Raw genomic sequence first — 56,959 nt, forward strand, 5'->3', positions numbered from 1 at the left:
ATCGTCGCGCAAAACGCTCAAGTTTCGGCGGGCAGCATTGGCGATCTGCCAAACCCGAGCACTCAGGAAATCACCGCGACGATTCTGGTCAAGGGTCAGCTTTCGACGCCGGAAGAGTTTGCCGACATCGTGCTCAAGGCCAACCCGGACGGCTCCACCGTGCGCATCAAGGATGTGGCGCGGGTCGAGATCGGCAGCCAGGAATACCAGTTCGGCACCCGTCTGAACGGCAAGCCGTCCACCGCCGTCGGCGTGCAACTGGCGCCGGGCGCCAACGCGCTCAGCACCGCCACTTTGATCAGGGCGAAGATGGATGAACTGTCGCGCTACTTCCCGGCGGGCGTGGAATACAAGATTCCCTACGACACTTCGCCGTTCGTGAAAGTCTCGATCACCAAAGTGGTCTACACCCTCGGCGAGGCGATGTTGCTGGTGTTTGCGGTGATGTTCCTGTTCCTGCAGAACATCCGCTACACACTGATCCCGACGCTGGTGGTGCCGGTGGCGCTGATGGGTACCTTCGCGACCATGCTTGCGCTGGGTTTCTCGATCAACGTGCTGACCATGTTCGGCATGGTGCTGGCCATCGGCATTCTGGTGGACGACGCCATCGTGGTGGTGGAGAACGTCGAGCGGATCATGGCCACCGAAGGCCTGTCACCGAAAGAGGCGACGCGCAAGGCGATGACCCAGATCACCGGCGCGATCATCGGCATCACGCTGGTATTGGTGGCGGTGTTCATTCCGATGGCGTTCATGCAGGGTTCGGTGGGCGTCATCTATCGCCAGTTCTCACTGTCGATGGCCACTTCGATTTTGTTCTCGGCCTTCCTTGCCCTGACCTTGACCCCGGCACTGTGCGCAACCTTGCTCAAGCCGATCGCCAAGGGCGAGCACCACGAGAAAACCGGATTCTTCGGCTGGTTCAACCGCCGCTTCGAGCAACTGACTGATCGTTATCAGGGCTGGGTTGGCTACGCGCTGAAACGTACCGGTCGTTATCTGTTGATCTACGTTGTATTGCTGGTGGGTCTGGGCCTGTGCTTCGCGCGCCTGCCCTCCTCGTTCCTGCCGGTTGAAGATCAGGGTTACACCATCACCGACATCCAACTGCCGCCCGGTGCGAGCAAGAACCGTACGGTGCAGGTGGTCGAGCAGATCGAAGCGCACAACGCCGGCGAACCGGGCGTGGGCGACAGCACCGTGATTCTCGGTTTCAGCTTCTCCGGCAGCGGGCAGAACGCCGCGCTGGCGTTCACCACGCTCAAGGACTGGTCGCAGCGTGGCAGCGACGACTCGGCAAGCTCGATTGCCGACCGCGCCAACATCGCGCTCAGCCAGATCAAGGACGCTGTAGCCTTCGCCGTGCTGCCGCCGCCGGTGGATGGTCTGGGCACATCCAGCGGCTTCGAGTTCCGCTTGCAGGATCGCGGCGGCCTCGGTCATGCGACCCTGATGGAAGCGCGCACCCAGTTGCTCGCCGCCGCCGAGAAAAGCCCGATCCTGATGAACGTGCGGGAAAGCGCGCTGGCCGAAGCACCGCAAGTGCAGCTGGAAGTGGATCGCAAGCAGGCCAATGCCCTGGGGGTTTCGTTCGCCGACGTCGGCAACGTGCTGTCCACCGCCATCGGCTCTTCGTACGTCAATGACTTCCCCAATCAGGGGCGGATGCAACGCGTTGTCGTCCAGGCTGAAGGCGATCGCCGCAGTCAGGTCGATGACCTGCTGAAAATGCACGTGCGCAACGACGCCGGGAAAATGGTGCCGCTGTCGGCGTTCGTCCGAGCCACATGGACTCAAGGCCCGGCGCAGTTGACCCGCTACAACGGCTACCCGGCGATCTCGATTTCCGGCGAACCGAAACCCGGCCACAGCACCGGCGAAGCCATGGCGGAAATCGAACGTTTGGTCGCCCAAGGGCCGAAGGGTCTGGGCCAGGAATGGACCGGTCTGTCGCTGCAGGAACGTTTGTCCGGCAGCCAGGCGCCGATTCTGCTCGGGCTGTCGCTGCTGATCGTGTTTCTGTGTCTGGCGGCGTTGTATGAGAGCTGGTCGATTCCGACTTCCGTGCTGCTCGTTGTACCGCTGGGCGTACTCGGCGCGGTGCTGGCGGTGACTTTGCGCGGGATGCCCAACGACGTGTTCTTCAAGGTCGGGCTGATCACCATCATCGGCCTGTCGGCGAAGAACGCGATCCTGATCATCGAGTTTGCCAAGAGCCTGTATGACGAAGGTCATGACCTGATTGACGCCACGCTGCAAGCGGCGCGTCTGCGGTTGCGGCCGATTGTCATGACTTCGCTGGCATTCATTCTGGGCGTGGTGCCGCTGGCGATTGCCACGGGCGCCAGTTCTGCGAGCCAGCAAGCCATCGGCACCGGAGTGATTGGCGGGATGATTACGGCGACATTGGCGGTGATTTTTGTGCCGGTATTTTTTGTGGTGGTGGTGAAAGCCGTACGTCGCTGGACAGGAAAGAGTTGAACATTCGCTATAAGGAAATACGGTTTTATACCTGTCAAAGCTGACAGGTTCTTCAGAAACTAAAAAGCCCTAGATTGGCTCCTGATTCACTCACGAACAGGAGCCGTCAATGAACATTCAAAAAACCAGTCTAGCGAGCTATTTCACTGCTCAAACAGACGACCCATACGCCGAGAAATTTTCTGCCGACAGATTTTTTATTTCAGGTACTGACACTCCGACTATCAGTGCTCGAATGTCTGTAGAGGATCAGCTTTATACCTATAGAAGAATCGTTATATATCTTAATTCCTACGAAAAAATCGAGAACAAAACCTACGACTTGAGTGCAAGCAATCCTGAGGTGCGTGTCCACTACGTGATAAGCAACGATACGACCACACTGTCGCCTTACGTAGCAGAGAGAGGGTTATTGAAGATCAGCTTTGACCCAGACAAAAACGTTGCAGAAGGCACATTGGATTGCACGGCTAAAGCTCCAACGGGTCAGCAGGTCGTGGTCAGCAAAGGAACGTTTGGCATACAAGATACAGGTTCAAACCATGAATACCTGAATGCCGGCATACATAATGCGACCGGCTCTGCCTCCGCACATGTTGAAATCCCTGACTACGGCAAAAACTTCGAGTATCGGTCGACAAACGCAAGCCTTAATCTGGAACAGAACCATCCAGAACTTGGCAAATCCTGGGTAGTTCATACCGAAGATGTAGGCTCAAGGCCCGATCCACACCACCACGTTCTCACTGTTCGTGCTTCAACAAGCGTCGTCCTGAACAAAACCTATAACCTCGCTGCCGACACCGACAAGGTTCAGGCACTTTTCGTGATGCTTGACGGCAGGATTGATCCCTTCCGTCCAAAAAGTGGTCAGATAACCCTCACCTCCTTACCCGACCCAGAGACTGCAGAGGGAAAGATCGAGGCGACACTCAGCTTCACAGGTATATCAGATGGCGGAATAACCGCAGAGATATCCAATGGCATCCTGTCTGTTGAAAAGTGACAGATTCAGAATGCGATAAATCTTGGACGCCTTGCTACCGCCCTCAAGCGTGTATCAAGGCGTTCACCTTTCATAAGACTGCTCTTGACTTTAAACCACTCTGGCGAGCATGGCCGACATCGCTCAAGTTCACAGCACCTGCCAGAACCCACACCCATGCTATGGTTTGCTCGACGCCGTCAACAAAGAGCTCTCCATGCGCTTCCTCGCCCGCACCCACCCTCGCCTCTCTGCCGCCTTCCTGCTCGGCCTCGCCGTCGGCCTGTTGGTACCCGCCGATTCCGTCATCAGTAAAATACTCATCGGCTGGAATGCCGGGGTCTGGACCTATCTGGTGCTGATGCTCTGGCTCACCGCCCGGGCCAAGGCGCCGGACGTCAAGCAGATCGCCGTCGTCGAAGATGAAAACGCCGGGCTGGTGCTGTTCGTGGTGTGTATTGCGGCGCTGGCAAGCCTGGCGGCCATCACCCTGGAACTTGTCGGCAGCAAGGACCTGGATACCCACCACAAACTGATGCATTACGGTTTTACCGCATTGACGGTCATCGGCTCATGGCTGCTGATCGGCGTGATTTTCTGCGTCCACTACGCCCGGCTGTTTTACACCTGGGACGGCAAGGAGCCCGCGCTGCGCTTTGCCGATGGCCTGACAACGCCCAACTATTGGGACTTTCTGTACTTCTCGTTCACCATCGGGGTGGCGGTGCAGACGGCGGATGTTGGCGTGGCAACGCGGGAGATACGCAAGATCGTGCTGGCACAGTCGTTGATCGGGTTTGTGTTCAACACCGCGATTCTGGGTTTCTCGATCAACATCGCCGCCGGGCTGTTCGGCTGAGCACAAAAAACGCCCCGGCATCTCTGCACGGGGCGTTTGTTGTTTCAGCGCATCAGAAGAAGTAACTGACCCGCAGGCTGCCACTCCAGTCCTGATTGACGGTATTACCTTTGCTGCCACCGACCTGACCGGAAACCTGCCAGTTGCGTTGCGCCGGTGTCCATTTCAGACCTGCGCCATATTCAACCCCGCGGCTGGCGCGATCATCATCGAAGCTGTCGTCGTTGATCTTGACTCGGTTGGCTTTGACAAACTCATGGTTGGCGCCCAGCGACAGGCTCGGCTCCAGCAGACTGCCCCTTTCAAGAGCAATGACTCGACCGCCCCTTACTCCGACATTGCCCTGAAGCGAACGCATGGTGTCGGCTTCGACTTCAAGGCCGTTGTCCAATCGATAGCTGTCGCTCTGGGTCACGCCGGTCGATACCCGAACCTGCGGCTCGACAAACCAGTCGTCTTTCAGGCGAATATGCTTGCCCACCGCCACCGAACCGCTGGCACCCAAAGTCTTGTAGCCGCCCTTGGCCCGCGTGCCGTCGCTCATGGTGACCTTGGCCTTGTTGTCAAACTGGTTGATCTTGGCCATGACGTTGACGAACACACCGCTTTCAACGGCGTAGGTGCTGCCGTAGACGCCAGCATTCAGACTGTCGACCGTTGCGTTAGAGCCGTATTTGAGGTCCATGTTTGTGTGGCTGGCGCCCACAAAACCACCGATGACCCAGGCACGGCCAGCGATATACACCGTGGTATCGGCACCACCGGTGATGCTGTTCGTGTTCTGGCTGTAGCCATTGCCATAGGCATTTTTGACGCTGTACTGGTTGCCATTCGTACGCACCCAGACACTGTTACTCAATTTAGTGGTGTCACTGTCGCTGGCCGCGCGAAGAGAAGCGTCGGGTTGGAGGCTCAATCCACGATCACCGATCTGGTCGCTGAGCATGTTCATTTCCGCGTTCAATACGCTGCGGGCACTGCCGGCCAAAGCCAGGGCGGTGTTGGTCGAAGTGCTGACGGTTTCCTTGTCCGGGGTGAGGTACAGGCCCTGCCCGTCCTGCTTCAGTCGGTAAACGAATGTACCGGCATCCACCGTGTCTTTATTGGCCAGAGTAAAAGCAGCAGTACCGGCGGCAATATTGCCGACTTTCACCGCATCTGCCGTAACCGGCGTAGTCCCCGTAGCCGAGATCAACAATTGGTGACGCCCGGTAGCATTCTCCGCCTCGAAATAATCAGTATTGCCATTACTCAGGTCGGTCCCCATCACGAAGGTGCCGTTACCCGTGAGATTGCCGACTTTCAGATGGAGGAACTGCTCGTTGGTACCCATCTGCACGACACCGTTGTTCATGCCCAGTTGCTGCACGGTGCTGTCGCCGGTCATGGCCCATTGCGCAGCATTGTTGATGGTCAGATTGCCCGAGTTGTTGATCTGACCGGTGAGTACCGAACCGTTGTCCAGCAGCACGCTGCCATTAGTATCGGTAGTGACGTTGCCGGTCAGCGTGCTGCCATTGTTCAGTGAGAGGCTGGCGACATTGTCGACGTTGCCGTTGATAACCGAGCCGTTGTTCAGGCTGACAGTGGCCGCGGTTCCCGCAGCGGCTTGTACATTGCCGTTCAGAACACTGCCGGTGTCGAGCACCGAACGAGCGACATTGCGCAAATCACCTTCGAGCGATGAACCATTGGTCAGTTGCACCAGAGCGGGACTCGCGCTATCCGCCAACACGTTACCAGTCATTGCGCTCGCGTCGAGGCTTACCTGGCCGACATTCTGCAAATCACCATTGAGCGTCGAGGCATTTTGCAAGGTAACGGTGGCCGAGCTGCCGGACTCCACAACAAAGTTGCCCGTGAGGTCGCTGCGATCCGCTTTGAAATTGACTGCGGCCCCATCGTTGACCTCCACCATCGTGCCATTGGCGCCGATCAGTCGAGTACCGTTGGTAGCGTCGATATTCGCAGTGATTCCCGACCTGTCCTGAAAACCGACAACGATGGCAGCACCCGCTTTACCTTCGACCGTGGTGCTATCCAGTTTTATTGTGGAGGTTCTGACCCCGGCAATTTCACGACCGATTTGTAAACCGTTCAATCCACCGGTAATCGTACTGCCGACAGCATTGAGATCGGCATTGCTCAAGCGAACGCCATAAGCCGTCGAACTGGTGGCCTCGATGGATGAATTCGCAAGATTGATCTGGCTGAACCCGGTCGCCAGAGCGCCACCGTTGAGCGCGACAACAGAACTGTTGTTCGTGAGGAAAACCCTGGAGCCGATCTGCCCCGAATTGTTGCGGATCAGTTGCAGGCCGATGTCGTCGCTGGTGACCGTGCTGTTGTCGAAGTTTGCAGTGCTGTCGTTGACCATTACCGCAAATCCACCGCCGATACGATCAACGGACGCGTTGGTTAGATTGAACGTTGAATTAAGTCTTCCATCGAGGCGCCCCGCACTCCCACCGTTATTGTTGAATGTCGCGCCCTGAGCGCTCACGTCGAGTGCCTGGGCACCGTTGGAAATGAGCGTAGAGCCGGGATCCAACGTCCAGTCTTCGGCGGGTAAATTGTTGTCAATGGTATGAGTCGTGCCGCCAGGAACGGGACCGGCCTGTACGGACGCAGCGAGAAACACAAATGATGAGAGCGCCGAAAGTGCGCATCCTTTGACAATTGTTCTGGAACGCAATGACGACATTGGCATAGGAAAAAACTCTTACATGAAGTTGTCGGAATATCCGCTGAAGCAGGATTTGCGGGGCGGGAGACTACAGACCAACCCCACATACATCTGTAGGACAAGTCCTCTTTTGTAGCCGGACATACCTTCATAACTCGTAAGTGAAACCGTTACCTGGCTCACAGTCTCCCTGTAAGCCAGGCACGGTCGGTAGTTACTTACTCGCTGCCATCGCAGAACTTGCTACTGGTATTGCGCACGTTGACCCTGTGCAGGACTTCCGGTGATTTGTAGAGTGTTCCGGCGATCGTGGTTTCGTACCATACATATACGTAGTTAAAGTCGGGGGTTCCTGGAAATGGCACGATCGGGCCTTGCAATGTCTTGAGATAAGTGAAGTTGACATCAAAAATGGTTTGCACCCCGGCAACAACCTGTTTCGTCTCCGAGTGAGGAGTACCGATTGGTATAGTCATTGCGACGTCGTCATAACCTACGGCATGCAGCGTGATGCTTTGACCTGCCGGCAGCGAACTTTGCCCTTGTGGCACGGCCACACGCCATAGAAGCTCGCCTCCAACCAGGTCGAACGAAGGGCAACTGCATACTCTGTCGGTATTGAAAGTCCTCGCCGCGTGCTCCTCCAGCTTGACCTCATTAGCCTCGAAGTTAACATCGGTCGGGGTTTTCTGTTTGACAGTAGCGTCAACATCCAGATAACGAATGTCGCAATACGCTTTTTTTATACCAGTGCCATGAACAGAGACTGTAGCGAAGTCTACATATATTGAGGCCTCTGTATCGGTCGGCTCAATGGTTGTATCCCCCATGAACTTTTCGTTGTAATGGAAGCCCACCGTTGCAGTACCGGACAGTGGATCACCAACGTCCATTTCCCACATTTTGAACGTAAATTTAATCGGCTCCCCAAAGTCACCTGGAACGAGGTGATTTAGAGTACGTGTGTCGCCGGTAACCTCAACAGGTGGAATGTTCTCACTATCAAGATCCGGCTCCGGTATCAATCCTATCTCTGGCCGCTTATTGTTCAAATATACCGTGGTTACCTGTTTCGAATCCTGAGCAGCTGCAGAACCCTCTTTGTAGGTGTAGGTAAGTTTTGCGGCAACCTCGACAGTTGACGTGCCAATCGCAGCAGCATATGCATCGTAGGTCATATCAAATTCCAGCCCTCCCGATGCGCCCAAAGGCTTACTGCCAAGGACTTCATTTTCCAGCTTGACTTCAATAATTGCTCCCGCAGCACCGTTCGTAGGCCGAGGCAGGTTGACCTTTACGGTTTTGCTTACACCATTTACAACAGGGTTGAAGTGTTTCAGCGTCAGCACGGTGGTGCCATCGGTACCGGCTTCTGGAACTTCAAGAGGGAAAAATACAACTGCCGGTGGCTGCTGGATTGCAAGGTCCTTTTTGGGTATCGAATCGCCGCTCCTGAATCCGGCGACGTCAACAATATTGGTGAGTTGATAAAGTGATACATTACCCAGTGCGCGTAGGACGTCATTACCTAAAACAAACTCTCCGCTCGCATTCAGCGTCCCGCTAAAAATCGGAGTTTGCGAACTCGAGGGCAAAGCTCTCGTATTCAAATAGAAGTTATGAATATCTTCCGCATGACTAAAAGGATAAGTTGTGACTGGCTTGCACCTGAGCCCTCCTGGATTGTTGTTAAACCAAGCCTGATTCAGGATGCCATCGGCCGGCGCATTCACATACGCAACCGCCGGGACAAGGCCTCTGCCTGAAGGGGTTTTCCTTGCGTATGGCCCACGATACCTGGCCAACACGGTAGTAGGAGCCGTGGAATGGTCCTCGTTGCCGTCGCCATCGTAAACCGCGAACCGAAATAAATAAGGAGTAGGATCTTCCGGCGCTGTATGTTCAGGAATGTCGGTTATTTTCAATGCATACATCAACGGTACGTTGGCGCCCTCCAGGTTTTTTGACTCAAGAGGCGTGACCGTGCCGTCCGGATTAACCCGTTCAAGTGTTGCCGTCCCACTGGCCGAGTTGTTCAATCCAGAAAGTTCGATGTCGACAGTCCCTCTGTCAAAATCAGCCTTTTTAACTCGCCCATTCACTGCGAGGTTAGCAATAACCGGTGGATCAGAAAGGACGCCGCCACCTGCATTCGCACTTTTCGCACTTTTTGTATCAGCAGGAATTTTTTCTTCGATAGTCATTTCACACGCTCCATGATGAGAATAGAAAAGCTGTTACTCAAGAACACTTACCAAAATGACCAGAGTCTTTCAGGGAGTTACGTGTTTCTGAAGACCCTTTCCATTCAATCGGCAAGAACCATCCACCCGAAAAACAACAAGCGAAGTGCTCGTTATGACGGCACAACTATCCAGGTATTGTTGTATCGATTTTTACCAACGCAGATCCGGACTGCGCAACCAACCTCCCTCCACTGTAAATTTTACCCACCACTAACGCCGATTGAATGACCACACCAGGCGTTAACGGTTTTATAAACCTTTCGTACGGTATGAGCATTCTGAAACCTTTCGAATTATCCTCGGCACTCAACTCTCTCTCAAAAGTACCAAATGTTTCGCTAACTTCGCCTACACCGTTGAGACTTTCACATCCTCTCCATTCCAATATATAAAGATCTTTGGGACTGCCAATCACTTGAGGCAAAACTTCAATCCACCCACCCCCGCTGAGAGCGGGAAGAATAATACAGTTCCAGTACCCCCAGAAAGTCGTGTGAAGAAACTTTACTTCGGGTAATGGCCGAACTGGAATCTGCGTGTGATCGATTGTCAGTTTCCGCCGGGGCGCGGGATCGTCGTTACCGTCCGCGTCAGTGACCAGATAATACAACCAGGCAACTCCGCTTTTGCTCAACAATAAAGGAGTAAGCGGTATCTGAATCTCAGTAATATTCACTGGCACATAAGGCTTGTCGTGAATCGTCGTTATACTTCCGAGCTGTTCGAAAAACACTTGCAACCTGTCCGGTCTTTTTGGATCAGCCGAATAGTCCTTCCATCTCGGTACTCTCGCAATAGTCCCGCCTGTAGATTCTGGAGGTGTGAGATTACCCTCGACATCACTCGGGTCTACACCGTCAACTTTTATAATGTCGGCAAGAATACCGCCTCCCGCTGAATTAACTGTTCCCGCGGAAGTGGGTGCCTTATTGGTCGATATCGACATTTTTCATAACCTGCCATCAAAATTGATGATTGGAATCTGATGAAAATAAAAAGCTGTTCGTTGGGTAAAAGTAAACATCTGATCTCCTGCGCTGCCTACTGTCAGATCTGACAGGTATTGCTACCGTCTGTCGGACTTATCCGACTTCCACCCGGCTACGCAAAGCATCTTCACTTGACGCCACCAAAGGGTTTGGTGTCTCCTGAAACCGGTTTCAGACAATAAGAAGACCCACCCGTGAACGATTTCTCCGCCGCCCAGCGCAGCCGCGTCACCATGCTCGACGTCGCCGAACACGCAGGCGTGTCCAAGGCCAGCGTCTCGCGCTTCATTGGTGACGACCGCGCCCTGCTCTCGGATGCCATCGCCCAGCGCATCGAGCAGGCAATTGCCGAACTCGGCTATCGCCCCAATCAAATGGCCCGCGGCCTGAAACGCGGCCGCACGCGCCTGATCGGCATGCTGGTGGCCGATATCCGCAACCCTTATTCGATTGCCGTGATGCACGGCGTGGAAACCGCCTGCCGCCGGCACGGTTACAGCCTGGTGGTGTGCAACACCGACCGCGATGACGAGCAGGAACGCCAGCACCTGGCGCTGTTGCGCTCGTACAACATCGAAGGGCTGATCGTGAACACCCTGGGCCATCACCGGGATGAACTGGATGAGTTGAAGCGGGAAATGCCGCTGGTGCTGGTGGATCGCAAAGTCGAGGGGCTGGACAGCGACATGGTCGGGCTGAACAACCCGCAGGCCATCGAGATGGCGCTCGAACATCTTCAGCAGCGTGGCTATCGCGATGTGTTGCTGGTGACGGAACCCTATGACGGCACCAGTTCGCGGATCGAGCGGGTCAGCGGTTTTCAGCAGCAGATTGGCCAGCGTGAAGACATGCGTGGCGCGGTGCTGGAAACCGGCCCAAGCCTAGCGAACGATCTTCAAATCTTTTTGAACACACCTGATAACGGCCCGAAAGCCCTGTTCTGCGCCAATGGCGTGGCGGCGCTGGCCTGTACCCTGGCCTTACGCGAGATTGGCTGCCGGCTGTTCGAGGCTGTCGGGCTGATCGCGCTGGATGATCTGGATTGGTATCCGTTGGTAGGCAGCGGAATCACCGCCCTCGCCCAGCCTACAGAGGAGATTGGTGCGCGGGCGTTTGAGTGTTTGCTCAAGCGGTTGCGTGGGGACGATGAAGCGGCACGGACGCTGGATTTTGCGCCGGTGCTCATTGAGCGCGGTTCGACCCGTGGATTTTGTGGTGACTGACACGGCCTCTTCGCGGGCAAGCCCGCTCCCACAGGTGTTCGGGTGTACTCGAGAACTGTTAACGACGCTATATCTGTGGGAGCGGCGGTGCGACGACTCGACTTGCCCGCGAAGGGGCCCGAAAGAGCACTGCACAACTTGATGATTTTTTTTGAACAAAAATGAAACCGGTTTCAGAGGTGGATAACAATGAATAAACCTGCCGTTTCCATCAGCCTTTCCAGCTTCGGTGCCGACCTTGTTCGTCGTCGTGGTCAGGCTTCGTTCATAGAGGTGCTGGCCGCTGCGGGCGCCAATCGCATCGAATGGCGTGAAGAGCTGCTGACCAACGAAGTCCCGGAACAACTCTCCACCGCCACGCAAGCTCAAGGCCTGCAAAGCATCTATTCCTCGCCGACCGAACTGTGGCTCGCCGGTCAGTCGCGGCCCAATCCGGAACTCATCACCGCGCTGCAAAACGCCGAAGCGTTCGGTTCGAAGTGGCTGAAAGTGTCGCTGGGCTTCTTCACCGACAACAACGATCTGCAGACGCTCGCGCAGATCCTCGCGCAAAGCCCTGTGCAGTTGCTGGTAGAGAATGATCAGACCCTGCACGGCGGTCGCATCGAACCGTTCCAGCGTTTCTTCGCTGCCGTCGAGCAACACAACCTGCCGATCAAAATGACCTTCGATATCGGCAATTGGCAGTGGCAAGACCAGTCCGCCACCAGCGCCGCCCGACTGTTGGGCCGTCATGTCGGTTACGTGCATTGCAAAGCCGTGGCCCGCCGCGCCGACGGCAAACTGGTGGCCGTGCCGCCGGCTGCCACTGACCTGCATCTGTGGGAACAACTGCTGCGGCACATGGCCCAAGGGGTCATGCGCGCCGCCGAATACCCGTTGCAGGGCGATGATCTGGTGCAACTCACCACCGAACACGTCGCCGCCCTCGCCCGCCTCGGCCAGTCCCGTCTGGAGCCTGCTCATGTCTGAGATCGATATTCTGTCGTTCGGCGAAACCATGGCCATGTTTGTCGCCGAACAGAGCGGTGATCTGGCCACCGTCGAGCAGTTTCACAAACGGATTGCCGGGGCGGACAGCAACGTCGCCATCGGATTGTCGCGGCTGGGTTTCAAGGTGGCGTGGCTGAGCCGTGTCGGGGCTGATTCGCTGGGACGATTTGTCGTTGAAACCCTGGCCCGCGAAGGTCTGGATTGCAGCCATGTCGAAGTCGACAACGCGCACCCGACCGGTTTCCAGCTGAAATCCCGCAACGATGACGGCAGCGATCCGACGGTCGAGTACTTTCGTCGCGGCTCGGCGGCCAGTCATCTGTCGCCGCAGTCGATCAGCCCGACGCTGTTAAGCGCCCGGCATCTGCACGCCACTGGCATTCCACCGGCGCTGTCCGCATCGGCCCGGGAAATGTCCCATGAACTGATGACCCGCATGCGCAACGCCGGGCGCAGCGTGTCGTTCGACCCGAACCTGCGTCCGAGCCTGTGGGCCAGCGAGCGGGAGATGATCAGCGAGATCAACCGCCTCGCCGCCCTCGCCCACTGGGTGTTGCCGGGGTTGAGCGAAGGTCGATTGCTGACCGGGTTTGAAGATCCGGCGGATATCGCCGCGTTTTATCTCGATCATGGCGCTGAAGCCGTGGCGATCAAGCTCGGGCCGCAGGGTGCGTATTACCGCACGCAACTGGATCAGGGGTTTGTCGCCGGGGTGCCGGTGGAAACCGTGGTCGATACGGTCGGTGCCGGGGATGGATTTGCGGTCGGGATGATCAGCGCCCTGCTGGAACACCAGAGCTTTCCCGAAGCCGTCAGACGCGCCAACTGGATTGGTAGTCGGGCGGTGCAGAGCCGGGGTGACATGGAGGGTTTGCCGACCCGATCCGAAGTCACCGCTGAATTCGAGGCCGCCTTCGCGAGCAAGTCGAATCGTCGCACCGCCGCTCCCACACTGGAATGCGTTCCAAATGTGGGAGCGGGCTTGCTCGCGAATGGGCCCGCATAGCCACTACAAAATCTGAACCCTGCTGCGACAAAAACAACAAGCTCAGGAGCAAGACCATGAAAACCGCAACCCTCGCCACCCGCCGCTGGTGGTACATCATGCCGATCGTGTTCATCACCTACAGCCTGGCGTACCTCGACCGCGCCAATTATGGCTTCGCCGCCGCGTCCGGAATGGCCGCCGACCTGATGATCACCCCGGGCCTGTCGTCCCTGCTCGGCGCACTGTTCTTCCTCGGTTACTTTTTCTTCCAGGTGCCCGGCGCGATCTACGCGCAAAAGCACAGCGTCAAGAAGCTGATCTTCGTCAGCCTGATCCTCTGGGGCGGGCTCGCCACGCTGACCGGCGTGGTCTCCAACGCCTATTGGCTGATCGTCATCCGCTTCATGCTCGGCGTGGTCGAAGCGGCGGTGATGCCGGCGATGCTGGTCTATCTCTGTCACTGGTTCACCCGCGCCGAACGCTCGCGGGCCAACACCTTCCTGATCCTCGGCAACCCGGTAACCATGCTCTGGATGTCGGTGGTTTCGGGCTATCTGGTGCAGCATTTCAGCTGGCGCTGGATGTTCATCATCGAGGGTCTGCCGGCGGTGCTCTGGGCATTTATCTGGTGGAAGCTGGCCGATGATCGTCCGGCCCAGGCGAAGTGGCTCAACGACCAGGAAAAGCACGATCTGGAAAGCGCGCTCGCCGCCGAACAGATCGGCATCAAAGCGGTGAAGAACTACGCCGAAGCCTTCCGTTCGCCGAAGGTAATCATTCTGGCGCTGCAATTCTTCTGCTGGAGCATCGGCGTCTACGGCTTCGTGTTGTGGCTGCCGTCGATCCTCAAGGCCGGCGCGCAGATGGACATGATCGAGGCCGGCTGGCTGTCGGCCCTGCCGTATCTGGCGGCGGTAATCGGCATGCTGCTGGTGTCGTGGGGCTCGGACAAACTGCAAAAGCGCAAACGCTTCGTCTGGCCGCCGCTGCTGATTGCCTCGGTGGCGTTCTACGGTTCCTACGCTTTGGGCGCCGAACATTTCTGGTGGTCGTACACGCTGCTGGTGATTGCCGGCGCGTGCATGTACGCGCCGTACGGGCCGTTCTTCGCCATCGTGCCGGAGATCCTGCCGGCCAACGTTGCCGGTGGCGCCATGGCGCTGATCAACAGCATGGGTGCTCTCGGTTCGTTCGGCGGCTCGTATCTGGTCGGTTACCTCAACAGCTCTACCGGTTCGCCCGGCGCTTCGTATCTGCTGATGAGTGGCGCGCTGATGCTCTCGGTGGTGCTGACGATTTTTCTCAAGCCCGGCGCGAGCGACCGGGTGACGGCCAAGCCAGTCGCACCGCGTCCGCTGCCGGCCCACTCCTGAATTGATAGAGAGATGACTGCGATGAAAAAACAGGTTGTGCTGTACAAGAAACTGTCGCCGGCGTTGATGGCGCGCCTTGAGGAACAGGTCGACGTGACGCTGATCGACAGCCTCGATGCCGACGGTCTGATGAAGCTTCGCGACGCCCTGCCGTTTGCCCACGGGTTGCTCGGTGCAAGCCTGAAACTGGACGCGGCGCTGCTCGATCTGGCGCCGAAGCTTGAAGCGATTTCCAGCGTCTCGGTCGGCGTCGACAACTACGACATTGACTACCTGACCCGACGCAAGGTCATGCTGACCAACACCCCGGACGTGCTCACTGAAACCACCGCCGACACCGGTTTCGCGCTGATCCTGGCCACTGCCCGACGCGTGGTGGAACTGGCGAACATGGTGCGCGGCGGTCACTGGCATCGCAGCATCGGCCCGGCGCATTTCGGCACCGATGTGCATGGCAAGACGCTGGGCATCATCGGCATGGGGCGCATCGGCGAGGCGCTGGCCCAGCGTGGGCATTTCGGATTCGGGATGCCGGTGATCTATCACAGCCAGTCGCGCAAACCGGCGGTGGAAGAACGCTTCGATGCGCAGTACCGCAGTCTGGAGGATTTGCTGCAACAGGCGGATTTCATCTGTCTGACGTTACCGTTGACGGCGCAGACTGAAGGTTTGATTGGTGCCGAGCAGTTTGCGTTGATGCGGCCGGAGAGCATTTTCATCAACATCTCACGGGGCAAAGTTGTGGATGAGGCGGCGATGATCGACGCCTTGCGCCATAACCGGATTCGCGCGGCGGGGCTGGATGTGTTTGAACGCGAGCCGCTGAATCACGACTCGCCGTTGTTGCAGCTGAACAACGTGGTGGCGACGCCGCACATGGGCTCGGCGACCCATGAGACGCGCGAAGCGATGGCGCGGTGTGCGGTGGAGAATCTGTTGGCGGCGTTGACTGGGGAAAAACCCGCCAACTTGGTGAATCCTCTCCACTGATGATCGTTCCCACGCTCTGCGTGGGAATGCCTCAAGGGACGCTCCGCGTTCCAGCTCTGGAAGGGACACGGAGCGTCCCGGGCTGCATTCCCACGCGGAGCGTGGGAACGATCAGGAGGAAACCCTCAGGCGCTGCGCACTTGCAGAAGTTGCGCAGCACAAAGGGCAATCCTTGAACACGCATCCGCCAGCTTCACCCGATCCACCACCAGCCCGATGCGAATATGCCCCGCCGCACTGGGCCCGAACGCTTCACCGGCCAGCACCGAAACCCCATACCCCTCCAGCAACCGCTCGGCAAAATCCTGCGCGCCGAGCCCGGTCTGACGCACGTCGACCATCACGAACATCCCGCCATCCGGCTTGATCGGGTACAACCCCGGACAGCCGCGCAAGCGCTCGCACACCAGATCCCGACGCAACCGGTATTCCTCGCGCATCTGCGTCACTTCCGGCAAATCTTTCTCCAGCGCGATCTGCGCCGCTTTCTGCACAAAATCCGGCAGGCCGAACAACATGCTCAACGACAGATTCACCAAATGCTCGGCCAAGGGTTTCGGTCCGATCATCCAGCCGATCCGCCACCCGGTCATCGCATGGGATTTGGACAGGCTGTTGATGGTTGCGGTGCGCTCGGCCATCCCCGGCAGACTCGCCGGGCTGACGTGCTCGCCTTCGTATAACAATTCGCTGTAGACCTCATCGCTGATCAGCCACAGGTCGTGGCGAATGCACAACGCCGCCAGCTCCTGCCAGATCAACAGCGACAGACTGGCACCGGAAGGATTGTTGGGACTGTTGAGCAGCATGGCCCGCGTCTTCGGAGTGATCCGCGCCGCGACATCCACCGGATCGACGCGAAAGCCGTTCTCAGGGCGGACCGGCACCGGCACCACGGTTGCGCCGCAAGCACCAAACACGCCTTCATAAGTTACATACATCGGCTCGGCGACGATCACTTCATCACCCGGATCCAGCAGACATTGCGCCACCGAATACACCGCGCATTGCGCGCCGGGAAGTACGATCACATGCTCGGCATCCACATCCTGGCCGCTGTTGCGCCGATGGCGCTCGGCAATCCGCTTGCGCAGCTCCAGCCGGCCGCGCACTTCGGAATAATGGGTATCGCCGGCCAGCAGGCTGTCGATGGCGCCGTGGATGATCGGCAGCGGCGTATCGAAATCCGGATCACCCACGGACAGCAGCAACACATCAATGCCCTCGGCGCGTAACTCCAGCGCTCGGTCGTGAATCCGCCAGGCCGCTGCTCCCTCCCCGGCGATTCGTTGGGTCAAGGCTGAATAGCGCATGTACGTCTCCTGATTGCGCGGTCTCCAGCCTTCACCCTAGGTCAAATCACGAAGCGCGCCACCATCGCATTCAAATCCACCGCCAGACGCGACAGTTCGTGGGTCGCGGCACTGGTTTGATTCGCGCCGGCGGCCGATTGAGTGGCCAGGTCGCGGATGTTGACCAGGTTGCGATCGACCTCGCGGGACACCTGCGCCTGCTCTTCAGAAGCACTGGCGATCACCAGGTTGCGTTCGTTGATCTGGTGAATCGATTGGGTGATCTGCTCCAGCGCGACGCCAGCGGCACGGGCCATTTCCAGGGTGGACTGGGTGCGTTGGTTGCTTTGCTGCATCGACTCGACCGCTTCGCCGGTGCCGTTCTGGATGCCGGCGACCATTTTTTCGATTTCCTGGGTCGACTGCGCAGTGCGATGAGCCAAGGCCCGAACCTCGTCCGCTACCACGGCGAATCCGCGTCCCGCTTCACCGGCACGGGCGGCTTCGATGGCGGCGTTGAGCGCCAGCAGGTTGGTCTGTTCGGCGATGGCGCGGATCACGTCCAGCACCTTGCCGATGTCGCGGCCCTGAGCGGCCAGGCCTTCGATCATTTGCGCGGTGTTCTGCACGTCGTGGGTCATGGTCTGGATCGCGTCGACGGTTTTCACCACTTGATCGCGACCTTCGCGGGCGGCGTGGGTCGACTGGTTTGAGGCTTCGGAAGTCGACACCGCGTTGCGTGCGACCTCTTCCACCGCGGCGGTCATTTCGTTGACGGCGGTGGCGGCCTGTTCGATTTCGTCGTTCTGCTGTTGCAGGCCACGGGACGCTTCTTCGGTCACGGCGCTGAGTTCTTCGGCAGCGGCGCCCAGTTGCGTGGCGGAGCCGGCGATCTGTTCGATGGTCTTGCGCAGGTTGGTCTGCATCGCGGCCAAGGCTTCAAGCAGGCGCGCCGGTTCGTCCTTGCCGTCGACTTCGATGGCTTTGGTCAGGTTGCCGCCGGCAATGGTTTGCGCGGCAGCGACGGCGCGGTTCAGCGGGGTGACGATGCTGCGGGTCAGCAGCCAGGCCAGCAGCACTGTCAACAGCGCGGCAATCACGGCCACGGCGATGATGCCGCTGATAGCGCCGCTGTAATACTCGTCCGCATGGGTCGAGGCGGTCTTGGCGTCAGCGGCGTTGATCGCAATCAGCTGGTTGAGCTGTTCGCCCATTTTGTCGGTGCCGTCCTTGATCTTCGTGTTGATCAGGGTACGCATCTCGTCGAGCTTGTCCTGGCGCGACAGCTCCATCATCTGGTTCTGCGCCTGCACGTAGTTGTCGAGGGTCGTCGAGAAAGTCTGATACAGCGCGCGCTCTTCCGAACTGGCCGGCAGTGCCGCGTAACTGGCCTGGGCGGCGCGCACCTTGTCCACCAGCACGCCGATGCGGGTCTGGGCTTCCTGCAAACCGGCCGGGTCGCGGTTGACCAGAATGCGGAACGACAGAATGCGCAGGCGCAGGACGTTTTCCGTGACCACGGCGAGTTGCGTGACGCTCGGCAACTGCGTCGACTCCATCTCCAGCGACGCCTGGCGGATGATCGACATGCGATTGACGGCGAACACGCCGAGCACGATCACCAGCAGGGCAATAAAGGCAAAACCGAGGAAGGCACGGGGCGCGATATTCAGATTACGCAAGGACATAGGAGGACTCTCGGATGATTGAAACTACGAGCGTCCATGCCGTGATCACTGGCCCATGGGGCGGGCTTCAGTCCGGCGTCACTGTTTTAGGAAGTCTTGTGTGCGCCTGACTTCTGTATCGGCCAGGCTTGAGGAAGATTGCGGGGAAAGACGAAATATTTTTCAAAGTGTTGCGGGTGTTTCAGCGGTGAAACACCCGTTGTTTTAGATGATGGATGACAGGTCAGGTCGATGATGGATGACAGGTCAGGTCGGGGATGCCAGGCGCCAGACGCGAGCTATATCGGTGGCGCGTTCGCGCAATAGACGTGGAGCTTCGGCGCAGGCCTGTTCGAGGGTCATCGGGCCGCTGGTGACGGCGAAGGCGGCGTCGATGCCGTGATCGTAGAGTTCCTGATAGCCCTCACCCAAAGTGCCGGCGATGACGATCACGGGTACACCTTGCTGCTTGGCGATTCGCGCTACGCCGAACGGGGTTTTGCCGCGCAGGGTCTGGGCATCGAAGCGTCCTTCGCCGGTGATGACCAGGTCTGCGCCCTTCACGGCATCGGCCAGTCCGACCAGTTCGGCGACCACTTCGACACCGGCCTGGAAACGCGCGCCGAGAAACGCCTTGGCGGCGAAACCCAACCCGCCTGCCGCGCCGCTGCCCGGCTCATCGCGTACGTCCTTGCCCAACGCTTGCGCGCAGAGTTCGGCGAAGTGGCCGAGGGCCTGATCCAGTTGTTGAACTTGCGCGGGTGATGCGCCCTTCTGCGGGCCGAAAATCGCCGAGGCGCCGTGGGGGCCGCACAGCGGATTGTTGACGTCGGCGGCGATATCGAAGCGGACTTGCGCCAGACGTGGGTCGAGTTCGCTCAGATCCAGACGTACGAGTTGCGCCAGCGCCAGACCGCCCGGCACCAGCGATTGCCCTTGAGCATCCAGCAGTTTCACGCCAAGCGCCTGCATTGCACCGGCGCCGCCGTCGTTGGTGGCGCTGCCGCCGATGGCTAGAATGATGCGTTGTGCGCCGGCATCCAGCGCAGCGCGAATCAGTTCACCGGTGCCGAAGGTGCTGCTGATGCACGCGTCACGCTGCCCCGGCGGGACCAGTTGCAGACCGCTGGCCTCGGCCATTTCGATGATTGCGGTGTAGTTGTGCGGCAACCAGCCCCACGCCGCTTCAACCGCCGCGCCCAACGGGCCACGCACTCGGGTGCGGCGCAGTTCGCCTTCGCACGCGGCGAGAATCGACTCCACCGTGCCTTCGCCACCGTCGGCCATCGGGCATTTGACCAGCGTCGCCTGCGGCCAGACCTGCGCCAGGCCCAGCGCGATGGCTTCTGCAACGCCTTGGGCACTCAGGCTGTCCTTGAACGAATCGGGGGCGATGACGATTTTCATGCGAATTCTCCAGTTCCAATGCCCCTCATGCTGCCAGTCGCCTTGCGCGTTGACGCCTGTCCGCTGCACAAGTCGTGCAGGCGTTTATTGTTCATTTCGACAAATCGTCGGTCTGTGGCAGCAATTGCACACCTAGATACAGCGCCAGCATCCCGTCGAGTCTCAGCGGATCGACCCCGCTCAACTCGGCAATCCGCTCCATGCGATAACGCAGGCTGTTGCGGTGAATCCCCAACGCATCGGCGCAGGCCTGGCTCTGCCCGTCGTGATCGCACCAACTGCGCAGGGTCGCGAGCAACTGGCCGTTGCTGTCCTTGGCGATCACTTTGCGCAACGGTTTGAGCAGTTCATCCAGCGCATCATCGTTGCGATGGCGCCAGAGCATCACCGGCAAGCGATAGCGATTGAGGGTCAGCAGCCGTGAGCGCGGCAACACCTCGCGGCCGTAAGCGAGCAGATCGCCCACCCGCCGATAGCACCGCCGCAAGCCGGTCAGTCCATCGGCCTGCCCGCCGACGGCAATGCGCAGGATGTTCCAGCCCAGGCCATCGAGTTTTTCCAGCAGGCGATCATGCTCGACGTTCTGACTCGCCGGCCGGCACCAGAGCAGCGACGACTTGGCGGAGCTCACACACCAACTGTCGGGGTAGCGCGACATCAGCCAGGCACTCAGCGCCTCGACGGTTTGCCCCGGCCCGTGTTCCAGGCCCAGCTCGAACAGATACGGCACCCGCGTCAGTTGCGGTTTGAGCCCGAGTTGCTGAGCTTCATCCACCAGACGCGGCGAATCCCCCGCTTCACTCAACAGCAGCGCGAGCAAGTCATCGCAACGCTGCCGCCGCCATTGCTGCTCGGATTGCTGATTGCGTTGGCCGACCAGCATCTCGGCGGTCATGCGCACCAGTTCGGCGTAAGTTCGCAGCTGCTCCGGCTCGCCGGTGATGCCGAGCACACCGATCAAACGCTGATCGAGCAGCAGCGGCAGATTGATCCCCGGCTGCACGCCCTTCAAATGCACGGCAGTCTGTGCGTCGATCTCCACCACCCGACCGTTGGCCAGCACCAGTTGCGCGCCTTCGTGGCGGGTGTTGATCCGCTCCGGCTCGCCACTGCCGAGGATCAAGCCCTGGCTGTCCATGACGTTGACGTTGTACGGCAAAATGGCCATGGCCCGGTCGACGATGTCCTGGGCGAGGTCGTGATCGAGTTCGAACATAGGGGCTGGAATCCTTGAAAACAGGCGCGGACGGTTGTTCACCCGCACAGGGTCTGGCGGCAAACCCTGTGCTCAGGCACAAAGACAATCCGGCCAAAGGTGGCCGAGACTCTCAGGGCGATCAACGTTACCCTTTGCATCGCAAAAAATCATAATAAAGAGAGAGCCGCCATGTCGCAGAGCGCCGCTGCCGCCCAGACCATCGATGACGATAAAAATGCCGTCTACAAACGCATCACCCTGCGTTTGATCCCCTTCATCTTCATCTGCTACCTGTTCAACTACCTCGACCGGGTCAACGTTGGATTCGCCAAACTGCAGATGCTCGACGCGCTGAAATTCAGCGAAACCGTGTACGGCCTCGGTGCCGGTATCTTCTTCATCGGCTACGTGCTGTGCGGCGTACCGAGCAACCTGGCCCTGACCAAGTTCGGCCCACGGCGCTGGATCGCGCTGATGATGATCACCTGGGGCACGCTGTCGACCTGCTTGCTGTTCGTCACCACACCGACCGAGTTCTACACCCTGCGCCTGTTCACTGGCGCTGCTGAAGCCGGGTTCTTCCCGGGCGTTGTGCTCTATCTCTCGCAGTGGTTCCCGACCTTCCGCCGTGGCCGGATCATGGCGCTGTTCATGTCGGCGATCCCGGTGTCGGGCCTGCTCGGCAGCCCGTTTTCCGGCTGGATCCTCAATCACTTCGCCGCCGGCCAGGGTGGCCTCGCGGGCTGGCAGTGGATGTTCCTGCTGCAAGGCATTCCGACCGTGGTACTGGGCGCACTCGCCTACTTCCTGCTCAGCGACAACTTCGCCAACGCCAAATGGCTGACCCCGCATGAGCGTTCGGTGCTGGAAGCGGATCAGGCGGAAGACCTGGCGAACAAACCGAAAACCACTTCCGATTCGCTGATCGCCGTGTTCAAGAACCCGGCCATCTGGGCCTTCGGCCTGATCTACTTCTGCATCCAGAGCGGCGTGTACGCGATCAACTTCTGGCTGCCGTCGATCATCAAGAACCTCGGCTTCAGCGACAACCTGGTGATTGGCTGGTTGAGTGCGATTCCTTACTTGCTGGCGGCGGTGTTCATGCTGGTGGTCGGGCGTTCGGCGGACTTGCGTAAAGAACGTCGCTGGCATTTGGTGGTGCCGATGTTGATGGGTGCTGTCGGCCTGCTGATTGCGGTGAACTTTGCGGCGAATCCGGCGATTGCGATCCTCGGTCTGACCATCGCGACCATGGGCGCGCTGACCGGTTTGCCGATGTTCTGGCCGGTGCCGACTGCCATGCTGAGTGCGGGTGCTGCGGCGGGTGGTCTGGCGTTGATCAACTCGATGGGGCAGATGGCCGGGTTCCTGAGCCCTTACCTTGTGGGTTGGGTCAAGGACAGCACCGGGTCGACGGATGCGGCGTTGTATCTGCTGGCGGGTGTGATTGTCGGCGGGAGTTTGCTGGCGTTGCGGATGACGCGGACGTTGCGGGCTTAAGCCTTAGTCGAAATACAGAAACGGCCCATTACGGGCCGTTTTTCATTTAGATCGTTCCCACGTCGAGGCGTCGAACCGTCCGCGTGGGAATGCCTCAAGGGACGCTCCGCGTTCCAGCTCTGGAAGGGACGCAGAGCGTCCCGGGCTGCATTCCCACGCGGAGCGTGGGAACGATCAGGCTAAGGATCTGGCTAGAGCGGTGTTTCTGTCTTCAACTCCAGATTATCCAGCGCCCGATTCACCGCCAGTTCACTCAGCATGATCAATTGCGCAATGCCCAGCAGCACATGTCGCTGCGAGCCGTCCACCAGCCCGGCGAAGTCAGTGGCCATGGTTTTGGCGCAAGTCAGGGTTTCAGAGGCATCGGCCAGCAGTTCTTCGCTGTCGATGCCGGGGGCGATGAGGTAACGAGTGTTGGGTTTGAGCACCGGTTTTCTGGGGAGCAGCGGATTGAGGTAGTGATCGAGGGCGCGTTCGGCGGCTTCGTGGAATGTCTTGGAGTCGAGGGACTCGTAGGGCGAGGTGGGTGTCGGTTTCGGGTGGGCTGGGTGTTGGTTTGATCACGTTTGAATCTCCAAATCAGAAAAATGGAGCCATCAAACTTCGCTACCAAACGAAGAGGTGGTGGCCATACACGGGTTGGTAGACCGGTGACTTGGAAAACCGGCGCGCTCGAAAGCGCCCCACGCATGGCCACCATAAAAGCACGGACGGATAAGCGTCCGAATACGGTGAATTGCGCAACAAGTCAGATCCGGGCTACCAAACCCGATCGCTGTATTTCAGCGACGGGACAACGATAAAACCCGGCCCTTGAGCGCACAAGCCGGCGGATTCTGGCTTAGTCGTAGGCAACGGCGCAAGGTTGTGTAGCCTGGGTGCGTGTCCGAACGTGTCCTTTAAACACTTCACTTAAACACCCCACTCCAGATCGTTCCCACGCTCCGCGTGGGAATGCAGCCCGGGACGCTCCGCGTCCCTTCCAGAGCTGGAACGCGGAGCGTCCCTTGAGGCATTCCCACGCAGAGCGTGGGAACGAGCATCACGCACTGCTTTTCGCATCCAGCTCAAGCACCAACCCGCCCGGCATCTGCACAAAAATCTGCCAGATCCCATCCTCTGGCACCTGCGCCACCTGATACGGCAACCCACTCCCCTGCACCCGCTTCAAAACCACCGCCGCATCTTCATCGGTGCGAAACGCAATATGACTCAACGCCGCCTCATCCAGCGCGGGCTGCTCAATCACATGCACCAACGCCTCCCCATCCTGATACAACCACCGCCCGGGAAACGGAAACGGCGGCCGCCGCCCCGGCGTCAATCCCAACAACCCACCAAAAGCGTCCTGCAGCGCCTGACCGTCAGCGGTGCTGAAGGCCAGATGATCAAATGTCCACGTCATGTCTGTCTCCTGCGGTTATTCAGGATTTCAGTATCTGCGCTTGCCAATCCAGGAAAAATCCCGCAAAACGCCAAGGATCTTCAACGGATTTTTACTAATGAGCTCAATCCTCGATCTGGAAATCTTCGTCCGCACCGCCGACTCCGGCAGCATCTCCGCCGCTGCCCGGGCGCTGGAGCTGACGCCGGCTGCAGCGAGCATCGCGTTGAAACGCCTGGAAACCCGCCTCGGCATTCGCCTGTTCGCCCGCTCCACCCGCAGCATGCGCCTGACCGAAGAAGGCCGGCGTTATCTGGAAAGCGTGCGTCTGGCGCTGGCGACACTGGCCGAGGGCGAGCAGGCACTGAAGCAGCAAACCGAAGGCTTGAGCGGCGTGCTGCAACTGGCGGCGCCGTCGGACTTCGGGCGCAATGTGCTGTTACCGTGGCTAGACGATTTCAAGCACGAGCACCCGCACATTCAGCTGCAATTGCTGCTCAACGACCGACACGCGGACCTGTTTCGCGAGACGGTTGATGTGGCGCTGCGCTTTGGTGTGCCGAGTGATTCGACGCTGGTGGCGTTGCCGATTCTGCCCGAGCATCGGCGTGTGGCCTGCGCCAACCCTGCGTATCTGGAACGCCACGGCACACCGCAAAATCCTGCTGAACTGAGCGAGCACAGCGCCCTGCTCTACCTGCGCAACGGTCGTCCTTACAACACCTGGCGCTTCCATCGCGACGACGAAACCGTCGAGGTCGAAGTACGCGGCGACTACCTCAGCGACGACGGCGAAGTCGCCCGCCGCTGGGCGCTCGCCGGGCATGGGATCGCCTATAAAGCCTGGCTCGACGTGGCCGAAGACGTGCGCGCCGGGCGGCTGGTGACGCTGTTCGATGACTGGCATGGCGAGAGCGTGCCGTTCAATCTGTTGTGCCCGCATCGGGTGCAAGTGTCGGAACGGGTCAAGGTGTTGCAGGCGTTTTTAAGGCAGCGTTGCGAGACATTGCGTCGATAAATTCACTTTGCCGCGCCGGGCGCTTCTGGTATTTGATGGAAGCTTTCCCACCGACAAAAGGATTTCGGCATGAGCTATCGCACACTGGGTCACTCGGGGTTGCAGGTGTCCACCCTCACCCTCGGCACGATGATGTTCGGCGAGCAGACCAGCGCGGAAGATTCGCTGCGTATCATCGACAAGGCCTGGGATCAGGGCATCAATTTCATCGACACCGCCGACGTCTACACCAACGGCCGTTCGGAAGAGATCGTCGGCGAGGCCATCGCCCGTCATCGGCATGAATGGGTGCTGGCGACCAAGGTCGGCTTCGGCCCGGTGGACGGCGTGCCGAATCGCAGCGGTCTGAGCCGCAAGCACATCTTCAACGGTCTGGAGGCCAGCCTGACCCGGCTTGGCACCGACTACCTCGACATCTATTACCTGCACCGCGAAGACCACAACACCCCGCTGGAGGTGACGATCTCGGCGATTGGCGATCTGATTCGCCAGGGCAAGATCCGTTATTGGGGCCTGTCGAACTATCGCGGCTGGCGGATTGCCGAGGTGATTCGCGTGGCGGACAAACTGGGCGTTGATCGGCCGGTGATCAGCCAGCCGCTCTACAACATCGTCAACCGTCAGGCCGAAACCGAACAGATCACCGCCGCCCAGACTTACGGCCTCGGCGTGGTGCCTTACAGCCCGCTGGCCCGTGGCGTGCTCAGCGGCAAGTACGCACCGGACGTGACGCCGGACGCCAACAGCCGTGCCGGGCGCCAGGACAAACGGATTCTGGAAACTGAATGGCGGGTGGAGTCGTTGCGCATTGCCCAGCAGATTCAGCAATACACTCAGGAGCGTGGGGTCGGGATTGTCGAGTTTGCGATTGCCTGGGTGCTGAACAACGGCGCGGTGACGTCGGCGATTGTCGGGCCGCGTACTGAGGAACAGTGGGATGCGTACACCAAGGCGCAGGCGGTGAAGATTACGGCGGAGGATGAGGCGTTTATCGACTCACTGGTGACGCCGGGGCATGCGTCTACGCCGGGGTTTAATGATGTGAGTCATTTTGTGTCGGGCCGTAAGCCGCATCAGGCTTAAGCACCTATGCTTCGACACAGGTCTCTGTTCTCACGGGACCTGTGTCGGATGTTGGAAATATTGATCACTCGGCCAATATTCACCACAAAAACCACGTATCCTGCGCGCCCCGTTTCACCATCACCCCCGCGAGGACAGTTTGTCTAAAGGCATTGCTCTATCGGTGACAGCATCGACGCTGTTCGCCGTCATGTATTACTACACCTCGCTGCTCACCCCGTTGAGCGGCGTGGAAATCTTCGGTTGGCGGATGCTGCTGACCGTGCCCTGCATGACCGTGTTCATGTTGCTGTCCGGCGAATGGCGGCGGGTGCTGGAGCTGCTGCGCCGGGTCCCTGCGCTGCCGAAGTTGATCGGTGGCCTGATCGTTTCGTCCGCGTTGCTCGGCGTGCAGTTGTGGCTGTTCATGTGGGCGCCGCTCAACGGCTACAGCCTTGATGTGTCGCTGGGTTACTTCCTGCTGCCGTTGTCCATGGTCCTGACCGGGCGCATCGCTTATGGCGAAAACCTGTCATACCTGCAAAAAGTCGCGGTGTTTTTTGCCAGCCTCGGTGTGTTGAACGAGTTGTATCAGGTCGGCGGGTTTTCCTGGGCGACGCTGGTCGTAGTCGTCGGTTACCCGTTGTATTTCGTGCTGCGCAAATACCTCAAGACCGACAACCTCGGCGGTTTGTGGGTCGACATGACTTTGATGCTGCCGGTGGCGTACTGGTTTGTGCGCGGCGGCGAACAGGGTTTCGGCGTGTTCGATCAGTACCCGGCGCTGACATGGCTGATTCCGCTGCTCGGTCTGATCAGTGCCTCGGCACTGGTGGTCTACATCATCGCCAGCCGCTTGCTGCCGTTCAGCCTGTTTGGTTTGTTGAGTTACGTTGAGCCGGTGCTGCTGCTGGGTGTGGCGCTGTTGCTCGGCGAGAGCATCAAACCCGGTGAATGGCTGACCTACATCCCGATCTGGCTCGCCGTGGTGGTGCTGGTGTTTGAAGGGTTCAAGCATCTGATGCGCCAGCGCAGGCCTTAAAAGCAGCACAAAACAAATGTGGGAGCGGGCTTGCTCGCGAAAGCAATCGTTCATTCAACACTTCAGTTGACTGATCCGACGCCTTCGCGAGCAAGCCCGCTCCCACATTTTTTATCGGTGCAGCTAATTACTCGGTAGCGAGCACGCCACGACGCACCTGGTCACGCTCGATCGATTCGAACAGTGCCTTGAAGTTGCCTTCGCCGAAGCCATCGTCGCCCTTGCGCTGGATGAATTCGAAGAACACCGGGCCCATCAGGGTTTCCGAGAAGATCTGCAGCAGCAGACGCTTGTCTTCTTTATCCGACGCACCGTCGAGCAGGATGCCGCGCGATTGCAACTGATCGACCGGCTCGCCGTGGTTCGGCAGGCGGCCTTCGAGCATTTCGTAGTAGGTGTCCGGCGGCGCGGTCATGAAGCGCATGCCGATCTTCTTCAACTGATCCCAGGTCTTGACCAGGTCGTCGGTGAGGAACGCCACGTGCTGGATGCCTTCGCCGTTGAACTGCATCAGGAACTCTTCGATCTGCCCGGCGCCCTTCGACGATTCTTCGTTGAGCGGGATGCGGATCATGCCGTCCGGTGCGGTCATCGCTTTCGAGGTCAGGCCGGTGTATTCGCCCTTGATGTCGAAGTAGCGGATCTCACGGAAGTTGAACAGCTTCTCGTAGAAGTTCGCCCAGTAGGCCATGCGACCGCGATACACGTTGTGGGTCAGGTGATCGATGATCTTCAGGCCGGCACCGACCGGGTTGCGGTCAACGCCTTCCAGGAACACGAAGTCGATGTCATAGATCGAGCTGCCTTCGCCGAAACGGTCGATCAGGTACAACGGCGCGCCGCCAATGCCTTTGATCGCCGGCAGGTTCAGTTCCATCGGACCGGTTTCGATGTGGATCGGCTGGGCGCCGAGTTCCAGTGCACGGTTGTAGGCCTTCTGCGAATCCTTGACCCGGAACGCCATGCCGCACACCGACGGGCCGTGTTCAGCCGCGAAGTACGAAGCAACGCTGTGGGGTTCGTTGTTGAGGATCAGGTTGATCGCACCCTGGCGATACAGGTGCACGTTCTTGGAACGGTGGGTCGCGACCTTGGTGAAGCCCATGATCTCGAAGATCGGCTCAAGGGTGCCAGGAGTCGGCGATGCGAACTCGATGAACTCGAAGCCCATCAGGCCCATTGGGTTTTCGTATAAATCTGCCATGGTTGGCGCCTCATCATTCTTATCAATTAACCAGAGTTATTTGTCAGTAATGCTGAGACCGGTGGGTGGCGCACAGGAGATGCCACGCACACTGCGGGCGAGGAAGTCACCGTAGATCAGTTGAAACCCGAATATCTTCATTGTCGACCCAAGGCTCTTGCGGGCGAGGCTTCTGCTGCCAGAAGACGATTATTATTGTATGCGTAACCCGATTCTACACAGCGTAAATAGGGTTGTCTGCCCTCTCTATAAAATCCGCTTTTTTCCGGCCGGTGCAAGGGGTTTGTTGCACAGCCAGATGCCCGCCAGAATCAGCACGCCGCCCAGGCACATGGCCAGCGTCAGCTGTTCACCCAGCAGGATTGCACCGGCCAGCACGGCGGTCAGCGGGTTGAGCGCAATGAACACGCCGGAGCGTGTGGCGCCGATTTTACGGATGCCATCGTAGTAACCGATGTAGGCCAGCGCCGAGCCGAGTACGCCCAGATAGGCCAGGCTCAGCCATTGGCGCGGGCCAAGCGCGGCCAGCGCTGCAACGTCGACTTCGCCACGGCTCAGGGCCAGCGCCCACAACATCAGGGTGCCCAGCAGAATCGAAAAGGTCACGGTCTGCACCGGGCCGATGCTCTGGTTGAGGCTGCGGGAGAACAGCGAATAGACGCCCCAGCTCAAAACGCAGCCGAGGATCAGCAGATCGCCAATCCACGCGTCCGGCGTTTCGCTCAGCAGTTGCGGGTTGCGACTGACGATCACCACACCCGCCCCGCCGATGCAGATTGCGATGCCGATCACCTTCAATCGACTCAGACGCTCCTTGAACAGCAGCCATGACGCCAGACCGATTACCGCCGGATTCAGCGCCACGATCAACGAAGCCCGAGAAGCGTTGATGTATTGCAGCCCGTAAAAGAAGCACAGGTTGTAGAAGAAAATCCCGAAGAACCCCAGCAACGCCAGTTGCAGCCATTGCCGGGGCGTTGGCCGCGCCAAGCGGATTCGAGCGAGCCTTAAACAAACGACCAGCGCCACACTGGCCAGCAAAAACCGAAGGCTGGCGGCAAAGACCGGGCTCAGGCTACCGGCCAGAAACCTCCCGGCTACCCACGTTCCGCCCCAGATCATGGTGACCAGCGCCAGGTTCAGGTAGACGGGCATGTCCGAGGCGGCCGGACGATCAGGTTCATGACAACTCATAACGCTCCCAACGATGAGACTGACGGATGACGTATCATTCGATTGATTCCTCATCATCGTAAAATGAGTCTTTACTCATGACCCTGACCCAACTCGAAATCTTCTCGCTGGTCGCCGAACTGCGCGGTTTCACCCTCGCCGCCCATCGTCTGGGGATTTCCCAGTCAGCGGTGTCCCACGCCTTGAAGTCGCTGGAACAGGAACTGGGCGTCGAGCTGCTTCGCCGGCACCAATCGCAAGTGGAACTGAGCGACATCGGCGAACAATTGCTGCTGCGGGCGCGCGCGATGCTTGGTTTGGCCAATACGTTGCGCCAAGAGGCAGCGGATGCGCGCGGCATGAAACGCGGCACGCTGCGCATCGGCTCGTTCGGACCGACGTCCTCGATCAAGTTGTTGCCGAAGATTCTGCAGCAGTATCGCGAGGCGCATCCGGGGATCGAAGTGCACATCGATGAAGGCCCGGATCGGCAGGTCATTCAGTGGCTGGAGGAGCGGCGGATCGATATCGGTTTTGTGGTGCTGCCCGAGGAGCGCTTCGACACGTTTGCCCTGATCGAAGACCAGATGGTCGCCCTGCTCCCGCTCGGTCACCCGTTGGCGGCGCACGAATCCGTGACGCTGAAAGACTTGTGCAACGATCCGTTCGTGCTGACCGAGGCCGGTTCGTCGGAGCTGGTCTCGCGCCTTTTCAACGCGGCGCGGTTGAGCCCGAACATCCGCTATCGCTGCTCACAACTGCTCAGCACCCTCGACACCGTGGGCCGGGGCGATGCGATGACCGTGGTGGCCGAAGGTTCGTTGCCTTTTGATCCCGACCCGCGCTATGTCAAGCGACCGCTGTCCCCCGCTGTCACTCGGCAAGTCGGTCTGGCGGTGCTGGATCAGCGCCAGGCTTCGCCCGCCACACTGGCATTCATTCAGCTGGCAACACGGCTGGATTATCGTTGAGCGGCGCAGCTGTCATTGGCCATCTATCATGGGGCTCAGACCCCGGGCTTTGTGCGCACGCTTCACCTACCATCAAGAGCCCCACTCCACCGCGACAGGATGCGCCAATGCCACTGACCGTCAGGCCCCGCCGCAATCGCAGCACCCGGATTATCGTGACATTACTGTGCGGCCTGCTGCCGATCGTACTCGGCAGCGTGATTCTTTATATGCAGGCCGGACGCGCCCTTCAGCAGAGTTCGCAACACACCGCCGATGAAGCCCTGCGGCAGTTCGAACTGATGCTCGACAACACCGCCCAGGCCGCCCGCGAACTGTTGCCTTTGGCCGGCCAGACCTGCGAGACCGTCAAACTGGCGTTGCGCGAACAAGTCACTCGCCGTCCGTTCGTGCGCTCGACCAATCTGGTGTGGGACGACAATCTCTATTGCAGTTCGCTGTTCGGCGACTTCAAGGAAGCGGTGAATCCGGGCGACTACGCCCAGGGCAAGTTGTGGCTCATGAACGGCAACCCGGTCACGCCTGACACCGCGCTGCTGGTCTATCGCCTGAGCGAGGGCCGCGGCGGCGCACTGACCACGCTGGACGGCTATCACCTGAGCAACATTCTGCGCCTGATCGGCCGGCACACGTTGTTATTGCTGCAAGTCGGCAACAACTGGCTCTCCGCCGACGGCAAAGTGCATCAGGGCGCCCTGCCCGCGTTGCCCGTGGCGCAAAGTACCTTGCACTCGTCGCACTACGCGTTCTCGGTCAGCGCCGCGTTTCCGGCAGGCGAAACCTGGCGCTACATGAAAGACGAGTACCCGCCGCTGTTCAGTCTGCTGATGTTCTTCGGTGCGGTATCGGGAGCGATCGGCTACATCGTGCAGAGGCGCTCCACCTCGCCCAGCCATGAAATGCTGCGAGCGCTGGAGGCGGGAGAATTCATTCCGTACTTTCAACCGGTGGTGCACGGCGACAGCAAACGCTGGTCGGGCGCGGAAGTGCTGATGCGCTGGAACCATCCCAAGGAGGGGCTGGTGCGTCCGGACCTGTTCATACCCTTTGCCGAACACTCCGGGTTGATCGTGCCGATGACCCGCGCCTTGATGCAGCAAACTGCTGTCGTGCTGGGGCCGCTGTCAGCAACCTTTACCGCGCCGTTCCACATCGGCATCAACATCACCGCCAGCCACTGCCAAGATCTGGAGCTGGTTGAGGATTGCCGTGAATTTTTGTCAGCATTCCAGCCCGGCAGCATCAGCCTGGTTCTGGAGCTGACCGAACGCGAGCTGATCGAGCCCTCCGACATCACCCATCAACTGTTCGCGCATCTGCGCGCAATGGGCGTGAAGATCGCGATTGACGACTTTGGTACCGGCCATTCAAGCCTTGGCTACTTGAGGACCTTCAATGTCGACTTCCTCAAGATCGATCAGACATTTGTCGCCATGATCGATAAAGATGCCCTGTCCCGGCACATTCTGGACAGCATCATCGAGCTTTCCACCAAACTGGATCTGGGCATTGTGGCCGAAGGTGTCGAGACGCAAGCCCAGTGCGATTATCTGGCAGCCCACCATGTCAACTTTCTGCAAGGCTACCTTTTTGGCAAACCGATGCCGGCTGCAGACTTCATCGAAGCATTAACTCATCATTAACTTGGCGGGATAAATCCTGACTCGCCGACAGCCCGCACCAAATTGATACAAAACAGCGTTGTTGTTACATGAAGAAAAAGTCAGGATTTACTCTTGTCGCATTAACTACTACAATTTTTCTTACCTGTTGCAAGATGGGCAGGTGAGCCATTATCACCGAGTCGCTTCAAGGCTCTTGGCTTATAGCTTTGTTTGCGGTTGGTATCAGCCAAACACACTATTGGAGTAAAGATATTGTCCAGACTCGCTGAATTTCGTGCAGCTGAAAAGGCCCTTCAGGAACAGCTCAAGCAGCTGGAATCGCTGAAGAACGATGCCGGGCTCAAGAAAGAAATCGAATTCGAAGAAAAGCTCCAGGGGCTGATGAAAACCTACGGCAAAGGCCTGAAAGACATCATCGCCATTCTCGATCCGAACCCGGCGAAATCCGGTCTGCAATCGACCGCCGCACCTAAAACCCGCCGCGCTCGCGTGGTCAAGGTCTATCAGAACCCGCACACCGGCGAGCTGATCGAGACCAAGGGTGGCAACCACCGTGGCCTGAAAGCCTGGAAGGAACAATACGGTGCAGCCACCGTTGATTCCTGGTTGCGCGGTTAATCCCTCGCAAACATGAAAGCCCTGCATATGCAGGGCTTTTTTTTGGACAATATTTAACAAATGCAACGATTTTTCTGGCGAGCAAGTTGAGTCTCAAACCGTTCTCGCGCTGAAACTATGCTTCCGAATGTTGCCCCGTTAGCCGGAGATTAACTTTATGTTTAATCAGTTCCGGTATCTAACATCAGGCTGACCACGAACAGACGACTAGAATTTCAAGCTGTTTCGCGCAGCCATTATGTCGTCGCCGCTCGCCTTATAAACCTCCGCCTGCCCGGCATACGAAAGTACGTAAGCCTTATCCGCCTCGACCGCTGCAACCAATGTTTGCGACAACACATGACGGCCGTTTTCAGTCACCGTACAAGTGGTTTCAAGCGCAGTCATCGAGCCCAGCGTACTCGCGTGAACCTTGTTGCAGACACTCTGATAACCGCTCTGGAAAAAGTCTTTCTGCACCGACTTGCGCATTTCCAGCAACACGCCCTGCAAGTTGACCTGATGACCACTTTCCACGCGGGTCATCGTCAACTCCATCACCATCACCTGATTGCCATCGGCGTCAGTCTTCACCGCACGCTGACGCGAGACTTCAGGAGAGGTTTCGGGCAGCGCCTCGACTTCCCAACCGGCCGGCCAGGTGATGCTCGGTGCCTCGGCAAAGGCCGGCAGAGCAAGCAGGGAAAAACCCAGGAAAACGAACAGCGATTTGAACGGTCGGATCATTACCAGAGGCACTCGCGGATTGAGCCGTAAAGTCTGAGGCCCGCCCGCTCACAGGGCAAGCCCGCGCTTTCGGTTTGGCGATGCTGCCAGGCATGCGTATCATTGCGCCCATTCACTCGCCCCAATTTGTTACGGAGGGCTCATGAGCCTGCAAGAACTGAACACTTTCCCTGGCGTCACCGCCACCCCGGACAGCGCAACCCGCAACTTCGTGTTCAACCACACCATGCTGCGCGTCAAAGACATCACCAAGTCGCTGGATTTCTATACCCGCGTATTGGGTTTCTCGCTGGTAGAGAAGCGTGATTTCCCGGAAGCGGAATTCAGCCTGTACTTCCTCGCCCTGGTCGACAAATCGCAGATTCCGGCTGACGCCGCTGCCCGCACCGAGTGGATGAAGTCGATTCCCGGCATACTGGAACTGACCCACAACCACGGTACCGAAAACGACGCGGATTTCGCCTACCACAACGGCAACACCGACCCGCGCGGTTTCGGTCACATTTGCATCTCGGTACCGGACATCGTCGCTGCCTGCGCGCGCTTTGAAGAACTGGGCTGCGACTTCCAGAAGCGCCTGACCGATGGCCGCATGAAGAGCCTGGCGTTCATCAAGGATCCGGATGGCTACTGGGTCGAGATCATTCAGCCAGCTCCGCTGTAAAGCTGGACCTGGGTAAAAAGCAACACGCAAAGAAAAACCCCCATCATCGCTGATGGGGGTTTTTCTTTTTCAGGCCCGGGATTTACGCCGGAGCCGAAGTGCGGATCAGGTGATCGAAAGCACTGAGGGAAGCCTTGGCGCCCTCGCCCACTGCAATCACGATCTGCTTGTAAGGCACGGTGGTCACGTCGCCGGCAGCGAAGATACCCGGGATCGAGGTTTCACCGCGGTTGTCGACGATGATCTCGCCGCGCGGCGACAGCTCGATGGTGCCTTTGAGCCAATCGGTGTTGGGCAGCAGACCGATCTGCACGAAGATCCCTTCCAGCTCGACAGTGCGCAGTTCGTCAGTGTTGCGATCCTTGTAGCGCAGGCCGTTGACCTTCTGGCCATCGCCGGTGACTTCCGTGGTCAGCGCACTGGTGATCACGGTGACGTTCGGCAGGCTGTGCAGCTTGCGTTGCAATACGGCGTCGGCGCGCAACTGAACGTCGAACTCCAGCAAGGTGACGTGAGACACGATACCGGCCAGGTCGATAGCCGCTTCGACGCCGGAGTTACCGCCGCCAATCACCGCCACACGCTTGCCTTTGAACAGCGGACCGTCACAGTGCGGGCAGTAAGCCACGCCTTTGTTGCGGTATTCCTGCTCGCCCGGCACGTTCATTTCACGCCAGCGCGCTCCGGTCGCCAGAATCACGCTACGGGCCTTGAGGGTCGCGCCGCTGGCGAAGTGAACTTCATGCAGCTCGCCATTCTTGCCCGGGATCAACTTGTCGGCGCGCTGCAGGTTCATGATGTCGACGTCGTATTGCTTGACGTGTTCTTCCAGCGCGGTCGCCAGTTTCGGGCCTTCGGTTTCCTGCACGGAAATGAAGTTCTCGATGGCCATGGTGTCCAGCACCTGACCGCCGAAGCGCTCGGCTGCAACACCGGTGCGAATGCCTTTACGTGCGGCGTAGATCGCCGCCGAAGCACCGGCCGGGCCACCGCCGACCACCAGCACATCAAAGGCTTGCTTGGCGCTGATTTTCTCGGCCTGACGCTCGATTGCGCCGGTGTCGAGCTTGGCGAGGATTTCTTCCAGGCCCATGCGGCCCTGGCCGAAGTTTTCGCCGTTCAGGTAAATGCTCGGCACAGCCATGATCTTGCGATCGTTGACTTCGTCCTGGAACAGCGCGCCGTCGATGGCGACGTGGCGGATGTTCGGGTTCAGCACGGCCATCAGGTTCAGCGCCTGAACGACGTCCGGGCAGTTCTGGCAGGACAGCGAGAAGTAAGTCTCGAAGTTGAACTCGCCCTTGAGCGAGCGGATCTGTTCGATCACTTCGACACTGGCCTTCGAAGGGTGGCCGCCGACTTGCAGCAGGGCCAGCACCAGCGAAGTGAATTCATGGCCCATCGGGATGCCGGCGAAACGCAGGCTGATATCGGCACCGGGGCGGTTGACCGAGAACGACGGTTTTCGCGCATCGTCGCCGCTGTCGATCAAGGTAATCTGGTGCGAAAGACTGGCAACGTCTTTCAGCAGGTCGAGCATTTCACGGGATTTCGCACCGTCGTCGAGTGAAGCAACGATCTCGATCGGCTGGGTGACCCGTTCCAGGTACGATTTCAACTGGGCTTTAAGATTGGCGTCCAACATACGGGCGATCTCCTGACTTTATTTGAGGCGAAAAAAAGCCCGAGCGAATCTCGCCCGGGCTTTTCTATTGGGCGGTGCAGCTTACTTAAGTAGGTGCGGAGTCCCGCCCTGCATTGCGTGTCACAGACTTAGATCTTGCCGACCAGGTCCAGGGACGGAGCCAGAGTGGCCTCGCCTTCTTTCCATTTGGCCGGGCAAACTTCGCCTGGGTGAGCAGCAACGTACTGAGCAGCCTTGATTTTGCGCAGCAGCTCGGAAGCGTCACGGCCAACGCCGCCATCGTTCAGTTCAACGATTTTGATCTGGCCTTCAGGGTTGATCACGAAGGTGCCACGATCCGCCAGACCAGCTTCTTCGATCAGCACGTCGAAGTTGCGGGAGATGACCTGAGTCGGGTCGCCGATCATGGTGTACTGGATTTTGCCGATGGCTGGCGAAGTGTTGTGCCAGGCAGCGTGGGCAAAGTGGGTGTCGGTCGAAACGCTGTAGATCTCTACGCCCAGTTTCTGGAAGGCGGCGTAGTTGTCAGCCAGGTCTTCGAGCTCGGTTGGGCAAACGAAAGTGAAGTCGGCCGGGTAGAAGAACACTACGGACCATTTGCCTTTCAGGTCAGCGTCCGAGACTTGTACGAAGTCGCCGTTTTTGAACGCGGTAGCTTTGAACGGTTTTACTTGGCTGTTGATGATAGGCATTGATGACTCTCCGTTAGGGTTGTGAATTCGATGGGTGAATCCTACCCAGTCACTCGACGGATGGCTCATTGGCAAACCTGATGCTGCTGATTTGTTTTCGCTATTAGCTGAGGGTATTAATAGAAGAAAACGATATCTACGGCGACAGCGGCTTATCCGTAATCCGGGCCATCCCGTGAAAGGGGCTCGCTTCAACATAGCGCATGGCGGACTTCATATCCTTCCAGCCCACGTAACTCATCAATGATTTGAGATCCCAGCCGCTTTGATGGGCCCACGTTGCGAAGCCGCGTCGCAGGGAATGGCTGGTGTAGCGCTCGGCGGAGATCCCCGCGCGCTCCAGGGCCTGACGCAGCAACGGAATCACGCTGTTGGCGTGCAAACCCTCCTCGCTCAGATTGCCCCAGCGGTCGACGGCGCGAAATACCGGACCTCGCACCAGTGCCGCTTCGGTGATCCATTCGATGTAAGCCTGCACCGGGCATAGCTTCAATAACGCCGGAGCCTGATAGGTCTGACCGAGGTTTTCCCGGTCGCCCTTGCTACGCGGCAGGTAAAGGGTGATACCGCTGCCGGCGTGCGCCTGCACGTGTTCGATCTGCACCCGACACAATTCATCACTACGAAAGCCGCGCCAGAAGCCCAGCAGGATTAAAGCCCGATCACGGCAGGCTCTGAGCAACAGCGGCCGGTCCTGATTCTCTCTAGCGTCCTTCATTTCCTGCTCAAGCCAGGCGACGGTCTGCTCAAGATCGCGCAGCTGCAGCGGCTCGGCCTGCTTTTCCTGCGCGGGATGCAGCGCACGAATGCCCTTGAACACTTTGCGCACCACCGGCGACTTGGTGGGATCGGCGAAGCCCTGACTGTTGTGCCACTGCGCCAGCGCCGACAGACGCAACTTCAGCGTGTTGACCGACAGCACGCCGGCATGCGCCACCAGATACCGCGCGATGCTGTCCGCTGTCGCGGGCAGGAACCCACCCCAGACCGTTTCGAAATGCTCGACGGCCGAACGATAGCTGCGGCGGGTGTTGTCACGGGTGGCGGCTTGCAGATAGCGATCGATATCGCTCATGGGCTGATTTTCTCGCGGCGTACTGAGGGTTTGTGCGGAAACCGATTTTAGGGGTTTCACATGGGGTAATACCAGTATATCCCGCCCGTTTATCGGTGCTTGTTTCACTTTATTTTCAACATGGTACACTGCGTACCTTGGTGGCATGTACCACAGTACGAAATGGTAGGAGCAGATATGGCCCGTGGCGGTGTTAACAAAGCAGTAGTTCAGATCGCGCGCACAGCGATCCTCGCCCGTGGCGAACACCCCAGCATCGACGCAGTACGCATCGAGCTGGGCAATACGGGTTCCAAAACCACGATTCATCGCTACCTGAAGGAGCTCGATGACGGCAGCGAACCGGCCGATCCTTCGGCAGAGCCCATCGATGATGAACTCCTCGCCCTAGTCACGCGCCTTGCCCAACGCCTGAAAGAACAGGCGCAAGAGCCGATTGATCAGGCGCGCGAGCAGTACGAGCAACAGCGTCAGGCGCTGGAGGACGAGCTGAATCAGCTTCGTCAGGATCACGCGCAACTGGAGAAGAAGCACGACATTCAGGCCGCAGCACTGGCCAAGGAATCCGAAGCCCTGAGCGATACCCGCTCGATGCTGCAGACCGAACAGACCCGCAACGCCGGGCTGAATCAGGCGCTGGCCGATTTTGAATTGCGCTTGCAGGACAAGGACGAGCAGATCCGCTCGCTGGAAGAAAAGCACCTGCACGCCCGCGATGCGCTTGAGCACTACCGCAACGCCATCAAGGAACAGCGCGAGCAGGAACAAAGTCGTCACGAAACCCAGGTGCAGCAGTTGCAGATGGAGTTGCGCCAGGCGCAGCAAAGCGCGCTGGTACGTCAGGACGAGATCACCCAGCTGCACCGCGACAACGAGCGCTTGCTGACCGAAAATCGCGGCACCGTGCGCGAACTGAGCCTGATGCAGGATCAGCTCAAGCACAGCAATCAGCGCCAGGATCAATTGCTGGAGCAAGCGTCCCGCGTCGACAGCGAACGCACCCTCCTCCAGGAACGCCTGCGCGTGGCCCTGCTGGAAAGTCAGACGCTCAAACAGAACGTCGACGAGCAATCGCAGCTCAATCAGTCATTGGAGAAGGAATTGACCAAGGCGCAAGACAGTCTGCGCCTGGCCACCACCGTTGCGGCAGCGCCAGACGCAGCACAACCGAAAAAGACTTAAGCGCCGACCGGCGTACGCATCGTGACAAATTCTTCGGCCGCCGTCGGGTGCACCCCGATGGTGTCGTCGAAGTCACGCTTGGTGGCGCCAGCTTTCAACGCGATTGCCAGACCTTGCACGATCTCGCCAGCATCCGGCCCGACCATGTGACAGCCCAGCACCTTGTCGGACTTGCCATCGACCACCAGCTTCATCAGCGTGCGCTCCTGGCAGTCAGTAAGGGTCAGCTTCATCGGCCGGAAGCGGCTTTCATAAATCACGACGTCGTGACCCGCTTCCCGCGCCTCTTCTTCGGTCAGGCCGACGGTACCGATGTTCGGCAGGCTGAACACTGCCGTGGGGATCATCTTGTAATCCACTGGGCGGTATTGCTCAGGTTTGAACAGGCGCCGTGCCACTGCCATGCCTTCAGCCAGCGCCACTGGCGTCAACTGCACACGACCGATGACATCGCCCAGCGCCAGAATTGACGGCTCGGTGGTTTGATATTGCTCGTCGACTTTGATGAAGCCCTTGTCGTCGAGTTGCACATCAGTGTTTTCCAGCCCCAGATTGTCCAGCATCGGACGTCGGCCGGTGGCGTAGAACACACAATCCGCTTCCAGTACGCGACCATCCTTAAGGGTCGCCTTCAGGCTGCCGTCGGATTGCTTGTCGATGCGGGCAATGTCGGCATTGAATTGCAAATCCAGACCGCGCTTGGTCAGTTCTTCCTGCAGATGCTTGCGAACCGAACCGTCGAAACCACGCAGGAACAGATCCCCGCGATACAACAATGTCGTGTTGGCGCCCAAGCCATGGAAAATTCCGGCAAATTCGACGGCAATGTAACCGCCACCGACGACCAGTACACGCTTGGGCAGTTCTTTGAGGAAGAACGCCTGGTTCGAGCTGATCGCATGCTCATGCCCCGGAATCTCGGGGATCTGCGGCCAGCCACCGGTGGCGATCAGAATATTCTTCGCAGTGAATCGCTCGCCATTGACCTCGACTTCGTGAGGACCAACGATCTTGGCGTGCGCTTCATGCAGCGTCACGCCGCTGTTGACCAGCAGATTGCGATAAATGCCGTTCAGGCGATTGATCTCGCGATCCTTGTTGGCAATCAGCGTGGCCCAATCGAAATCCGCCTCGCCCAGGCTCCAGCCAAATCCCGAGGACTGTTCGAAATCTTCGGCAAAGTGAGCGCCGTACACCAACAGTTTTTTCGGTACGCAACCGACGTTGACACAAGTACCGCCCAGATAACGGCTCTCGGCCACCGCCACTTTCGCACCGAACCCGGCAGCAAAACGCGCAGCCCGCACACCGCCGGAACCGGCGCCAATCACATAAAGGTCAAAATCGTAGGCCATTTCTATCTCCTCGGCAGGCGATCAGCATACCCGCAGACGCTTATTGAGCAAGTCTCTACTGCACGGGGATGGGCAATACCGGGAGGTTCTACGGTTAGCATTGATTAATGACATTCTGCCGGCTGAACCTTTGGCAAGCGCAACGTACGCCTAGCGATCAGAATTGCTATCAGCGCCAGGCCGAAAGCGAGCCACGATACCAATGCAATTCCGCCTTCAAATGCACTTCCCGCCTGCTGCATCAACTGTTGCGCTTGATCCCCCGCCAACCCCGTCGCAACATGATGAGCGCCAGCCAGCGTTTCACTTGCCAGCATCGTCTGAACATCGCTCAAAAACGCTGGAAGCTGCAGGTCTGCTCGGTAGTGAGCCGTCACCAGGCCGCCAAGCAGAGTCGTACCCAGCACCACGCCCACTTCATAGGCTGTTTCACTGATGGCGGATGCCGCCCCTGCCTTCGCTGGGGGCGCTGCCGACAAAATCACATCATTGGAAACCGTAGCGATCGCCCCCACTCCGATGTTGAGTAACGCGAACGCCACTACCAATACCGCAAGACTGCTGCCCATGCTGGCCACCAGCAAAAAGGCCGCACCGGTGAAAGCCACCAGAATCGGTATCAGTACATGCACCGGCATACGCTGCGCGACTGGGACGACTGCCATTCCAACCATAATCGCCATGATTTGCCCCGGCACCAATGCAAGGCTCGCACTCAAGGGCGCCATTTGCAGAACAATCTGCAAAAACTGAGTCGTGAAGAAAACGAAGCCGACAAGAAACGCAAGACTCATCAAATTGATAAGGACTGACCCGCTGAAGGCGCCATTGCTGAACAGGGTCATATCCATCAGGGGTACAGGAAGACGCAACTGGCGACGTACGAATATCCAGCCTGCCAGTGCACCTACCAGAAAGGTGCCAAACACAATCCCGTCAATGCCCTCACTGGCGCCATGCTTGATGCTGTAAACGATACAACCCAGTGCGACCATCGACTGAAGGATGCTGATCGGGTCCAGCGGACCCGACGCATCACGATCTGATTCAGGGAGCAACAGCGGCCCCAGTACTAACAATGGAATCAGGACGGGAACCGCCAACAGAAAAATCGCGCCCCAATCAAAGAACTGCAACAACACCCCTCCCACCAAAGGCCCTAGTGCCGAGCCGACAGTCAGCGTCGTTGCCCAGATCGCTACTGCCACTCTGCGCTCTTCTCGATCCTCAAACACCGAACGTATCAATGCCAGCGTGGAGGGCATCAACATCGCACCGAAAATCCCCATGCAAGCCCGCCCGATAATCAGCTGCATCGATGTTTCGGAATATGCGGTCAGCACCGAGACCACCACAAACCCGAACGAGCCGATAAGCAGCAACTTACGGTGCCCCACCCGATCACCCAGGCTACCCATCGAAACCAGCAGTCCTGCGAGAACCAACGAATAGGCATCGATCATCCACAGCTGCTGGCTGGCAGTTGGACGCAAGGCTTCGGCGATTTTGGGTAACGCGAAACCCAATACGGTGTTATCAACGGTCACCAGCAGCACTGGCAACATCAACACGCAGAGGCCAAGCCAGCGTCTAGATGTATTGCCGCGGGTAGGCTCATTTGTTAATGCCATGGATAAAGCTCCTTAGACAAAGATAATTTCACGGGGCATTTTTGATGGCCCCGTGAAACGTTTTCCTACGCACTTCCCTGGCGTATATGGATCAGTTCAATAGTGAAAATACGTGCTGACAATCGACCGCCCCCGAATTCAAACGGCGGCCTAATGCATTTGAAACACCTTGCAGATCGTTGCTAAACCCGTCGTAATCCTGTCTGCGGACACTCTCGGTCAAGCGTCTCATTCCCTCTGCCAACGCCTCGCGCTGCTTGATGGCGTGGTCGTTCTCCAACTGAATGTCCCAATAGACTTCGGGCGGATTCACCAGAACGCGAGACAGCAACGCCATCATGGTGCGCATTGGCGGTGGCATCACTTCAAGTGCGCTTTCAAGGTCCAGCGAGCACTTGGACAACGCCAGGCCAAAGCCAAGAATCGCGGCATGAGGGAGCGCCTGACAAAGCGCCATCAGCTCGTCATGAGCAACGGGCGCCATTCGCTTGATCTTCATTCCTGCACCAAGCAGAAACTGCTCGATGAAGGTTGTAGGCGACTCCTCATCGTCCAGGCAAACGGCAACGGTTCGCCCCTGAACTGAAAGCTTGGGCGAGAACATCGGGTTGATCCCGACAAAGGGCTGTGGGGGTGAAGCACTCTTCAAGGCTCGGTAAAACGGTTCTTGAACAGAGCAGGTCGGAATAAAGACCACCTCGTCCGACACAGCCCCTAGAACCCAAGGAATTGCCCGAATCGCGACACTTTCCGGCAGGGCAAAAACAACCGCCTTCGCCCCTTGAAAAATGTGCCCGGTAGTACTTAACGGACTTGTGACATCGACCTCATGAAAACCACATGGCTGCTCTGGAGCCCTGCGATCCACCACGCGGACATTGCATCCGTATTGCATAAGAATACGGGCGACAAGGGATCCCACCAGCCCCGCGCCACCCAATACGACTACCGTGTCGCCCATCATGCTTCGCTCCCTGCGACAAAACTGTAATAAGGTACGCTTGCCTTGACTAAAGTCTCTTCAAGTTCCTGCTTTGGATCAGAGTGCGCCACGATTGCGCCACCGATACCAAATGTCGCCTCACCGTCCTGCAGAACAGCCGTGCGTATGACGATACTCAGTTCCGCCGCTCCGCTGAAAGATAACCAGCCCAAAGCGCCAGAATAGATCCCTCGCGCCGAGGATTCCAACACGTCAATAATTTCCATCGTGCGTTTCTTGGGTGCCCCCGTCATGGAACCTCCCGGAAAACAGGCTCGAATGGCCTCAAGCGTTGCCACTTCTGAGCGAAGGTGCCCGCGAACGGTGGAAACCAGTTGATGCACCGATGAGAAACTTTCGACCGAGAAAATCTCGGGAACATGTACGCTCCCCGGTCGGCAAACCTGATTTAAGTCATGGCGCACCAGATCAACAATCATCAAGTTTTCGGCTCTATCTTTTGTTGAAACCCGGAGCTCATCACGCAGCATCCGGTCTTCCGAAAGCTGCTTGCTGCGCGGTCTGGTGCCTTTGATAGGCCGGGATTCGACCATCCCGCTGTCGTCGATCCGGAGGAATGTCTCCGGCGATGCACTAAGTACCGAGAACTGGGCAAACGAAAGATAGGCTCCATAAGGTACAGGGCTGGCCTGACGCATTCGCTTGTAGGCGTTAAATGGAGCGCCGTCATACTTCATTTTTGCCCGATTGGTAAGACAGATCTCATAAGACTCGCCATCGATGATGTACTGCAGCGACTGATTGATCTTGGCGATGTAATCATCCGCCCCATCGTCAAGCGATAGCTTTAGTTCATCTACAGCTCCTGGAGTAAATGCCTTGCCATGAAGGGTTGGACTTTCTTCAGGCTCCACGACGTCAGGCAGCGTCGGCCAAACGCCCTTCTCTCCCGTGGCGGTGATCATGCACTGATAAGCTTTGCTTTCCTGATGATCGAAAACCAGAAAGTGCGGCGCAAACATGAATGCCGCATCCGGATGCCCCGACCGATAGGTCTTTTCCCCGCCGGTCAATGCTTTCAGTTCATACCCCAGGTAACCGACAAAACCGCCTTTGAATCCGAATGGCAAATATTGTGGGGTCGCGATCTGAACGGCTTCGAATATCTGCGCAACAAGCGTAAAAAAGTCGCCCTTGATACTTTTTCTGCCCTTGGGCCCTTCGAGCGTCAGGCATTGACCAGTGACATCGTAGTCAAGCCTTATGGCCCCCTGTCCCTCCCCACTTCCCATGATCGAGTAACGGGCGTTCGGTCTTTCCGATTTCTCGCTATCCAGCCAAAACGCGAAGCGGTCATCTGCATAAAAGGACGAAAATACCGCTTGGGGATCTAGGCCTTCGGGTAGTTCTCGGTAGGCGAGCTGCATATTCAGCTCGCCTCCCACAGCGACATAGGCGCTCTTTGACGATGCACACTCTGTATCAGACTCCAGTCGGCTTCTCACACTGACATTGTGCTCAAGCGCCATACGTATGAAGTTGCTCAGAAGCGCATGCCCATATTCCGAGTCAATGGACTCCGGATGGAATTGAACCCCCATATCGGCCGGGAAACGTGCTCGATTGCCATCACCACGCCCTCAGAGGACCAGGCTGTGCAGTGAAGCTCTGCTGGCAGACTCGTACACATCAACGAGTGATACCGGACCACATCAAACTGCTCGGGCAAGTCCCGAAAAAGCCCTTTGCCTGAGTGCGTAATACGGCTGCGATAGCCATGCACAGGGCTTGGAGCATGCCCGACAGCCCCACCAAGAAATTGCGCGATTCCCTGATGCCCCAGGCAGATGCCGAGCATCGGCACAGGAGAATGCAAAATGACGCTACCGCAAACACCGAAATCATCCTGTTCGGCGGGATGTCCTGGACCGGGTGACAGCACCACTGCGTCGTACTTTTCGATTCCGAGCTCGCTGTACGAAACACTGTTCTTGACGATGTCTGCGCAAACCCCTGTTACCTCGAAAAGATATTGTGCGATGTTCTGGGTAAAGGAATCGAAGTTATCAATCAGCAGTATCTTCATGAGGACACGCCCCGGTTCAACCGCTGATTGATCAACATGTCTTCCTGTGTACACGTCTCCGCAATGATGATCTTGAAGATCGATTCGGCATATTCCGGCCTGAGTCCAGTTGCCAGTGATCTTTCCTTGATCATATCCAGCACATAGGAGATTCGCCCAGGCTGCATCATCGCTATGCCGTGCGCGGCTTTAAGTTCGGCAATGCCCATGCACAGCTTCATGCGCTCCGAGAGCAGGTCGACCACCTGCAAATTGATCGAGTCGAGCCTTTCCCGCAGCGGCTGCAAAATTTTTGACGTTCCTGTCTGTGATAACTGTCCATGTTGTTGCATTTATGCACCTCCAATAGCCAATTTCGGCAAGGTATCTGACGGTCAGGGTTAAGCTGGCTCGCTTAGAGCGGGAGTCCAGATCCCATTTCTCGACAACGCCTGCAAGGCGCCTCCAAGCAACCTGATCTCTTGCTCACGGTGATCAGATGACACTGCAAAACGCAGCATTGCCTTACCTTTGGCGATGATTGGATAGAACACCGGGAACAGCAGCATGCCTTGGTCACGCAGCGCTTTTGCAGCCAGTAATCCGGCCTCCTCGGTTTCGAAGAAGGCGCCCCTGACTGGCGACTTGATACCCGCATTAAGTAGCTGGTTGCCGGTGACAGCATCTAAAAGACTGACGTTTTCCCACAGGCGCTTTTGCAGCACGTCGATTTCTTCCGTTAGATGGATTTGCGCCGAAGCAACGTTCGCCGCGAGCATCGGCACCATGATGGAGTGACCGAAGATCAACGGGTTTGCTGAAGTCCGGATAATTTCGACGTCCTGCGGATCCGACACCACAACAAAACCACCAGCGCCGCCAAAGGCTTTGGAAAGTGATCCGGCCAAAATAATATTTGCTGGCATTGAATGATCTACCGCAGAAAACGCGTACCCCGCGCCGTGGCGACCGACAATCGAAACACCGTGCGCATCGTCTACATACAGGTATCCCTGCGCAGACTCTAATTGCCGGGAAAGCTCGGCAATGGGCACCAAACCACTCATCGAACCAATGCCATCAATCAGAAGCACTGGGGTTTCGCCCCTGTTCGAGCATTCTTTCAGCGTAACAGCCAACGCCTCCGGGTCAGTCGACTCAACTCTGGAAACAGAACCGAACTGCTCCAGAATTCCCCTCAGAACCTGCATCGAAGCATGGGCGGTTTTATCCATCAGCCAATGCACTCTTTTTCTGACGGGATAGCCAGCCAATGAACCGCTGCCCAACAGAGGTAAAACACCGAGATGCACACTGCTGGTGGAAGTGAAGACTGCGACCGCGCCGCCTTTGTACACCTGGCAGAGCAGTTCTTCGAGTTGCGGCAGATAATGGGGGCGCATTGCACTTCGAGAAGAAGACAGATGCAGCCCGCAGCTATTGAGCGCCTGATGAGCGGCTTCGATAAGTGCAGGATGGGTTTCCAATCCCAGATACGAACACGACACAAATTCGGTGTACACATCGCCTTCTTGCAGGGTGATCTGCTTGCCAGTTCGACTCGCAACGGTAAAACCTGTTAGCCCTTCTTCATAAGCGGTTGTCAGAGCAGCGGTAGTGTTACCACGGCGAATACTCATCCAGTCTTGCTTGACTTGCACATCCATTGCTAAAGCTCCTGTCCAAAATTCACTGAGGCTTGCGGCCAATTGTCATTACCGAGCTACCCGATGCATCGGACTCGTCCTTGTCGATCACTGTTCGTACGTCAGACAAATGATCGCACCTGAACAATTCACGCACCGCTTCAGCCTGATCTTCGCCGTGTTCCATCACCAACCAGCCGTCGGGAACTAGCAACCGGTTAGCAAGAGCAATAATCTGCCGAATCAGCTCAAGACCATCGGCCCCCGAATAGACAGACGCTTGAGGGTGATGCTCACCCCATTCAGGCAGCAGCTCCTGAGCCTGCGGAACGTAGGGAGGGTTAGCCACAATCAGATCGACATGCTGATCGAATTGCACAAACGCCTGCTCGTCGCGAACATCTGCCTGTAAGTAGCTTGCGTGTACGCCCTTGCAGGACAGGCGACCGATATTGCGTTTGAGATACTGAACGGCTATCGGATCAAACTCTACGCAAGTGACGTCGAGATCAGGTCTGCGCTGGGCAATCGCAAGACCTATTGCACCGCTTCCTGCACACAGGTCCAGAACCCTTGAGCCAGATTGCAGCGCAGCACTGCTCTCGATCCATTTGTGAATGACTTTGCTGTGTGGACGCGGGATGAATACCCCGCTTCCGACGACCAACGACAACTCGTCAAAGTCCACCGTGCCGACAATATGTCCGAGCGGAATCCGGTTGCAGCGCTCATGGACAGCCAACATGAACTCTTCTAGTGCCCGACTTTTATCCGCACGTTCGATAAAGCGATCCACTAGACAACTCAAGTCTTCTTCCAGACTCCAGACGCCAGACTCTTGTAGCAGAGTTCGTGCCTGATTAATGGCGAGGCACTCACGCTCGGAAAGACTCATGACCACTCCCGATAATATTGGGAGAGTTTATTCAGGATTGATTCGTATAGATAAGAGAACGCTACCAATTCTGGTGGCGGAGTAAACGAAGGATGCAAGTCATTTATCAATTGTTGATAGTTGCGCGACAAACCTTCATCCAGCAGTGGAAACCAATAAGGTTTTATATCCCAACGATACTCATAGCCCGTGGCAAACATTTGTTGCACAGTTTCCTTTACAGTATCTTCGCGAGCAAATCCGACCAGCGGAGCACGCACTGGAGTAAACGGACTGAGATCAAGACCGGTATTCTTCATGCCAGTCAAACAGTCCGCTATATAGCCTGCCAACAATGGTGACTGGTGTAGCCCATCCCGATAAGTACCAGTTGCGAGCCAAAGGCCCTCTATGCCGCACTCACCAATCAATGGGAAACCGTCGGCCGGAATAGGCCTATTGCCAACCTGAATGGAAACAACTTCAGCACCATGCAGATCCAGACTCAATTGATCGACAGCGCAATCAAGCAAGAACTGCACATCCGAAATCAGCGCATGCGTCTTCGGCTGCTCGGAGATAATATTGGTCGCCCCAAGGTATAAGATTCCATCACCACGAGGGACGCAGTGCAGCCCACAGGCAAACGCACGGTTCGGGGTACGAATGACGGAGCTTGGCAGCTCGACGCCCTCCGGCATTTTCACCAGGATGGACACGCCATACCCGCTGAAGAGCGGTGGAATCTTCTTCACCACATCGTCGAAATCACTCAACAGATCCAGAGAATGAACACCCGCAGCGACGATCACTTTCCGGGCCCATAACACGTCCCCACCGCTTAACTCCACGCCTGTAGCTACACCGCCCTCAGCCAATACTCGCTTGGCATTCTCATTTTTCAGAGTGCCCCCTTCAGCGACAAATGCGGCATCAAGCTTCTCCAGCAACAGATGGGAATTCACTGAATGTTCGTTCGGTATGTAGAGCCCTCGCAGAGGACGAACGAGATGATTGGGCTTGAGCCACTCCATTTTACGTGGATCAATGACTTCGTAAGGTTCGCCGCACTCACTCAGAGTGTTCTCGATGGTGTCGTAGTTGACGCTATCGACTTCGTCCATACCCGCCGTATTGAGCAGAATGTGGGTGCCCATTGCGGTGAACAGGGAGGTTGTATTGCGAGAGGATATGGCGAGACGCTCTGCCCAACTCGGCCATAATTGCTGAGCCTGCCGGTCCATATCCAACTTCAATCGACCAAAGTCGCTTGCCAGCAATCCGTTGGTAACCTCCCCAAAACATCCGTTCATTGCCCCAGCAGCCTTTGACGCTGCATTCGCACGATCGGTTTCGCCTACTCGACAGACATTCAAACCTCGCGATGACAATTCATACGCGATTGAACCACCCACAGCTCCTGCACCTACAACAATGACGTCGAACTCCATGTCTTGACCTCAAAATATTACGACTTAAGAAAATTGAATTTCCACCTTTTAAAAACAAAACATTTCTATAATTTCGTTACATTACAGTTCAACAGAGCATTTGTTTCATATTGTATCCCTGAAATACTTTCACACATTCAGCCAGAAAAAAATGAACAAAAGCCAGAAAACACAAAGACTAACCACCTAGTTAGCCAGTTGAATATTTTTCAGACAAAACACCAAATGAAAATATGAAGTTACAAACCACCGACAAAAGCGCGGCAATTATTTTTTACTTAACTCAAATAACTCATTCCGAAACTGAATTTTCCGACATCCATAAACGCAAACGCCCCGAACATGTCGGGGCGTTTGTTTTAGCGTCAAACTATTCAGACCGTGTGACGTACCTTCAGACAGTCAGTCTTTATCAGTAAGCCTTGCCAGTCTTGTAGAAGTTCTCGAAGCAGAAGTTGGTTGCTTCGATGTAGCCTTCAGCACCACCGCAGTCGAAACGCTTGCCCTTGAACTTGTAGGCCATCACGCAGCCGTTCTGGGCTTGTTTCATCAGGGCGTCGGTGATCTGGATTTCACCGCCTTTGCCTGGCTCGGTCTGTTCGATCAGGTCGAATATGTCCGGGGTCAGGATGTAACGGCCGATGATCGCCAGGTTCGACGGTGCGTCTTCCGGCTTTGGCTTCTCGACCATGCTGTGTACGCGGTAGATGTCGTCGCGGATCATTTCGCCAGCGATCACGCCGTACTTGCTGGTTTCCTGCGGATCGACTTCCTGGATGGCAATGATCGAGCAGCGGAACTGCTTGTACAGCTTGACCATCTGGGTCAGCACGCCGTCGCCTTCAAGGTTGACGCACAGGTCGTCCGCCAGCACCACGGCGAACGGCTCGTCACCGATCAGCGGGCGACCGGTCAGGATCGCGTGACCCAGGCCTTTCATTTCGGTCTGACGGGTGTAGGAGAACGAGCACTCGTCCAGCAGCTTGCGAATACCGACCAGGTATTTTTCCTTGTCGGTGCCTTTGATCTGGTTTTCCAGCTCATAGCTGATGTCGAAGTGGTCTTCCAGAGCACGCTTGCCACGGCCGGTCACGATGGAGATTTCGTTCAGGCCAGCATCCAGAGCTTCTTCGACGCCGTACTGGATCAGTGGCTTGTTTACCACCGGCAGCATTTCTTTGGGCATGGCCTTAGTCGCTGGGAGGAAGCGAGTACCGTAACCGGCTGCTGGGAACAAGCATTTCTTGATCATATAAGTCCTTGAAAGGGCTGTGTGTACGAGTTTCGGCGCAGTCTAATCAGGCGGAGCGCACCTTACAATGCCCCGCACTGGCTAACCGATGTCAACATAGAGAAATATTCCGGCGGATAGTTCAATCCGCTCGCAGAGGCTGCGCAATCAGCGTAGCCCAAAGATCTCGGAACACCTCATCGACCTGCGCCAGATCGCCGATTTACCGTTATCATGGCGCCTTTGAACCAGCCAACGAGGCCGTTAGATGTCCGCAGCAAAAATCATCAATGGGTACACCGTCGCCAAGGGGAAAGATGGCCAGTGGCATATCACCGCCGCCAACGGCGAAGATGTGTCCGGCCCGTTGCCCACTGAAGCGATGGCGATTGAAGTAGCCGCGGTGCTTGATTACACGCCTCCGGCACCGAAGCGTCGCGGCAAGGATCAATTCTGATCCGCAACGACGAATCCCGGCCCTGCCTTCGCGCAGGGCTTTTTTTGGACTGCGCACAAAGACGTGGCCAATCGCTATAACCTTTTCATGCCGGCGCTGTCATAGCGTCTAGCCCCCTCCTCCTCGAAGACGACATTGCCATGATCAACCGCCCCTTCATCAGCTTCCTGCCCCTGATTGCGCTCGCGGCCCTGGCCGGCTGCGCCACCTCGCAGACCACCTACCTGAACAATGGAGAACAAGGGTTGAGCATCGACTGCTCCGGCGAAGCCAATTCCTGGGCCACCTGTTATGAAAAGGCGGACGCATCGTGCGCCGGAACCGGTTACCGCATCGTCGGGACCGACGGCACACCGGCGCCCAAGGAAGACGACAAGACGCTGGGCGTCGATGTCGGCAACTACAAAACCCGTAGCGTGGTGGTCGTGTGTAAATAGCCTTACATGTGAATTTCGGCGAACTTGATCCCCAGCCCGCGTACAACCTCGATCAGGTCGTCGAGCCGGTTGAAGGACTCGACTTCGTCGTTATCGTCGACCAGAAAGTAACTGCGACCGGCGCTTTTCTTGAAAAACACGATCCACTCCCCCGGATTCGCCGGGTTCTGGATCACATGGGTCGCCGTAATGAGCCCTTCCTTGTGTCGCTCCCGCACCTGCTCTCTCTTCATTCACCGCTCCAGAAATGACAATGCCGCCACAGCAACGCTGTGACGGCATCAATGCTGACTGCTGACAGTCTATCAGCCGGAAATACAGGCCGTGGCGGCTTTGCGCACATCCCATGGACGCAGCGGCACATTGGACATCCGCTCGTGCAGCTTGATGCTGCTGCCACCGGAGCGATCCTCGATGTCAAACACCGCGGCCGGACCCGATCCCAGCTTGCCCGGAACGATGACCCGGACTTCGTCCTTGCTCCGCTCTACCTGCAGGGCACCCCGGCTGCTGGACAGCTTTTCGGCCAGGCACTCAGCATATTCATGGGGTTTCTTGCCGGAAATGACGTTCATGGTCGGCAACGTTTCATTGATTTCCGAAACGCTTGCGCAACCACCCATAGCCAATGCCAACGGCAGAATCACCACACCCCACTTCATACAAAACCTCCGATAAAGACCCTCCGACAGCACGAATGCCGTTTTTCTCCGAGGCCTGCTGCATTTAACTCACATAGAATCGTGAATATCTGTTTTTAATTGTCAAAGCGGTGCCTGACAGCCGGATAATAACCTGTCCGGGCTGATAAACTGCGCCAATCGACAATGCTATCGTTTTGATTTTGTAGAAAAAGCCCTTCTGGAGGCGCCCATGAAATTCATTCACCAGCGCGAGCACCTCAACGAAGACGACATCGTCGTCATTCAATGCTCGCAAACCTGCAACATCCGCTTGATGAACGACGCCAACTTCCGCAGCTTCAAGAATGGCGGCCGTCACACCTATCACGGCGGTGCTTTCGACACATTCCCGGCCCGCATTACCGCGCCGAGCACCGGTTTCTGGAACATCACCATCGACACCGTCAACCGCCGCGCGATCAGCGTGACCCGCAAGCCGACCCTGACGCACTCGATCAAGATCATTCGCCGCTCCAGCTCCAAACTCAGCTGAGCAGTTCCGCCAACGCAGACAGGTAAGCATCAACGTGGCCCAAACGACCAAATACGTGATCAAGTACAAACTCAACGGTGAACGCCGCTTCGAGTTCGCCCAGCTGGAAAACGGCACGCCGGAAGAAGCCAAGGCCGCACTGGATGCCCTGCATGGCCAGAGCGATGATGTGATCAGCGACATCAGCGTCAGCAAGGCCCTGTAAGACCCGGGCGAAATTCGACCGCAAGCGGCGGAGTGTTGCGACCGGGTGGACGGCCCAGACTGATACCTGAATGTAAGCCAAGGAATCAGCATGTCACCCTCACCCGCCTCCCCGCTCGATGCGCTCGACTGGATTGCTCTGGAGCAGCAACTGGATCAGGACGGTTGCGCCGTCATCCGCACGCTGCTGCGCCCGGACACCTGTGATCGGTTGAGTGCGCTTTACCCACAAAGTGAACCGTTTCGATCCCAGGTCATCATGACCCGCCACGGTTTCGGGCGCGGTGAATACAAATACCTGCGCTATCCGCTTCCATCCGTGGTGGAACGCCTGCGCAGCGCGCTTTACCCGCGACTCGTGCCTCTGGCCAACCGCTGGCATGAACGAATGGGCCTGCCAGCGCGCTTTCCAGAGCAACACAGCGAGTTTCTCGCGCGCTGCCACGCCGCCGGTCAACTGCGGCCTACCCCGCTCTTGCTGCAATACGGTCCGCAGGACTACAACTGTTTGCATCAGGACCTGTACGGCGAACATGTATTTCCGTTGCAGGTGGCGATTCTTCTGTCAGAACCTGGCGAAGACTTCACCGGCGGTGAGTTCGTCATGACCGAACAACGTCCGAGAATGCAGTCCCGTCCGCTGGTGATGGACCTGAGAAAAGGCGACGCGCTGATCTTTGCCGTCAACCAGCGCCCGGTCAAAGGCGTGCGCGGCGACTATCGGGTGACCATGCGCCACGGTGTCAGCCGGCTGCACAGCGGAAAACGGCATACTCTGGGCATCATCTTCCACGACGCGACCTGACGATCATGCAAACCACCTTCGATCTGTTCGCCGACACAGAATCCGAGCAGCCCCGGCGCGCCGAACAGATCGGCGAGCAATCCTGGGTGCTACGCGGCTTTGCCCTGTCGCAAATCGAGCAGTTGTTGCCGGCCCTGGAATCGATCATCGCCTGCGCCCCGCTGCGCCACATGATGACACCCGGGGGCTTCAGCATGTCGGTGGCCACCAGCAGTTGCGGCGCACTGGGCTGGATCACCGATCGAAGCGGCTACCGCTATTCATCCGAAGATCCCGTGAGCCACCAACCCTGGCCAGCCATGCCCGAGGTGTTTCGCGAGCTGGCCCAGACCGCAGCGAATCGCGCCGGATTTGCCGACTTCGTACCGGATTCCTGCCTGATCAATCGTTATGTCCCAGGCGCGAAGATGTCGTTGCATCAGGACAAAGACGAAAACGCCTACGAAGCGCCGATCGTTTCTCTGTCATTGGGCTTGCCCGCAACATTTCTGTTCGGCGGTTTCGCTCGCGGCGACAGGAGCCAGAAGATTTCGCTGCTGCACGGCGACATGGTGATCTGGGGCGGCGTCGACCGACTGCGCTATCACGGCATCCTGCCGATCAAGCCTGGCCGGCACCCGCGCCTTGGCGAACAGCGCTTCAACCTGACGTTTCGCACCGCTGGATAATCCTGCAAAGTTTGACCGCAAGGGTCGGAGTGTTCCGGCCGGTGGCACTGGTTAACCTGAAATTCAACAGGTCAACGGACTCTCCATCATGAAAACGCTTTCCACCTCGCTGAACACTGAAGACGATCCACGCTGGGCCGCTGTCGTCGCACGCGACCCTCGGGCGGACGGCCAGTTTGTCTATGCCGTGAAAACCACCGGCATCTATTGCCGCCCCAGCAGCCTGGCGCGCTTGCCGAAACCGCAGAACGTCGAGTTCTTCGACACCGCCGAGGACGCCGAGGCCGCGGGCTATCGCCCCAGCAAACGGGCGAGCAAGGATCAGACCGAAGTCGCTGCACAGCACGCCGCCACCGTTGCCGCAGCCTGCCGACAGATCGAGGCGTCGGAAAACCTGCCGGCGCTCAACGATCTCGCCGAAACCGCCGGCCTGAGCGCCTTCCATTTTCATCGTGTGTTCAAAGCCGCAACGGGCCTGACGCCCAAAGGCTACGCCGCCGCGCATCGTTCGCGCCGGGTTCGTCAGCGTCTGGCCGACGGCGGCTCGGTGACCGAGGCGTTGTATGACGCTGGCTTCAATTCCAACAGCCGTTTCTACGAGGCGGCCGATCAGGTACTAGGCATGAAACCCGGCGACTTCCGGGCCGCCGGCCAGAACAACGACATTCGCTTCGCCGTCGGCCAGTGCTCGCTCGGCGCCATTCTGGTGGCACAGAGCGAGCGCGGGATCTGCGCGATTCTGCTGGGGGACGATCCGCACCAATTGGTGTGCGACCTGCAGGACCAGTTTCGCCGGGCCAACCTGATCGGCGCCGATGCCGAGTTCGAACAACTGATCGCCCGCGTCGTTGGCTTCATCGAAGCGCCTGCCATCGGGCTGGATTTGCCGCTGGATGTGCGCGGCACGGCGTTTCAGGAACGGGTGTGGCAGGCGCTGGGCGAAATACCGGTCGGCAGCACCGCCAGCTATGCGGATATCGCCTTGCGTATCGGCTCGCCAAAAGCCGTGCGCGCAGTGGCCCAGGCTTGCGGCGCCAACAGCCTCGCGGTAGCCATTCCGTGCCACCGTGTGGTGCGCAGCGACGGCAATCTCAGCGGCTACCGCTGGGGCGTGGAGCGCAAGCGTGAGCTGTTGCTGCGCGAAACGCCGGCTTAACGCAGGCCGATGTAAATCGCCACCGATTCGGGGCCGGTATAGGCCTCGAAATCGGTGGCGAATCGACGCTCGATCTGCGGATTGGCTTCAAAGTGCTGCCAGATTCGACCCCAGGTCTCGATGACCGCTCCCGGCAACGGGCCGCGCCCTTCGAACATCAGATAATTGCCGCTTTCGATCCGGATCGTCTCGAAGTCTGCTGACGGTTCGGTCACCGCCACCCCGGCGATGACATCGAATGCCCCGGAGGCATCCGACTCGTAAGCCGAATACACGCCATACACTGACGACTCGGTCAGTTTGCCGGAAATCACCTCGGCCAGCCCCTTGGCAAAAAACTGCCCCCACATCGGACCGATCTGCGCGGTTTCAGGATTGTGTTCGGCTGCGTTGGTGGTGCGTACGCGCAGGCCGGAAACCGTGAATGCATCGACGTATTGCTGTTGTAAGTCCATCGAAAACGCCACTCCATTAGCTCGAAGTGCGGCCCGGGCGGGCCGCGATGGCGCTAATGTGTCAGCGATTGACGTCGACCACAACCCGCCCGCGCAACTGACCGGCGAGCAGCTTCGGGGCCGCTTCGAGGGCTTCGCCGAGGCCGATTTCGTGGCTGATCAGCGGCAACAGCGCGAAATCCAGATCCTTCGCCAGACGATCCCAGGCCTCGATGCGGCGCGCCTTGGGCTGAGTCACGCTGTTGATCCCGGCCAGTGTCACGCCACGCAAAATGAACGGCGCCACAGACGCCGGAAAGTCCATGCCCTGAGCCAGGCCGCACGCGGCCACGGTGCCTTCGGCCCGGGTGCTGGCGCAGGCATTGGCGAGCGTGTGGCTGCCGACCGAATCGATGACGCCCGCCCAGCGCTCTTTGGCCAGCGGTTTTCCGGGTTCCGACAGAGTGGCGCGATCAATGATTTCGCCGGCACCCAGTTGTTTCAGGTATTCGTGTTCCGACACCCGACCGGTCGAAGCGACCACGCGGTAGCCCAGCTTGCTCAGCAATGCGATGGCAAAACTGCCGACGCCACCGTTGGCACCGGTCACCAGCACTTCGCCCTGTTGTGGTGTCACGCCGTTGCGCTCCAGTGCCATGACGCACAGCATCGCCGTATAACCCGCCGTGCCGATGGCCATGGCTTGTGCAGCGGTGAATGCCTTGGGCAGCGGAATCAGCCAGTCACCGTTCAATCGCGCTTTTTGCGCCAGACCGCCCCAGTGGTTTTCACCGACGTCCCAGCCGTTGAGCAGAACCGCATCGCCAACCTTGTAATCCGGGTGCGAGCTGACTTCGACGGTGCCCGCCAGATCGATCCCCGGCACCATCGGAAACTTGCGCACCACCGGGCTGCTGCCGGTGATCGCCAGGCCGTCCTTGAAGTTCAGCGTGCTGTACGCGACGCGTACCGTCAAATCGCCTTCCGGCAACTGCTCGTCGTTGATCTCCTGCAGGTTGGCGCGATAACCGCTGTCGTCTTTGTCGATCAAAATGCCTTTGAACATGACTGCCTCTCACGGGTGGAATTCAGGATGTCGAGGGATTGGAATAGCACACTGCAACATTTTGCCCCACTCGACCTTTAGCCAATCGGGCCCGGACGCCGAGCCGGCGCCGGCTGTTCAAGCTACAAATCTGTGCTGGTCACGGGGGTGGCTTTGCGTTAAAAAACCGGCTGCTACAGTCACTGCCCTGTTTTGTCGTCGGAGAAGCTATTCCATGAGCCAATGGCCTGATACCCGCATTCTTGACCTGTTCGGCATCGAACTGCCGATCATCCAGGGCCCCATGGCCGGTGCCACCAATTCATCCATGGTCATCGCAGCGTGCAACGCCGGTGGCCTCGGTTCGATGCCGGCCGCGATGCTGACCATCGAGCAGCTGCGCGAAGAGCTGAAAACCAT

At 58.0% G+C, this 56,959-nt stretch carries 53 protein-coding genes and 1 pseudogene (2 of these 54 running past the window's edge); 25 read left to right on the forward strand and 29 right to left on the reverse strand.

What is annotated here, in order from left to right; translation table 11 throughout:
- The 3 genes from LOY31_RS15325 to LOY31_RS15335 form a co-directional block, all read left to right on the forward strand.
- A protein-coding gene (locus tag LOY31_RS15325; protein ID WP_085603405.1) for an efflux RND transporter permease subunit crosses the window boundary here: on the forward strand, window positions 1–2,484 show its 3' portion. The gene continues 615 nt to the left of window position 1, outside the view; 2,484 of the gene's 3,099 nt are visible here — the last part of the coding sequence; its start codon lies off the left edge, out of view; it ends in the stop codon at window positions 2,482–2,484.
- 109 nt (window positions 2,485–2,593) lie between these two features.
- Window positions 2,594–3,490, forward strand: coding sequence for a hypothetical protein (locus LOY31_RS15330; RefSeq protein WP_085603403.1), 897 nt, complete (start codon window positions 2,594–2,596; stop codon window positions 3,488–3,490).
- Window positions 3,491–3,686: 196 nt separating this feature from the next.
- Entirely contained in the window at window positions 3,687–4,328 is a 642-nt protein-coding gene (locus LOY31_RS15335; RefSeq protein ID WP_085603401.1) for a DUF1345 domain-containing protein, read from the forward strand.
- Between the two features lie 52 nt (window positions 4,329–4,380).
- Here LOY31_RS15335 and LOY31_RS15340 read toward each other — a convergent pair whose 3' ends face one another.
- The 3 genes from LOY31_RS15340 to LOY31_RS15350 form a co-directional block, all read right to left on the reverse strand.
- Complete coding sequence (locus LOY31_RS15340; RefSeq protein ID WP_258711792.1) at window positions 4,381–7,038, reverse strand: autotransporter outer membrane beta-barrel domain-containing protein; 2,658 nt, start codon at window positions 7,036–7,038, stop codon at window positions 4,381–4,383.
- A gap of 194 nt (window positions 7,039–7,232) precedes the next feature.
- The gene (locus LOY31_RS15345) at window positions 7,233–9,218 is read right to left on the reverse strand and encodes a hypothetical protein (RefSeq protein ID WP_258711793.1); all 1,986 of its coding nucleotides are present in this window, start codon (window positions 9,216–9,218) and stop codon (window positions 7,233–7,235) included.
- Window positions 9,219–9,384: 166 nt separating this feature from the next.
- The gene (locus LOY31_RS15350) at window positions 9,385–10,206 is read right to left on the reverse strand and encodes a hypothetical protein (RefSeq protein ID WP_258711794.1); all 822 of its coding nucleotides are present in this window, start codon (window positions 10,204–10,206) and stop codon (window positions 9,385–9,387) included.
- 237 nt (window positions 10,207–10,443) lie between these two features.
- Between LOY31_RS15350 and LOY31_RS15355 the strand changes: the two genes are divergently transcribed.
- The 5 genes from LOY31_RS15355 (at window position 10,444) to LOY31_RS15375 (ending at window position 15,816) form a co-directional block, all read left to right on the forward strand.
- Window positions 10,444–11,472 (forward strand): LacI family DNA-binding transcriptional regulator, encoded by a 1,029-nt coding sequence (locus LOY31_RS15355; protein WP_309475620.1) that lies wholly within the window; start codon window positions 10,444–10,446, stop codon window positions 11,470–11,472.
- 189 nt (window positions 11,473–11,661) lie between these two features.
- Window positions 11,662–12,444 carry a sugar phosphate isomerase/epimerase gene (locus LOY31_RS15360; RefSeq protein ID WP_085603394.1) on the forward strand — a complete coding sequence of 261 codons (783 nt, stop codon included), beginning with the start codon at window positions 11,662–11,664 and terminating at the stop codon, window positions 12,442–12,444.
- Window positions 12,437–13,471, forward strand: coding sequence for a sugar kinase (locus LOY31_RS15365; protein ID WP_258711795.1), 1,035 nt, complete (start codon window positions 12,437–12,439; stop codon window positions 13,469–13,471). The genes LOY31_RS15360 and LOY31_RS15365 overlap by 8 nt, the downstream gene beginning before the upstream one ends.
- 56 nt (window positions 13,472–13,527) lie before the next feature.
- Window positions 13,528–14,826, forward strand: coding sequence for an MFS transporter (locus LOY31_RS15370; protein ID WP_085603390.1), 1,299 nt, complete (start codon window positions 13,528–13,530; stop codon window positions 14,824–14,826).
- A gap of 21 nt (window positions 14,827–14,847) precedes the next feature.
- Window positions 14,848–15,816: a D-glycerate dehydrogenase gene (locus LOY31_RS15375; RefSeq protein ID WP_221535811.1), complete on the forward strand. Its 969-nt coding sequence runs from the start codon at window positions 14,848–14,850 to the stop codon at window positions 15,814–15,816.
- Between the two features lie 125 nt (window positions 15,817–15,941).
- On the opposite strand, the gene LOY31_RS15380 is transcribed toward LOY31_RS15375, so the two are convergent.
- The 4 genes from LOY31_RS15380 to LOY31_RS15395 form a co-directional block, all read right to left on the reverse strand.
- Complete coding sequence (locus LOY31_RS15380; RefSeq protein WP_221535812.1) at window positions 15,942–17,129, reverse strand: pyridoxal phosphate-dependent aminotransferase; 1,188 nt, start codon at window positions 17,127–17,129, stop codon at window positions 15,942–15,944.
- Window positions 17,130–17,170: 41 nt separating this feature from the next.
- A complete protein-coding gene (locus LOY31_RS15385) occupies window positions 17,171–18,796 on the reverse strand; it encodes a methyl-accepting chemotaxis protein (protein ID WP_085603386.1) in 1,626 nt (541 codons plus the stop codon).
- Between the two features lie 246 nt (window positions 18,797–19,042).
- Window positions 19,043–20,182, reverse strand: coding sequence for a glycerate kinase (locus LOY31_RS15390; protein WP_221535813.1), 1,140 nt, complete (start codon window positions 20,180–20,182; stop codon window positions 19,043–19,045).
- A 91-nt stretch (window positions 20,183–20,273) separates the two neighbouring features.
- Window positions 20,274–21,398 carry a sugar diacid recognition domain-containing protein gene (locus LOY31_RS15395; RefSeq protein WP_114883310.1) on the reverse strand — a complete coding sequence of 375 codons (1,125 nt, stop codon included), beginning with the start codon at window positions 21,396–21,398 and terminating at the stop codon, window positions 20,274–20,276.
- 171 nt (window positions 21,399–21,569) lie between these two features.
- On the opposite strand from LOY31_RS15395, the gene LOY31_RS15400 reads away from it, so the two are divergent.
- Window positions 21,570–22,880, forward strand: coding sequence for an MFS transporter (locus tag LOY31_RS15400; protein ID WP_085603380.1), 1,311 nt, complete (start codon window positions 21,570–21,572; stop codon window positions 22,878–22,880).
- A 191-nt stretch (window positions 22,881–23,071) separates the two neighbouring features.
- Here LOY31_RS15400 and LOY31_RS15405 read toward each other — a convergent pair.
- Together LOY31_RS15405 and LOY31_RS15410 are read right to left on the reverse strand one after the other, a co-directional pair.
- Window positions 23,072–23,444 (reverse strand): annotated as a pseudogene (locus tag LOY31_RS15405) (DUF6124 family protein).
- A 478-nt stretch (window positions 23,445–23,922) separates the two neighbouring features.
- Window positions 23,923–24,285, reverse strand: coding sequence for a hypothetical protein (locus LOY31_RS15410; protein WP_221534998.1), 363 nt, complete (start codon window positions 24,283–24,285; stop codon window positions 23,923–23,925).
- A 97-nt stretch (window positions 24,286–24,382) separates the two neighbouring features.
- Between LOY31_RS15410 and LOY31_RS15415 the strand changes: the two genes are divergently transcribed.
- The 3 genes from LOY31_RS15415 (at window position 24,383) to rarD (ending at window position 27,386) form a co-directional block, all read left to right on the forward strand.
- Window positions 24,383–25,282, forward strand: coding sequence for a LysR family transcriptional regulator (locus tag LOY31_RS15415; protein ID WP_221534999.1), 900 nt, complete (start codon window positions 24,383–24,385; stop codon window positions 25,280–25,282).
- Window positions 25,283–25,351: 69 nt separating this feature from the next.
- Window positions 25,352–26,365, forward strand: a complete 1,014-nt coding sequence (locus tag LOY31_RS15420; RefSeq protein ID WP_129973253.1) for an aldo/keto reductase — start codon at window positions 25,352–25,354, stop codon at window positions 26,363–26,365.
- Between the two features lie 139 nt (window positions 26,366–26,504).
- Window positions 26,505–27,386, forward strand: a complete 882-nt coding sequence (gene rarD, locus LOY31_RS15425) for an EamA family transporter RarD (protein WP_258711796.1) — start codon at window positions 26,505–26,507, stop codon at window positions 27,384–27,386.
- Between the two features lie 127 nt (window positions 27,387–27,513).
- On the opposite strand, the gene hppD is transcribed toward rarD, so the two are convergent.
- Both hppD and LOY31_RS15435 read right to left on the reverse strand, forming a co-directional pair.
- Window positions 27,514–28,590 (reverse strand): 4-hydroxyphenylpyruvate dioxygenase, encoded by a 1,077-nt coding sequence (gene hppD, locus LOY31_RS15430; RefSeq protein ID WP_007958955.1) that lies wholly within the window; start codon window positions 28,588–28,590, stop codon window positions 27,514–27,516.
- 246 nt (window positions 28,591–28,836) lie between these two features.
- Window positions 28,837–29,784, reverse strand: a complete 948-nt coding sequence (locus LOY31_RS15435; protein ID WP_221535001.1) for a DMT family transporter — start codon at window positions 29,782–29,784, stop codon at window positions 28,837–28,839.
- Window positions 29,785–29,861: 77 nt separating this feature from the next.
- On the opposite strand from LOY31_RS15435, the gene LOY31_RS15440 reads away from it, so the two are divergent.
- The 3 genes from LOY31_RS15440 to LOY31_RS15450 all read left to right on the forward strand — a co-directional run bounded on the left by LOY31_RS15440 (window position 29,862) and on the right by LOY31_RS15450 (window position 32,977).
- The gene (locus tag LOY31_RS15440; RefSeq protein WP_221535002.1) at window positions 29,862–30,734 is read left to right on the forward strand and encodes a LysR family transcriptional regulator; all 873 of its coding nucleotides are present in this window, start codon (window positions 29,862–29,864) and stop codon (window positions 30,732–30,734) included.
- A 107-nt stretch (window positions 30,735–30,841) separates the two neighbouring features.
- The gene (locus LOY31_RS15445; RefSeq protein WP_221535003.1) at window positions 30,842–32,377 is read left to right on the forward strand and encodes an EAL domain-containing protein; all 1,536 of its coding nucleotides are present in this window, start codon (window positions 30,842–30,844) and stop codon (window positions 32,375–32,377) included.
- A 234-nt stretch (window positions 32,378–32,611) separates the two neighbouring features.
- Window positions 32,612–32,977 carry a histone-like nucleoid-structuring protein, MvaT/MvaU family gene (locus tag LOY31_RS15450; RefSeq protein ID WP_011334329.1) on the forward strand — a complete coding sequence of 122 codons (366 nt, stop codon included), beginning with the start codon at window positions 32,612–32,614 and terminating at the stop codon, window positions 32,975–32,977.
- Between the two features lie 207 nt (window positions 32,978–33,184).
- Here LOY31_RS15450 and LOY31_RS15455 read toward each other — a convergent pair whose 3' ends face one another.
- A complete protein-coding gene (locus LOY31_RS15455) occupies window positions 33,185–33,703 on the reverse strand; it encodes a DUF4946 domain-containing protein (protein ID WP_221535004.1) in 519 nt (172 codons plus the stop codon).
- A 142-nt stretch (window positions 33,704–33,845) separates the two neighbouring features.
- On the opposite strand from LOY31_RS15455, the gene gloA reads away from it, so the two are divergent.
- Window positions 33,846–34,367 (forward strand): lactoylglutathione lyase, encoded by a 522-nt coding sequence (gene gloA / locus LOY31_RS15460; protein WP_065260490.1) that lies wholly within the window; start codon window positions 33,846–33,848, stop codon window positions 34,365–34,367.
- A gap of 82 nt (window positions 34,368–34,449) precedes the next feature.
- Here the strand turns inward: gloA and ahpF are convergent, their stop codons facing one another.
- From ahpF to LOY31_RS15475, 3 genes are all read right to left on the reverse strand, one after another.
- A complete protein-coding gene (gene ahpF / locus LOY31_RS15465) occupies window positions 34,450–36,012 on the reverse strand; it encodes an alkyl hydroperoxide reductase subunit F (protein ID WP_221535005.1) in 1,563 nt (520 codons plus the stop codon).
- A gap of 128 nt (window positions 36,013–36,140) precedes the next feature.
- A complete protein-coding gene (ahpC, locus tag LOY31_RS15470) occupies window positions 36,141–36,704 on the reverse strand; it encodes an alkyl hydroperoxide reductase subunit C (protein WP_007958941.1) in 564 nt (187 codons plus the stop codon).
- A 136-nt stretch (window positions 36,705–36,840) separates the two neighbouring features.
- Window positions 36,841–37,779: a site-specific integrase gene (locus LOY31_RS15475; protein WP_221535006.1), complete on the reverse strand. Its 939-nt coding sequence runs from the start codon at window positions 37,777–37,779 to the stop codon at window positions 36,841–36,843.
- 177 nt (window positions 37,780–37,956) lie between these two features.
- On the opposite strand from LOY31_RS15475, the gene LOY31_RS15480 reads away from it, so the two are divergent.
- A complete protein-coding gene (locus LOY31_RS15480) occupies window positions 37,957–38,961 on the forward strand; it encodes a DNA-binding protein (protein ID WP_258711797.1) in 1,005 nt (334 codons plus the stop codon).
- On the opposite strand, the gene gorA is transcribed toward LOY31_RS15480, so the two are convergent.
- The 10 genes from gorA to galU all read right to left on the reverse strand — a co-directional run bounded on the left by gorA (window position 38,958) and on the right by galU (window position 50,178).
- The gene (gene gorA, locus LOY31_RS15485) at window positions 38,958–40,316 is read right to left on the reverse strand and encodes a glutathione-disulfide reductase (protein WP_221535008.1); all 1,359 of its coding nucleotides are present in this window, start codon (window positions 40,314–40,316) and stop codon (window positions 38,958–38,960) included. The genes LOY31_RS15480 and gorA overlap by 4 nt on opposite strands.
- 104 nt (window positions 40,317–40,420) lie before the next feature.
- Window positions 40,421–41,947 carry an MFS transporter gene (locus LOY31_RS15490; protein ID WP_258711798.1) on the reverse strand — a complete coding sequence of 509 codons (1,527 nt, stop codon included), beginning with the start codon at window positions 41,945–41,947 and terminating at the stop codon, window positions 40,421–40,423.
- Window positions 41,948–42,038: 91 nt separating this feature from the next.
- Window positions 42,039–42,911 (reverse strand): prephenate dehydrogenase dimerization domain-containing protein, encoded by an 873-nt coding sequence (locus tag LOY31_RS15495; protein WP_258711799.1) that lies wholly within the window; start codon window positions 42,909–42,911, stop codon window positions 42,039–42,041.
- Complete coding sequence (gene pabB, locus LOY31_RS15500) at window positions 42,908–44,317, reverse strand: aminodeoxychorismate synthase component I (protein ID WP_258711800.1); 1,410 nt, start codon at window positions 44,315–44,317, stop codon at window positions 42,908–42,910. Before pabB ends, LOY31_RS15495 begins: the two co-directional genes overlap by 4 nt.
- Before the next feature lie 116 nt (window positions 44,318–44,433).
- A complete protein-coding gene (locus tag LOY31_RS15505; RefSeq protein ID WP_258711801.1) occupies window positions 44,434–44,976 on the reverse strand; it encodes an aminodeoxychorismate/anthranilate synthase component II in 543 nt (180 codons plus the stop codon).
- Entirely contained in the window at window positions 44,973–45,308 is a 336-nt protein-coding gene (locus LOY31_RS15510) for a chorismate mutase (RefSeq protein ID WP_221535011.1), read from the reverse strand. Before LOY31_RS15510 ends, LOY31_RS15505 begins: the two co-directional genes overlap by 4 nt.
- A 48-nt stretch (window positions 45,309–45,356) precedes the next feature.
- Complete coding sequence (locus LOY31_RS15515) at window positions 45,357–46,622, reverse strand: aminotransferase class I/II-fold pyridoxal phosphate-dependent enzyme (protein ID WP_221535012.1); 1,266 nt, start codon at window positions 46,620–46,622, stop codon at window positions 45,357–45,359.
- Window positions 46,623–46,644: 22 nt separating this feature from the next.
- Window positions 46,645–47,496, reverse strand: coding sequence for a HemK/PrmC family methyltransferase (locus LOY31_RS15520; RefSeq protein ID WP_221535013.1), 852 nt, complete (start codon window positions 47,494–47,496; stop codon window positions 46,645–46,647).
- Window positions 47,493–48,926, reverse strand: coding sequence for an FAD-binding oxidoreductase (locus LOY31_RS15525; protein ID WP_221535014.1), 1,434 nt, complete (start codon window positions 48,924–48,926; stop codon window positions 47,493–47,495). The genes LOY31_RS15520 and LOY31_RS15525 overlap by 4 nt, the downstream gene beginning before the upstream one ends.
- Window positions 48,927–49,338: 412 nt before the next feature.
- Window positions 49,339–50,178: a UTP--glucose-1-phosphate uridylyltransferase GalU gene (gene galU, locus LOY31_RS15530; RefSeq protein ID WP_007958937.1), complete on the reverse strand. Its 840-nt coding sequence runs from the start codon at window positions 50,176–50,178 to the stop codon at window positions 49,339–49,341.
- 247 nt (window positions 50,179–50,425) lie between these two features.
- Here galU and LOY31_RS15535 point away from each other — a divergent pair, with 247 nt between their 5' ends.
- Both LOY31_RS15535 and LOY31_RS15540 read left to right on the forward strand, forming a co-directional pair.
- On the forward strand, window positions 50,426–50,614 hold the full coding sequence (locus LOY31_RS15535; protein ID WP_258711802.1) for a hypothetical protein: 189 nt from the start codon (window positions 50,426–50,428) through the stop codon (window positions 50,612–50,614).
- A 140-nt stretch (window positions 50,615–50,754) separates the two neighbouring features.
- Entirely contained in the window at window positions 50,755–51,051 is a 297-nt protein-coding gene (locus tag LOY31_RS15540; protein WP_127798285.1) for a hypothetical protein, read from the forward strand.
- Window positions 51,052–51,053: 2 nt separating this feature from the next.
- On the opposite strand, the gene LOY31_RS15545 is transcribed toward LOY31_RS15540, so the two are convergent.
- Both LOY31_RS15545 and LOY31_RS15550 read right to left on the reverse strand, forming a co-directional pair.
- On the reverse strand, window positions 51,054–51,284 hold the full coding sequence (locus tag LOY31_RS15545; protein ID WP_258711803.1) for a hypothetical protein: 231 nt from the start codon (window positions 51,282–51,284) through the stop codon (window positions 51,054–51,056).
- A gap of 72 nt (window positions 51,285–51,356) precedes the next feature.
- Window positions 51,357–51,713 carry a hypothetical protein gene (locus LOY31_RS15550; protein WP_007958931.1) on the reverse strand — a complete coding sequence of 119 codons (357 nt, stop codon included), beginning with the start codon at window positions 51,711–51,713 and terminating at the stop codon, window positions 51,357–51,359.
- A gap of 211 nt (window positions 51,714–51,924) precedes the next feature.
- Here LOY31_RS15550 and LOY31_RS15555 point away from each other — a divergent pair, with 211 nt between their 5' ends.
- The 5 genes from LOY31_RS15555 (at window position 51,925) to ada (ending at window position 55,060) form a co-directional block, all read left to right on the forward strand.
- On the forward strand, window positions 51,925–52,227 hold the full coding sequence (locus tag LOY31_RS15555) for a DUF1883 domain-containing protein (RefSeq protein WP_007958929.1): 303 nt from the start codon (window positions 51,925–51,927) through the stop codon (window positions 52,225–52,227).
- 34 nt (window positions 52,228–52,261) lie between these two features.
- Window positions 52,262–52,432, forward strand: coding sequence for a hypothetical protein (locus tag LOY31_RS15560; protein ID WP_007958927.1), 171 nt, complete (start codon window positions 52,262–52,264; stop codon window positions 52,430–52,432).
- Between the two features lie 90 nt (window positions 52,433–52,522).
- Entirely contained in the window at window positions 52,523–53,236 is a 714-nt protein-coding gene (locus LOY31_RS15565) for a 2OG-Fe(II) oxygenase (RefSeq protein WP_258711804.1), read from the forward strand.
- Window positions 53,237–53,241: 5 nt separating this feature from the next.
- Entirely contained in the window at window positions 53,242–53,904 is a 663-nt protein-coding gene (alkB, locus tag LOY31_RS15570; protein WP_408980451.1) for a DNA oxidative demethylase AlkB, read from the forward strand.
- Window positions 53,905–53,992: 88 nt separating this feature from the next.
- Window positions 53,993–55,060 carry a bifunctional DNA-binding transcriptional regulator/O6-methylguanine-DNA methyltransferase Ada gene (ada, locus tag LOY31_RS15575; RefSeq protein WP_085603346.1) on the forward strand — a complete coding sequence of 356 codons (1,068 nt, stop codon included), beginning with the start codon at window positions 53,993–53,995 and terminating at the stop codon, window positions 55,058–55,060.
- On the opposite strand, the gene LOY31_RS15580 is transcribed toward ada, so the two are convergent.
- Window positions 55,057–55,515, reverse strand: coding sequence for a GyrI-like domain-containing protein (locus LOY31_RS15580; protein ID WP_258711805.1), 459 nt, complete (start codon window positions 55,513–55,515; stop codon window positions 55,057–55,059). The two genes, ada and LOY31_RS15580, sit on opposite strands and share 4 nt — an antisense overlap.
- Window positions 55,516–55,576: 61 nt before the next feature.
- Window positions 55,577–56,560: an MDR family oxidoreductase gene (locus LOY31_RS15585; protein ID WP_258711806.1), complete on the reverse strand. Its 984-nt coding sequence runs from the start codon at window positions 56,558–56,560 to the stop codon at window positions 55,577–55,579.
- Window positions 56,561–56,774: 214 nt separating this feature from the next.
- Here LOY31_RS15585 and LOY31_RS15590 point away from each other — a divergent pair, with 214 nt between their 5' ends.
- Window positions 56,775–56,959: the beginning of a nitronate monooxygenase family protein gene (locus tag LOY31_RS15590; RefSeq protein WP_258711807.1), read on the forward strand. 877 nt of this gene lie beyond the right edge of the window; 185 of the gene's 1,062 nt are visible here — the first part of the coding sequence; the start codon lies at window positions 56,775–56,777; its stop codon lies off the right edge, out of view.

This window comes from Pseudomonas sp. B21-021, assembly GCF_024749205.1.
Classification (GTDB): domain Bacteria; phylum Pseudomonadota; class Gammaproteobacteria; order Pseudomonadales; family Pseudomonadaceae; genus Aquipseudomonas; species Aquipseudomonas paraglycinae.

Excerpts from the sequence above, each read along its gene's own strand:
- LOY31_RS15330 (WP_085603403.1), top strand. The coding sequence starts at position 2,594 with ATGAACATTCAAAAAACCAGTCTAGCGAGCTATTTCACTGCTCAAACA.
- LOY31_RS15335 (WP_085603401.1), top strand. The coding sequence starts at position 3,687 with ATGCGCTTCCTCGCCCGCACCCACCCTCGCCTCTCTGCCGCCTTCCTG.
- LOY31_RS15340 (WP_258711792.1), bottom strand. The coding sequence starts at position 7,038 with ATGCCAATGTCGTCATTGCGTTCCAGAACAATTGTCAAAGGATGCGCA.
- LOY31_RS15345 (WP_258711793.1), bottom strand. The coding sequence starts at position 9,218 with ATGACTATCGAAGAAAAAATTCCTGCTGATACAAAAAGTGCGAAAAGT.
- LOY31_RS15350 (WP_258711794.1), bottom strand. The coding sequence starts at position 10,206 with ATGTCGATATCGACCAATAAGGCACCCACTTCCGCGGGAACAGTTAAT.
- LOY31_RS15360 (WP_085603394.1), top strand. The coding sequence starts at position 11,662 with ATGAATAAACCTGCCGTTTCCATCAGCCTTTCCAGCTTCGGTGCCGAC.
- LOY31_RS15365 (WP_258711795.1), top strand. The coding sequence starts at position 12,437 with ATGTCTGAGATCGATATTCTGTCGTTCGGCGAAACCATGGCCATGTTT.
- LOY31_RS15370 (WP_085603390.1), top strand. The coding sequence starts at position 13,528 with ATGAAAACCGCAACCCTCGCCACCCGCCGCTGGTGGTACATCATGCCG.
- LOY31_RS15375 (WP_221535811.1), top strand. The coding sequence starts at position 14,848 with ATGAAAAAACAGGTTGTGCTGTACAAGAAACTGTCGCCGGCGTTGATG.
- LOY31_RS15380 (WP_221535812.1), bottom strand. The coding sequence starts at position 17,129 with ATGCGCTATTCAGCCTTGACCCAACGAATCGCCGGGGAGGGAGCAGCG.
- LOY31_RS15385 (WP_085603386.1), bottom strand. The coding sequence starts at position 18,796 with ATGTCCTTGCGTAATCTGAATATCGCGCCCCGTGCCTTCCTCGGTTTT.
- LOY31_RS15390 (WP_221535813.1), bottom strand. The coding sequence starts at position 20,182 with ATGAAAATCGTCATCGCCCCCGATTCGTTCAAGGACAGCCTGAGTGCC.
- LOY31_RS15395 (WP_114883310.1), bottom strand. The coding sequence starts at position 21,398 with ATGTTCGAACTCGATCACGACCTCGCCCAGGACATCGTCGACCGGGCC.
- LOY31_RS15400 (WP_085603380.1), top strand. The coding sequence starts at position 21,570 with ATGTCGCAGAGCGCCGCTGCCGCCCAGACCATCGATGACGATAAAAAT.
- LOY31_RS15410 (WP_221534998.1), bottom strand. The coding sequence starts at position 24,285 with ATGACGTGGACATTTGATCATCTGGCCTTCAGCACCGCTGACGGTCAG.
- LOY31_RS15415 (WP_221534999.1), top strand. The coding sequence starts at position 24,383 with ATGAGCTCAATCCTCGATCTGGAAATCTTCGTCCGCACCGCCGACTCC.
- LOY31_RS15420 (WP_129973253.1), top strand. The coding sequence starts at position 25,352 with ATGAGCTATCGCACACTGGGTCACTCGGGGTTGCAGGTGTCCACCCTC.
- hppD (WP_007958955.1), bottom strand. The coding sequence starts at position 28,590 with ATGGCAGATTTATACGAAAACCCAATGGGCCTGATGGGCTTCGAGTTC.
- LOY31_RS15435 (WP_221535001.1), bottom strand. The coding sequence starts at position 29,784 with ATGAGTTGTCATGAACCTGATCGTCCGGCCGCCTCGGACATGCCCGTC.
- LOY31_RS15440 (WP_221535002.1), top strand. The coding sequence starts at position 29,862 with ATGACCCTGACCCAACTCGAAATCTTCTCGCTGGTCGCCGAACTGCGC.
- LOY31_RS15445 (WP_221535003.1), top strand. The coding sequence starts at position 30,842 with ATGCCACTGACCGTCAGGCCCCGCCGCAATCGCAGCACCCGGATTATC.
- LOY31_RS15455 (WP_221535004.1), bottom strand. The coding sequence starts at position 33,703 with ATGATCCGACCGTTCAAATCGCTGTTCGTTTTCCTGGGTTTTTCCCTG.
- gloA (WP_065260490.1), top strand. The coding sequence starts at position 33,846 with ATGAGCCTGCAAGAACTGAACACTTTCCCTGGCGTCACCGCCACCCCG.
- ahpF (WP_221535005.1), bottom strand. The coding sequence starts at position 36,012 with ATGTTGGACGCCAATCTTAAAGCCCAGTTGAAATCGTACCTGGAACGG.
- ahpC (WP_007958941.1), bottom strand. The coding sequence starts at position 36,704 with ATGCCTATCATCAACAGCCAAGTAAAACCGTTCAAAGCTACCGCGTTC.
- LOY31_RS15475 (WP_221535006.1), bottom strand. The coding sequence starts at position 37,779 with ATGAGCGATATCGATCGCTATCTGCAAGCCGCCACCCGTGACAACACC.
- LOY31_RS15480 (WP_258711797.1), top strand. The coding sequence starts at position 37,957 with ATGGCCCGTGGCGGTGTTAACAAAGCAGTAGTTCAGATCGCGCGCACA.
- gorA (WP_221535008.1), bottom strand. The coding sequence starts at position 40,316 with ATGGCCTACGATTTTGACCTTTATGTGATTGGCGCCGGTTCCGGCGGT.
- LOY31_RS15490 (WP_258711798.1), bottom strand. The coding sequence starts at position 41,947 with ATGGCATTAACAAATGAGCCTACCCGCGGCAATACATCTAGACGCTGG.
- LOY31_RS15495 (WP_258711799.1), bottom strand. The coding sequence starts at position 42,911 with ATGATGGGCGACACGGTAGTCGTATTGGGTGGCGCGGGGCTGGTGGGA.
- pabB (WP_258711800.1), bottom strand. The coding sequence starts at position 44,317 with ATGCAGCTCGCCTACCGAGAACTACCCGAAGGCCTAGATCCCCAAGCG.
- LOY31_RS15505 (WP_258711801.1), bottom strand. The coding sequence starts at position 44,976 with ATGAAGATACTGCTGATTGATAACTTCGATTCCTTTACCCAGAACATC.
- LOY31_RS15510 (WP_221535011.1), bottom strand. The coding sequence starts at position 45,308 with ATGCAACAACATGGACAGTTATCACAGACAGGAACGTCAAAAATTTTG.
- LOY31_RS15515 (WP_221535012.1), bottom strand. The coding sequence starts at position 46,622 with ATGGATGTGCAAGTCAAGCAAGACTGGATGAGTATTCGCCGTGGTAAC.
- LOY31_RS15520 (WP_221535013.1), bottom strand. The coding sequence starts at position 47,496 with ATGAGTCTTTCCGAGCGTGAGTGCCTCGCCATTAATCAGGCACGAACT.
- LOY31_RS15525 (WP_221535014.1), bottom strand. The coding sequence starts at position 48,926 with ATGGAGTTCGACGTCATTGTTGTAGGTGCAGGAGCTGTGGGTGGTTCA.
- galU (WP_007958937.1), bottom strand. The coding sequence starts at position 50,178 with ATGATCAAGAAATGCTTGTTCCCAGCAGCCGGTTACGGTACTCGCTTC.
- LOY31_RS15535 (WP_258711802.1), top strand. The coding sequence starts at position 50,426 with ATGTCCGCAGCAAAAATCATCAATGGGTACACCGTCGCCAAGGGGAAA.
- LOY31_RS15540 (WP_127798285.1), top strand. The coding sequence starts at position 50,755 with ATGATCAACCGCCCCTTCATCAGCTTCCTGCCCCTGATTGCGCTCGCG.
- LOY31_RS15545 (WP_258711803.1), bottom strand. The coding sequence starts at position 51,284 with ATGAAGAGAGAGCAGGTGCGGGAGCGACACAAGGAAGGGCTCATTACG.
- LOY31_RS15550 (WP_007958931.1), bottom strand. The coding sequence starts at position 51,713 with ATGAAGTGGGGTGTGGTGATTCTGCCGTTGGCATTGGCTATGGGTGGT.
- LOY31_RS15555 (WP_007958929.1), top strand. The coding sequence starts at position 51,925 with ATGAAATTCATTCACCAGCGCGAGCACCTCAACGAAGACGACATCGTC.
- LOY31_RS15565 (WP_258711804.1), top strand. The coding sequence starts at position 52,523 with ATGTCACCCTCACCCGCCTCCCCGCTCGATGCGCTCGACTGGATTGCT.
- alkB (WP_408980451.1), top strand. The coding sequence starts at position 53,242 with ATGCAAACCACCTTCGATCTGTTCGCCGACACAGAATCCGAGCAGCCC.
- ada (WP_085603346.1), top strand. The coding sequence starts at position 53,993 with ATGAAAACGCTTTCCACCTCGCTGAACACTGAAGACGATCCACGCTGG.
- LOY31_RS15580 (WP_258711805.1), bottom strand. The coding sequence starts at position 55,515 with ATGGACTTACAACAGCAATACGTCGATGCATTCACGGTTTCCGGCCTG.
- LOY31_RS15585 (WP_258711806.1), bottom strand. The coding sequence starts at position 56,560 with ATGTTCAAAGGCATTTTGATCGACAAAGACGACAGCGGTTATCGCGCC.